The sequence below is a fragment of the Nocardioides zeicaulis genome, from assembly GCF_042432345.1.
GTDB lineage: Bacteria > Actinomycetota > Actinomycetes > Propionibacteriales > Nocardioidaceae > Nocardioides > Nocardioides zeicaulis.
In genome coordinates, this window is sequence record NZ_JBHLXH010000001.1 from 180,568 (window position 1) to 225,800 (window position 45,233).

The 45,233-nt window shown below is 72.9% G+C and carries 52 protein-coding genes; 19 read left to right on the forward strand and 33 right to left on the reverse strand.

What is annotated here, in order from left to right:
• The 4 genes from ACFFJG_RS00950 to ACFFJG_RS00965 form a co-directional block, all read right to left on the reverse strand.
• Window positions 1-1,181: glycosyltransferase family 4 protein (locus ACFFJG_RS00950; RefSeq protein ID WP_378516740.1), on the reverse strand; the 1,181-nt coding region annotated here is incomplete at its 3' end.
• 41 nt (window positions 1,182-1,222) lie between these two features.
• Window positions 1,223-2,194: an NAD(P)/FAD-dependent oxidoreductase gene (locus ACFFJG_RS00955; protein WP_378516741.1), complete on the reverse strand. Its 972-nt coding sequence runs from the start codon at window positions 2,192-2,194 to the stop codon at window positions 1,223-1,225.
• A gap of 42 nt (window positions 2,195-2,236) precedes the next feature.
• Entirely contained in the window at window positions 2,237-2,752 is a 516-nt protein-coding gene (locus ACFFJG_RS00960) for a hypothetical protein (protein WP_378516742.1), read from the reverse strand.
• Window positions 2,749-3,240: an Rv1363c family protein gene (locus ACFFJG_RS00965; protein WP_378516743.1), complete on the reverse strand. Its 492-nt coding sequence runs from the start codon at window positions 3,238-3,240 to the stop codon at window positions 2,749-2,751. The genes ACFFJG_RS00960 and ACFFJG_RS00965 overlap by 4 nt, the downstream gene beginning before the upstream one ends.
• Before the next feature lie 63 nt (window positions 3,241-3,303).
• Between ACFFJG_RS00965 and ACFFJG_RS00970 the strand changes: the two genes are divergently transcribed.
• Complete coding sequence (locus tag ACFFJG_RS00970; RefSeq protein WP_378516744.1) at window positions 3,304-3,960, forward strand: ion channel; 657 nt, start codon at window positions 3,304-3,306, stop codon at window positions 3,958-3,960.
• A gap of 4 nt (window positions 3,961-3,964) precedes the next feature.
• On the opposite strand, the gene ACFFJG_RS00975 is transcribed toward ACFFJG_RS00970, so the two are convergent.
• Together ACFFJG_RS00975 and ACFFJG_RS00980 are read right to left on the reverse strand one after the other, a co-directional pair.
• The gene (locus ACFFJG_RS00975; RefSeq protein WP_378516745.1) at window positions 3,965-4,315 is read right to left on the reverse strand and encodes an MmcQ/YjbR family DNA-binding protein; all 351 of its coding nucleotides are present in this window, start codon (window positions 4,313-4,315) and stop codon (window positions 3,965-3,967) included.
• 45 nt (window positions 4,316-4,360) lie between these two features.
• Window positions 4,361-4,927, reverse strand: a complete 567-nt coding sequence (locus tag ACFFJG_RS00980; protein ID WP_378516746.1) for a hemerythrin domain-containing protein — start codon at window positions 4,925-4,927, stop codon at window positions 4,361-4,363.
• Between the two features lie 77 nt (window positions 4,928-5,004).
• Here ACFFJG_RS00980 and ACFFJG_RS00985 point away from each other — a divergent pair, with 77 nt between their 5' ends.
• On the forward strand, window positions 5,005-5,520 hold the full coding sequence (locus tag ACFFJG_RS00985; protein WP_378516747.1) for a DUF1707 SHOCT-like domain-containing protein: 516 nt from the start codon (window positions 5,005-5,007) through the stop codon (window positions 5,518-5,520).
• Window positions 5,521-5,658: 138 nt separating this feature from the next.
• Here the strand turns inward: ACFFJG_RS00985 and uvrB are convergent, their stop codons facing one another.
• Window positions 5,659-7,788, reverse strand: coding sequence for an excinuclease ABC subunit UvrB (gene uvrB / locus ACFFJG_RS00990; protein WP_378516748.1), 2,130 nt, complete (start codon window positions 7,786-7,788; stop codon window positions 5,659-5,661).
• A gap of 58 nt (window positions 7,789-7,846) precedes the next feature.
• Here uvrB and ACFFJG_RS00995 point away from each other — a divergent pair, with 58 nt between their 5' ends.
• From ACFFJG_RS00995 to ACFFJG_RS01005, 3 genes are read left to right on the forward strand one after another with little or no spacing between them, the layout of a single operon-like run.
• The gene (locus ACFFJG_RS00995) at window positions 7,847-8,662 is read left to right on the forward strand and encodes an aminoglycoside phosphotransferase/kinase family protein (RefSeq protein WP_378516749.1); all 816 of its coding nucleotides are present in this window, start codon (window positions 7,847-7,849) and stop codon (window positions 8,660-8,662) included.
• A 16-nt stretch (window positions 8,663-8,678) separates the two neighbouring features.
• On the forward strand, window positions 8,679-8,939 hold the full coding sequence (locus tag ACFFJG_RS01000; protein WP_378516750.1) for a hypothetical protein: 261 nt from the start codon (window positions 8,679-8,681) through the stop codon (window positions 8,937-8,939).
• Window positions 8,940-8,995: 56 nt separating this feature from the next.
• Window positions 8,996-10,240, forward strand: a complete 1,245-nt coding sequence (locus ACFFJG_RS01005) for a phospholipase D-like domain-containing protein (protein WP_378516751.1) — start codon at window positions 8,996-8,998, stop codon at window positions 10,238-10,240.
• 14 nt (window positions 10,241-10,254) lie between these two features.
• Here ACFFJG_RS01005 and ACFFJG_RS01010 read toward each other — a convergent pair whose 3' ends face one another.
• A complete protein-coding gene (locus ACFFJG_RS01010) occupies window positions 10,255-11,187 on the reverse strand; it encodes a DNA-3-methyladenine glycosylase family protein (RefSeq protein WP_378516752.1) in 933 nt (310 codons plus the stop codon).
• 51 nt (window positions 11,188-11,238) lie between these two features.
• Between ACFFJG_RS01010 and kynA the strand changes: the two genes are divergently transcribed.
• The 3 genes from kynA (at window position 11,239) to ACFFJG_RS01025 (ending at window position 15,056) form a co-directional block, all read left to right on the forward strand.
• The gene (gene kynA / locus ACFFJG_RS01015) at window positions 11,239-12,105 is read left to right on the forward strand and encodes a tryptophan 2,3-dioxygenase (RefSeq protein WP_378516753.1); all 867 of its coding nucleotides are present in this window, start codon (window positions 11,239-11,241) and stop codon (window positions 12,103-12,105) included.
• A 93-nt stretch (window positions 12,106-12,198) separates the two neighbouring features.
• Entirely contained in the window at window positions 12,199-14,628 is a 2,430-nt protein-coding gene (pepN, locus tag ACFFJG_RS01020) for an aminopeptidase N (protein WP_378516754.1), read from the forward strand.
• A gap of 77 nt (window positions 14,629-14,705) precedes the next feature.
• Window positions 14,706-15,056: a YciI family protein gene (locus ACFFJG_RS01025; protein ID WP_378516755.1), complete on the forward strand. Its 351-nt coding sequence runs from the start codon at window positions 14,706-14,708 to the stop codon at window positions 15,054-15,056.
• 16 nt (window positions 15,057-15,072) lie between these two features.
• Here the strand turns inward: ACFFJG_RS01025 and ACFFJG_RS01030 are convergent, their stop codons facing one another.
• Window positions 15,073-15,882 (reverse strand): resuscitation-promoting factor, encoded by an 810-nt coding sequence (locus tag ACFFJG_RS01030; protein ID WP_378516756.1) that lies wholly within the window; start codon window positions 15,880-15,882, stop codon window positions 15,073-15,075.
• A gap of 310 nt (window positions 15,883-16,192) precedes the next feature.
• Here ACFFJG_RS01030 and ACFFJG_RS01035 point away from each other — a divergent pair, with 310 nt between their 5' ends.
• Both ACFFJG_RS01035 and ACFFJG_RS01040 read left to right on the forward strand, forming a co-directional pair.
• Window positions 16,193-17,245, forward strand: a complete 1,053-nt coding sequence (locus tag ACFFJG_RS01035; RefSeq protein ID WP_378519433.1) for an acyltransferase family protein — start codon at window positions 16,193-16,195, stop codon at window positions 17,243-17,245.
• Between the two features lie 59 nt (window positions 17,246-17,304).
• Window positions 17,305-18,435 (forward strand): CDP-glycerol glycerophosphotransferase family protein, encoded by a 1,131-nt coding sequence (locus ACFFJG_RS01040; protein WP_378516757.1) that lies wholly within the window; start codon window positions 17,305-17,307, stop codon window positions 18,433-18,435.
• Between the two features lie 3 nt (window positions 18,436-18,438).
• Here ACFFJG_RS01040 and ACFFJG_RS01045 read toward each other — a convergent pair whose 3' ends face one another.
• Both ACFFJG_RS01045 and ACFFJG_RS01050 read right to left on the reverse strand, forming a co-directional pair.
• Window positions 18,439-20,163, reverse strand: a complete 1,725-nt coding sequence (locus tag ACFFJG_RS01045) for a DEAD/DEAH box helicase (protein WP_378516758.1) — start codon at window positions 20,161-20,163, stop codon at window positions 18,439-18,441.
• A gap of 88 nt (window positions 20,164-20,251) precedes the next feature.
• On the reverse strand, window positions 20,252-20,686 hold the full coding sequence (locus ACFFJG_RS01050) for an SRPBCC family protein (RefSeq protein ID WP_378516759.1): 435 nt from the start codon (window positions 20,684-20,686) through the stop codon (window positions 20,252-20,254).
• Window positions 20,687-20,841: 155 nt separating this feature from the next.
• Between ACFFJG_RS01050 and ACFFJG_RS01055 the strand changes: the two genes are divergently transcribed.
• Window positions 20,842-21,285, forward strand: a complete 444-nt coding sequence (locus tag ACFFJG_RS01055; protein WP_378516760.1) for a ferritin-like domain-containing protein — start codon at window positions 20,842-20,844, stop codon at window positions 21,283-21,285.
• Window positions 21,286-21,440: 155 nt separating this feature from the next.
• Window positions 21,441-21,893: a DUF6174 domain-containing protein gene (locus ACFFJG_RS01060; RefSeq protein WP_378516761.1), complete on the forward strand. Its 453-nt coding sequence runs from the start codon at window positions 21,441-21,443 to the stop codon at window positions 21,891-21,893.
• 136 nt (window positions 21,894-22,029) lie between these two features.
• Here the strand turns inward: ACFFJG_RS01060 and ACFFJG_RS01065 are convergent, their stop codons facing one another.
• Window positions 22,030-22,392 (reverse strand): hypothetical protein, encoded by a 363-nt coding sequence (locus ACFFJG_RS01065; protein ID WP_378516762.1) that lies wholly within the window; start codon window positions 22,390-22,392, stop codon window positions 22,030-22,032.
• Between the two features lie 85 nt (window positions 22,393-22,477).
• Here ACFFJG_RS01065 and ACFFJG_RS01070 point away from each other — a divergent pair, with 85 nt between their 5' ends.
• Together ACFFJG_RS01070 and ACFFJG_RS01075 are read left to right on the forward strand one after the other, a co-directional pair.
• Complete coding sequence (locus tag ACFFJG_RS01070) at window positions 22,478-23,095, forward strand: hypothetical protein (protein WP_378516763.1); 618 nt, start codon at window positions 22,478-22,480, stop codon at window positions 23,093-23,095.
• A gap of 73 nt (window positions 23,096-23,168) precedes the next feature.
• Window positions 23,169-23,552: a hypothetical protein gene (locus ACFFJG_RS01075; RefSeq protein ID WP_378516764.1), complete on the forward strand. Its 384-nt coding sequence runs from the start codon at window positions 23,169-23,171 to the stop codon at window positions 23,550-23,552.
• Window positions 23,553-23,606: 54 nt separating this feature from the next.
• On the opposite strand, the gene ACFFJG_RS01080 is transcribed toward ACFFJG_RS01075, so the two are convergent.
• From ACFFJG_RS01080 to ACFFJG_RS01090, 3 genes are all read right to left on the reverse strand, one after another.
• Complete coding sequence (locus ACFFJG_RS01080; RefSeq protein WP_378516765.1) at window positions 23,607-24,038, reverse strand: hypothetical protein; 432 nt, start codon at window positions 24,036-24,038, stop codon at window positions 23,607-23,609.
• A gap of 123 nt (window positions 24,039-24,161) precedes the next feature.
• Window positions 24,162-25,394 carry an HNH endonuclease signature motif containing protein gene (locus ACFFJG_RS01085; RefSeq protein ID WP_378516766.1) on the reverse strand — a complete coding sequence of 411 codons (1,233 nt, stop codon included), beginning with the start codon at window positions 25,392-25,394 and terminating at the stop codon, window positions 24,162-24,164.
• 244 nt (window positions 25,395-25,638) lie between these two features.
• Complete coding sequence (locus tag ACFFJG_RS01090) at window positions 25,639-26,481, reverse strand: SDR family NAD(P)-dependent oxidoreductase (protein WP_378516767.1); 843 nt, start codon at window positions 26,479-26,481, stop codon at window positions 25,639-25,641.
• Between the two features lie 85 nt (window positions 26,482-26,566).
• Between ACFFJG_RS01090 and ACFFJG_RS01095 the strand changes: the two genes are divergently transcribed.
• Window positions 26,567-27,037, forward strand: a complete 471-nt coding sequence (locus tag ACFFJG_RS01095) for a tRNA (cytidine(34)-2'-O)-methyltransferase (RefSeq protein ID WP_378516768.1) — start codon at window positions 26,567-26,569, stop codon at window positions 27,035-27,037.
• Between the two features lie 38 nt (window positions 27,038-27,075).
• Here ACFFJG_RS01095 and ACFFJG_RS01100 read toward each other — a convergent pair whose 3' ends face one another.
• From ACFFJG_RS01100 to ACFFJG_RS01115, 4 genes are all read right to left on the reverse strand, one after another.
• Window positions 27,076-28,104 (reverse strand): aldo/keto reductase, encoded by a 1,029-nt coding sequence (locus ACFFJG_RS01100; RefSeq protein ID WP_378516769.1) that lies wholly within the window; start codon window positions 28,102-28,104, stop codon window positions 27,076-27,078.
• Window positions 28,105-28,184: 80 nt separating this feature from the next.
• The gene (locus tag ACFFJG_RS01105; RefSeq protein WP_378516770.1) at window positions 28,185-29,909 is read right to left on the reverse strand and encodes a thiamine pyrophosphate-dependent enzyme; all 1,725 of its coding nucleotides are present in this window, start codon (window positions 29,907-29,909) and stop codon (window positions 28,185-28,187) included.
• Window positions 29,910-29,967: 58 nt separating this feature from the next.
• The gene (locus ACFFJG_RS01110) at window positions 29,968-30,579 is read right to left on the reverse strand and encodes a hypothetical protein (protein ID WP_378516771.1); all 612 of its coding nucleotides are present in this window, start codon (window positions 30,577-30,579) and stop codon (window positions 29,968-29,970) included.
• Window positions 30,576-31,202, reverse strand: a complete 627-nt coding sequence (locus ACFFJG_RS01115) for an FMN-binding negative transcriptional regulator (protein ID WP_378516772.1) — start codon at window positions 31,200-31,202, stop codon at window positions 30,576-30,578. Before ACFFJG_RS01115 ends, ACFFJG_RS01110 begins: the two co-directional genes overlap by 4 nt.
• Window positions 31,203-31,261: 59 nt before the next feature.
• On the opposite strand from ACFFJG_RS01115, the gene ACFFJG_RS01120 reads away from it, so the two are divergent.
• Both ACFFJG_RS01120 and ACFFJG_RS01125 read left to right on the forward strand, forming a co-directional pair.
• Window positions 31,262-32,776 (forward strand): ATP-dependent DNA ligase, encoded by a 1,515-nt coding sequence (locus tag ACFFJG_RS01120; protein WP_378516773.1) that lies wholly within the window; start codon window positions 31,262-31,264, stop codon window positions 32,774-32,776.
• Window positions 32,777-32,892: 116 nt separating this feature from the next.
• Window positions 32,893-33,591, forward strand: a complete 699-nt coding sequence (locus tag ACFFJG_RS01125; protein WP_378516774.1) for a TetR/AcrR family transcriptional regulator — start codon at window positions 32,893-32,895, stop codon at window positions 33,589-33,591.
• 62 nt (window positions 33,592-33,653) lie between these two features.
• Here ACFFJG_RS01125 and ACFFJG_RS01130 read toward each other — a convergent pair whose 3' ends face one another.
• The 4 genes from ACFFJG_RS01130 to ACFFJG_RS01145 all read right to left on the reverse strand — a co-directional run bounded on the left by ACFFJG_RS01130 (window position 33,654) and on the right by ACFFJG_RS01145 (window position 36,420).
• Window positions 33,654-34,466: a DUF1206 domain-containing protein gene (locus tag ACFFJG_RS01130; protein ID WP_378516775.1), complete on the reverse strand. Its 813-nt coding sequence runs from the start codon at window positions 34,464-34,466 to the stop codon at window positions 33,654-33,656.
• A 65-nt stretch (window positions 34,467-34,531) separates the two neighbouring features.
• Entirely contained in the window at window positions 34,532-34,942 is a 411-nt protein-coding gene (gene nusB, locus ACFFJG_RS01135; RefSeq protein ID WP_378516776.1) for a transcription antitermination factor NusB, read from the reverse strand.
• 9 nt (window positions 34,943-34,951) lie between these two features.
• On the reverse strand, window positions 34,952-35,515 hold the full coding sequence (gene efp, locus ACFFJG_RS01140; RefSeq protein ID WP_378516777.1) for an elongation factor P: 564 nt from the start codon (window positions 35,513-35,515) through the stop codon (window positions 34,952-34,954).
• A gap of 77 nt (window positions 35,516-35,592) precedes the next feature.
• A complete protein-coding gene (locus ACFFJG_RS01145) occupies window positions 35,593-36,420 on the reverse strand; it encodes an aminoglycoside phosphotransferase family protein (protein WP_378516778.1) in 828 nt (275 codons plus the stop codon).
• A 32-nt stretch (window positions 36,421-36,452) separates the two neighbouring features.
• Between ACFFJG_RS01145 and ACFFJG_RS01150 the strand changes: the two genes are divergently transcribed.
• A complete protein-coding gene (locus ACFFJG_RS01150) occupies window positions 36,453-37,106 on the forward strand; it encodes an NAD(P)H-binding protein (protein ID WP_378516779.1) in 654 nt (217 codons plus the stop codon).
• A 12-nt stretch (window positions 37,107-37,118) separates the two neighbouring features.
• On the opposite strand, the gene ACFFJG_RS01155 is transcribed toward ACFFJG_RS01150, so the two are convergent.
• The 7 genes from ACFFJG_RS01155 to ACFFJG_RS01185 all read right to left on the reverse strand — a co-directional run bounded on the left by ACFFJG_RS01155 (window position 37,119) and on the right by ACFFJG_RS01185 (window position 42,908).
• Window positions 37,119-37,484 (reverse strand): hypothetical protein, encoded by a 366-nt coding sequence (locus ACFFJG_RS01155; RefSeq protein ID WP_378516780.1) that lies wholly within the window; start codon window positions 37,482-37,484, stop codon window positions 37,119-37,121.
• A complete protein-coding gene (locus ACFFJG_RS01160; protein WP_378516781.1) occupies window positions 37,481-37,699 on the reverse strand; it encodes a hypothetical protein in 219 nt (72 codons plus the stop codon). Before ACFFJG_RS01160 ends, ACFFJG_RS01155 begins: the two co-directional genes overlap by 4 nt.
• A gap of 80 nt (window positions 37,700-37,779) precedes the next feature.
• Window positions 37,780-38,652 carry an NAD(P)H-hydrate dehydratase gene (locus tag ACFFJG_RS01165; protein ID WP_378516782.1) on the reverse strand — a complete coding sequence of 291 codons (873 nt, stop codon included), beginning with the start codon at window positions 38,650-38,652 and terminating at the stop codon, window positions 37,780-37,782.
• The gene (locus tag ACFFJG_RS01170) at window positions 38,645-39,406 is read right to left on the reverse strand and encodes a histidine phosphatase family protein (protein ID WP_378516783.1); all 762 of its coding nucleotides are present in this window, start codon (window positions 39,404-39,406) and stop codon (window positions 38,645-38,647) included. The genes ACFFJG_RS01165 and ACFFJG_RS01170 overlap by 8 nt, the downstream gene beginning before the upstream one ends.
• A gap of 99 nt (window positions 39,407-39,505) precedes the next feature.
• On the reverse strand, window positions 39,506-39,928 hold the full coding sequence (locus ACFFJG_RS01175) for a hypothetical protein (RefSeq protein ID WP_378516784.1): 423 nt from the start codon (window positions 39,926-39,928) through the stop codon (window positions 39,506-39,508).
• Window positions 39,925-40,389 (reverse strand): hypothetical protein, encoded by a 465-nt coding sequence (locus tag ACFFJG_RS01180; RefSeq protein WP_378516785.1) that lies wholly within the window; start codon window positions 40,387-40,389, stop codon window positions 39,925-39,927. Before ACFFJG_RS01180 ends, ACFFJG_RS01175 begins: the two co-directional genes overlap by 4 nt.
• Window positions 40,389-42,908: a molybdopterin oxidoreductase family protein gene (locus ACFFJG_RS01185; RefSeq protein ID WP_378516786.1), complete on the reverse strand. Its 2,520-nt coding sequence runs from the start codon at window positions 42,906-42,908 to the stop codon at window positions 40,389-40,391. The genes ACFFJG_RS01180 and ACFFJG_RS01185 overlap by 1 nt, the downstream gene beginning before the upstream one ends.
• Before the next feature lie 99 nt (window positions 42,909-43,007).
• Here ACFFJG_RS01185 and ACFFJG_RS01190 point away from each other — a divergent pair, with 99 nt between their 5' ends.
• Window positions 43,008-43,478 carry a MarR family winged helix-turn-helix transcriptional regulator gene (locus ACFFJG_RS01190; RefSeq protein ID WP_378516787.1) on the forward strand — a complete coding sequence of 157 codons (471 nt, stop codon included), beginning with the start codon at window positions 43,008-43,010 and terminating at the stop codon, window positions 43,476-43,478.
• Here the strand turns inward: ACFFJG_RS01190 and ACFFJG_RS01195 are convergent.
• From ACFFJG_RS01195 to ACFFJG_RS01205, 3 genes are all read right to left on the reverse strand, one after another.
• A complete protein-coding gene (locus ACFFJG_RS01195; protein ID WP_378516788.1) occupies window positions 43,462-44,106 on the reverse strand; it encodes a hypothetical protein in 645 nt (214 codons plus the stop codon). The two genes, ACFFJG_RS01190 and ACFFJG_RS01195, sit on opposite strands and share 17 nt — an antisense overlap.
• A 74-nt stretch (window positions 44,107-44,180) precedes the next feature.
• On the reverse strand, window positions 44,181-44,549 hold the full coding sequence (locus tag ACFFJG_RS01200; protein ID WP_378516789.1) for a hypothetical protein: 369 nt from the start codon (window positions 44,547-44,549) through the stop codon (window positions 44,181-44,183).
• On the reverse strand, window positions 44,546-45,233 hold a 688-nt coding region (locus tag ACFFJG_RS01205; protein ID WP_378516790.1), incomplete at its 5' end, for an SDR family oxidoreductase. The genes ACFFJG_RS01200 and ACFFJG_RS01205, both read right to left, overlap by 4 nt.

Below are 45,233 nucleotides of genomic sequence, written 5' to 3' on the forward strand. Positions count from 1 at the left end.
CGCCAGCTGAACAGCTCCTCGACGCGGGCACGTCCCGCAGCACCCATCGCCGTACGACGCTCGGGGTCGTCGAGCAGCGCCGCGATGGCCTGCTCCAGCTCGCCGACGTCGCCCGGCGTCACCAGGTCGGCGCACACGCCGTCATCGCCGACGACCTCCGGGATCGCCCCGGCGCGCGAGACGACGAGCGGGGTCGCGCAGGCCATCAGCTCGGCGGTGGGCAGGGAGAAGCCCTCGTAGAGCGACGGCACGCACGCGACCTCGGCGGAGCCCATCACCGCGACCAGCTCCTCGTCGCTGACCCCGCTCACGAACTCGACCCGGTCGGCGATGCCGAGCTGGTCGATGAGCTGCTCGGTGCGCCCGCCCGGCTCCGGCCTGGTCACCAGGACGAGGGACACGTCGCGCTCGACGCTCAGCTTGGCGAACGCCTCGAGCAGGGTGGCGATGCCCTTCATCGGGGCGTCGGCGCTGGCCATGGCCAGGATGCGGCCGGGGACGCGGGCCTCGGTCGGCGGGGCGAAGACCTCGTCGACCCCGAGCAGGATCGTCTGCATCCGGGCCGGGTCGACACCGAAGTCGCGCGCGACGTCGCGGCGCGAGGACTCCGAGGGCGTGAGTATCTTCCGGTAGCGCCGTGCCATCCGCGTCTGCATCCGGAGGAAGCCGTACCAGCGGCGCAGCGTGAGCCGCTTGCGGAAGGTCGGCGCCGTCTGCAGGTCGATGCGGCGGTCCATGGTGATCGGGTGGTGGATCGTCGCGACCACGGGCAGCCCGTAGTCCTCGAGGTCGAGGATGCCGGTGCCGAGCACCTGGTTGTCGTGGGCGACGTCGAAGTCGCCGGCCCGCTCGCGCATCAGCCGCGAGATCCGCGAGCTGAAGGTCTTCGGCTCGGGGAACCCGGCCGTGCACATCGTGAGGAACTCCTCCACGTCGATCCGGTCGCGGAACTCACGCAGCCGCGGGACCCGGAACGGGTCGGGCTCGCGGTAGAGGTCGAGGCTCGGGACCTTGGTCAGCCGCACGCCCTCGTCGAGCTCGGGGTAGGGCTGGCCGGAGAAGACCTCGACCTCGTGCCCCAGGCGCACCAGCTCGCGGGACAGGTGGCGGACGTAGACGCCCTGTCCTCCGCAGTGGGGCTTGGTCCGGTAGGACAGCAGGGCGATGCGCACGCCGCCCATTATGCCTACTCAGCAGTAGCGCCCCTCCGGCGCCGGGGCGGTCAGCCCTCGCTGGAGTGACCGGGGAACACGTGCGCGGACGGGTCGATCACCACCGCGGCGTTGTTGACGGCGGTCGCGGCCTCGCCGAAGCCGACCGCGATCAGCCGGACCTTGCCGGGGTAGTCGGTGATGTCGCCGGCCGCGAACACGCGCGGGAGGTTGGTGCGCATCGCCGAGTCGACGACGACGTGGCGCTTCGACGTCTCGAGGCCCCACTGCTGGATCGCCCCGAGGTCGGCCACGAAGCCGAGCGCGGCGACGAGCGCCTGCGCCTCGAGCACGCGCGGCTCCTCACCGTCGACGGTGACCTCCACCTGCTCCAGCAGCGGGTCGCCGCGCAGGGCGGTGACCTGGGCGTTGGTGACGATCTCCACGTCGGAGGCCTGCACGGCAGCCACCGTGCGCTCGTGGGCACGGAACGCCTCGCGGCGGTGGACGAGGGTCACCGACGCGGCGACCGGCTCGAGGTGCTGGGCCCAGTCGAAGGCGCTGTCGCCGCCACCGACGACGACCACGTCCTTGCCGGCGTACGGCGCGAAGCTGGGCACGAAGAACTCCATCCCGCGGCCCACCCAGCCCTCCCCCGCCGGCAGCGGGCGCGGGCTGAACTTGCCGATGCCCGAGGTGATGAGCACCGCGCCCGCCGTGATCCGGGTGCCGTCGTCGAGGCAGACCACGACGTCGTCGTCGCGGTGCTCGAGGGTGGTGGCGGTGCGGTCGAGCAGGTACGTCGGGTGGGCGGTGCCGGCCTGCTCGACCAGGCCCGCGACGAGGTCGCGGCCCTTGACGCTCGGGAAGCCGGCGACGTCGAGGATCGCCTTCTCGGGATACATCGCGGTGATCTGGCCGCCGAGCTCGGGCAGCGAGTCCACGACGGTGACGTCCAGGCCCCGGAACCCCGCGTAGTAGGTGGCGTACAGGCCCGTCGGGCCGGCCCCGATCACGAGCAGGTCGGTCGTCACGTCGTCCACGCTGCGATCCTGACGGTCCCCGCGCCGCGCCACAAGCCTCGGCTAGAGCGAGTCGAGCTCGCTCACCCGCCAGGCGCCGTCGACGCGCACGAGGGTCACCAGCACCCGGTCGAGGTCGAGCCGCGGCTCGGCGCGCCCGCGCGCGGTGGTACGCCGGTCGACGAGGACGAGGACGCGCGCGTAGTCGGCGGCCGCGTGCACGACGCCGCTGCCCGGGACGGTCACCTCGACCACCCGGTGCTCGCTGCGCGCGTCGGGCGCCAGCCCCGCCATGGTGCGGTCGTAGCGCTCGGCCATGCGGCCCGTCAGCAGCGCCCGGGCAGCGGACCGGTCCTCCGGCAGCGAGCGCCACGAGTAGCCGTAGACCCGCGTCACCGCCTGGTCCGCGGCCTGGAGCACGTCGTCGCGGACCGCGGCCGACACGAGGTAGGCGGCCGGCTGGTCGGCCGAGGTCAGGTCGTCGGCCGCACCGTCCTCGGGCCGGTCGAGCACCAGCCACCCGAGCACGCCCGCGGCGACGAGCACCAGGGCACCGAGGACGGCGCACGCGCGCCTCACCGGACGAACTCCACGTCACGGGTCAGCCACAGCCCGCCCTCGCGGACCAGCTCGAGCCGGATCCGGTAGAACCGCACCTGCGGCCGGTCGGACTTGGCGTTGGTGACGGTGCTGTTGGCCGCCACCACCACGGTGGCGGAGTCGGCGTCGACCTCGCTGACACCGAGGGAGACCACCTCGCCGGTGGACGTCGCCCTCGTGCGGACCGCCCGGCGCACCAGCCGGTCCCGCTGGGCGGCGTACTGCTCGGCGAAGTCGCCGGTGGCGCCCGCCAGCACCGCGTCGGCCAGCGGGTCCATGTCGCGGTGGTCGACGCGGAAGAACGCGAGGACCTCGGCACGCGCGGCCGCCGCCACCGCGTGCTGGGTGCCGGTCAGGTCGTCGTCGGGCGGCGTCGTCGACCTGTTGACGACGACGCACCCGGTCACGAGCGCGACGAGGACGACCGCCAGCGCGGCGGCCAGGGCCCTCCATCCCCATGCACCCACAGCGCGAACCTAGCCCAGCGGGTCGGCCCGGCGCTGCTGACCGGCTGCCTAGACTCCCGTGTCGTGACCCGGCCGCTCCCCCACCTCACCGCGCACCCGTCGGCGATGCTGCTGGCCGCACAGCTGCTGCAGGTGCTGGCGTGGCCGTTCCTCGGCGAGTCCACCGTCGGTCGCGCGTTCCTCGGCGTCATCGCGATGCTCGCGGTCGGCTCCGCGGTGCTTGCGGTCCGCCGCACGCCCCACGTGAGCCGGGTGGTGTTCTTCCTGGGGGCGCCGACGATCGTCTTCACGCTCCTCGACGCGGTGTTCCGCGACACCGACTGGATCACGCTGACGTCGGGGCTGCTGCACGCGCCCTTCTACTTCTACGTCTCCTACGCGATGCTGCGCTACCTGTTCCACGACGACGTGATCACGACCGACGAGTACTACGCCACCGGCGCCGCGTTCACGGTCGTGGCGTGGGGCTTCGCGTACGTCTTCTCGGCCGTGCAGGTCGTGTGGCCCGACTCGTTCTCCAACGCCGCCGGCTTCGACCACACGTGGTTCGAGCTGCTCTACCTGTCGTTCTCGACCCTCACCAGCGTGGGCCTCTCCGACATCGTCGCCGTCGGCGAGCAGGCCCGCTCGGTCGTCATGGTCGAGATGATGGTCGGCGTCTTCTACGTCGCGATGGTCGTCGCCCGCATGGTCGGGCTGACGATGATGCGACGCCGCTGAGCACTCAGCCCTCCCAGCCCGCGGGCCGGTCGCGCTTCGGCAGCCGTGACACGACGAGCCGGTAGGACTCCTCGACCGCCTCGACCAGCTCGTCGTCGGGGATCGCCCCCGCGAGCGCGAGGTCGTTCCAGCCCGACCGACCGATGTAGGCCATGACCGTGACGTCGTCGGGGTAGCGGTCGAGCCACTCGTCGGCGACCTCGCGCGTCGCGCCTGCCTTCACCCCGACCTTGTCGGCGGCGAGGAACGCGAAGATCTTGCCTCGCTCCCCCGGGCCGACCTTGAACACCGGGTGCTCGTGGTCCCACGGGTTGTCGGGCCAGGCGCCCGGGAAGGACGCGCAGAGCTCGTGCATCGCCGCCACGTCCACGCGTCACCCCTCGGGCCGCGATCGCGGCGCTCAGTCGTCGGAGTCCTCGTCCTCCTCGTCGTCGAGGAGGCCCTCCCGCTCGGCAGCCTGCACGATCCGGCGGACGTTGTCGATGGAGCCGCAGTCGGCGTCGAGCTGGGCGTTGCGCTCGGTGGCGAACGCCTCGCCGAGGGTGGCGCGCAGCTGCTCGCCGACCTCCTCGCGCGCCGGGTTGAGGATGGTCAGCTCCTCCTCGGTGAGGTGGTGGTTGAGCACCTTCGCGAGCTCCTCGACCGCGTCGTCGAAGGCCTGCGTGTCGGTGCCCTTGAGCTCGAGGACCGCCAGCATCGCCTCGTGGCCCTCGGCGTGCTCCTCCTCGCCGTGCTCGGCCTCGTGCGCGGTGATGGCGTCCTTGCGCCGCAGCTGGGGGTAGACGTGCTTCTCCTCCGCCTCCGCGTGGGCGACGTGCAGCGCGGCGAGCGCCTTGCGGACCGCGTCGCGGTCGGAGGTGCTGTCGCGCAGGTCGCGCAGCAGCGCCTCGAAGCGGCGGTGGTCGTCGAGGATCAGGTCGATGACGTCACCGGAGATCGGGCGTCCGAGGTCGATGGCAGTGCTCATGCGGCGACGCTAGCGACCTCGCGCGACCATGACACTCCTCATTCATCCCGATGGGTGGGCCTGCCTACGATGGAGCGGTGCCAGGTATCGAGGTGTGGAGCCAGTTCGAGCACGACCCCCGCGCGCCCGCGAACCGGGAGGTGCGCGCCTCCGACCGCGACCGCGCCGTCATCGCGACCGTCCTGGCCGACGCCTTCGCCGAGGGCCGGATCACCCGCACGGAGTACGACGAGCGCACCGACGCCGCTCTCGCCAGCCGCACCCTGGGCGACCTGGTGCCCCTGGTGAGCGACCTCCCCGTCGCCCACGGGCCGCGGTCGACGCCCACCGACCTGCGCCAGCAGGCCGTCCGGAAGTGGGAGAGCGACCGCCGTGAGGCGGTGCTCGGCCTCATCGGGCTGTCGGTCCTGCTCTGGACCATCTGGGCCCTGACCATGTGGGGCGACTTCCCGTGGCCGCTGTTCCCGATGGGCTTCGGGATCATGAACGTGGTGCGCATCGTCGCCCGCAAGCACGACCTCATCGACGAGCACGTGCGCGAGCTCGAGGAGAAGGAGCTCAAGGAGGCCAAGCGGCGCGAGCAGCTCGGCTGAGCCGCGGCGCGCCCACCTCATTCCGCCGCCGCCGTCGCCGCAGTCCTCACTTCGTCGCCGGCGTGCTCGCTTCGCTCGCACGCAGCTCCTCGCTCATCGAGGACCTTCCGAGCTCGTTCCTCGCGCGAGGCCCTCTCCTCACTTCGTCGCTTCCATCATCTGGCGGAGCTCCTTCTTGAGGTCGGAGATCTCGTCGCGCAATCGGGCGGCGACCTCGAACTGCAGCTCGGCGGCGGCCGTCTTCATCTGGTCGGTGAGGCCCTGGATGAGCTCGGCGAGGTCGCTGCTCGGGATGCCGGCGGTGTCGGGGGCCTCGGAGTGGATCCGGGACAGGGCCGGGGTCGGCGACTTGCCGGCCTTGACCCCGCCGGCGCGGCCCTTCTGGCCCACGTCGGCCCAGGTGCGCAGCAGCTCCTCGGTGTTCTCGTCCTCGCGGGCGAGCATCTCGGTGATGTCGGCGATCTTCTTGCGCAGCGGTTGGGGGTCGATGCCGCGCTCGGTGTTGTAGGCGACCTGGATCGCGCGGCGGCGGTTGGTCTCCTCGATCGCGTTCTCCATCGAGGGGGTGATCTTGTCGGCGTACATGTGCACCTGGCCCGACACGTTGCGCGCCGCGCGACCGATCGTCTGGATCAGCGACTTGTCGGAGCGCAGGAAGCCCTCCTTGTCGGCGTCGAGGATCGCCACGAGCGACACCTCGGGGAGGTCGAGGCCCTCGCGGAGCAGGTTGATGCCGACGAGCACGTCGTACTCGCCCATCCGCAGCTCGCGCAGCAGCTCGATGCGCCGCAGCGTGTCGACCTCGGAGTGGAGGTACCGGGTGCGGATGTTGGCGTCGAGGAGGTAGTCGGTGAGGTCCTCGGACATCTTCTTGGTCAGCGTGGTGACCAGGACACGCTCGTTCTTCTCCGCACGGGTGCGGATCTCGTGGATGAGGTCGTCGATCTGGCCCTTGGTGGGCTTGACGATGACCTCGGGGTCGACCAGACCGGTCGGGCGGATGATCTGCTGCACCGTGTTGTCGACGCCGCCGACCCGGTCGAGCTCGTAGTTGCCCGGGGTGGCCGAGAGGTAGATCGTCTGGCCGATCCGGTCGACGAACTCCTCCCAGCGCAGCGGTCGGTTGTCCATCGCGCTCGGCAGCCGGAAGCCGTGGTCGACGAGGTTGCGCTTGCGGGACATGTCGCCCTCGTACATGCCACCGATCTGCGGCACCGCGACGTGGGACTCGTCGACGACGAGGACGAAGTCCTCGGGGAAGTAGTCGAGGAGGGTGTTGGGCGCGCTGCCGGGCTTGCGGCCGTCCATGTGCATCGAGTAGTTCTCGATGCCCGAGCACGACCCGACCTGCCGCATCATCTCGACGTCGTAGGTCGTGCGCATCCGCAGCCGCTGCGCCTCGAGCAGCTTGCCCTGCTTCTCGAAGGTCGCGAGCTGGTCGGCGAGCTCGAGCTCGATGCCCCTGATCGCCTTCTCCATCCGCTCCGGGCCGGCGACGTAGTGGGTGGCCGGGAAGACGTGGAGCTCGGTGTCGTCGGAGACGACCTCGCCGGTGATCGGGTGGAGCGTCATCAGCCGCTCCACCTCGTCGCCGAAGAACTCCACGCGGATGGCGAGCTCCTCGTAGACCGGGAAGATCTCGAGCGTGTCGCCGCGCACCCGGAAGGTGCCGCGGGTGAACGACATGTCGTTGCGGGTGTACTGGATCTCGACCAGCCGGCGCAGCACCGAGTCGCGGTCGTGCTCCTCGCCGACCTTCAGCCGCAGCATCCGGTCGACGTACTCCTGCGGGGTGCCGAGGCCGTAGATGCAGGACACGGTCGAGACCACGATGGTGTCGCGGCGGGTGAGCAGGCTGTTGGTGGCGCTGTGCCGCAGCCGCTCGACCTCCTCGTTGATCGAGGAGTCCTTCTCGATGTAGGTGTCGGTCTGCGGGACGTAGGCCTCGGGCTGGTAGTAGTCGTAGTAGGAGACGAAGTACTCCACCGCGTTGTCCGGGAACAGCTGGCGCAGCTCGTTGGCGAACTGGGCGGCCAGCGTCTTGTTGGGCTGGAGCACGAGCACGGGCCGCTGCAGCTGCTCGGCGACCCAGGCGACCGTGGCGGTCTTGCCGGTGCCGGTGGCGCCGAGCAGCACGACGTCCTGCTCGCCGCCCTGGATCCGGCCCACGATCTCCTTGATCGCGGCCGGCTGGTCGCCGGACGGCTCGTAGTCGGAGACCACCTTGAAGGGGGCCACCCGGCGCTGGAGATCGGTGACAGGACGCATGCGTCGAGCCTACGCGGGGCCACCGACAGCGGCCCCCGTGCGTTCTAGGCTCCCTGCCATGCCCCACCCCGGCCGACCGCCCGACCACGTCCTTGACCTGTTCGCGGCCGAGGGCGTCCTCGAGCCCCTGCCCGGAGGACAGGGGACGACGTGGCGTGCCGGCGACCTCGCCCTCTCACCGGGTCACGGGCCCGAGCGCGACTGGCTGGCCCCGGTGCAGGCTCGGCTGGCGGTGCGGCTCGACGAGGGCTCGCCGCGCCCGCTGCGCCTGGCGCTCCCGGTGCCCGCGCGCGACGGCAACCTGACGGTCGACGGCTGGGCCGCGACCCGCTTCGAGCCCGACACGACGCCGTGCGACGACCTGCCGACCCTGCGCGCCGCCGCGCACCTGCTCCACGCCCACCTCGCCACCGCTGTGCCCGAGCGCCCCGCCGGGCTCGACGCCCACCACGACCGTTGGAGCGAGGCGGAGCAGGCGGCGTACGACCCGCGGCTCGCGCTCGCGGCCGCGGCGGAGCGGACCGAGCCCGGCCTCGCCGCACTCGTCGCACGGCTGGTCGGGGCCCTCGACGGCGTCGAGCCCGCCGACCTCGGCCGCGAGCAGCTCGTCCACCGCGACCTCGCCGGCAACGTGCTGCTCGACGCCTCGGGGATCCCCTTCGTCATCGACTTCTCCCCCACCTGGCGCTCGCCGCTGTGGGCGGAGGCGGTCTGCGTGCTCGATGCCGTGCTGTGGCTCGGCGCGCCGCCGGAGGCGCTCGACGAGTGGACCAGCGGCCGCGCTCGGCAGGCGGTGCTGCGCGCGGCCCTCTTCCGGGTGCTGTCCGACCGGCCGTGCGACGTCGCGCGGTACGCCGGACTCGACCTCGGGTGAGCACTACCCTCGACCCATGGGGACCGAGAAGGACGACGCCGACGCGGGACGACGTACCTGGCACTACGTGCTGGGGTCGGCGTGGCTGTTCTTCGGCCTGGTGACGATGGTCGACGGCCGCACCCTGCTCGGCGCCTGCCAGCTGCTCCTCGGCGTGGTGAGCCTCGCGGCCGCACGCTCGTCGCGCGTCGCGGCGTTCGCCGACGGTCCGCTGTTCCGGCGCCGGCGGGACCGGGATCGGGACCGCGACCGGGTCAGCGCGCCCGGTCGAGGCTGACGACCCGGGTCCGGCCCCGCACCGTCCCGGGTGGGGGTCGTGACTAGATTGTGCGCGTGACCGTGTCCCGCGCGCTGAGATCCCTGAGGCGCGGCCTGCTGGGGCTGCTCGGGCTGCAGGTCGGGCTGGCGATCGCGCTGTCCCTGGTCGACTCCTACCGGCGCCGGGGCAAGAAGCCGAAGCCGTTCCCGGTGACCAGGCCCGAGACGGTCGCGGTCGGCGAGGGCGAGATCACGACGTACACCTTCGGGCGCGACCTCTACGACGACATGCTGGCCGCGATCGACGGGGCCAAGAAGCAGGTCCTCTTCGAGACCTACATCTGGAAGGGCGACGAGATCGGGTGGAAGTTCAAGACCGCCCTGACCGCGGCGGCCGAGCGCGGCGTCGACGTCCACTGCATCTACGACGGCTTCGCCAACGTGGTGGTCTCGCCCGCGTTCAAGCGCTTCGCCCCGTCGCTCAAGGTGCTGCGCTACCCGGTGTGGACCGCGGGCCTGCGGTTCTGGGATCTGCGGCGCTACGGCCGCGACCACCGCAAGATGCTCGTCGTCGACGAGGAGGTGGCCTTCCTCGGCGGCTACAACATCGGGTCGGCCTACGCCACCGAGTGGCGTGACACCCACGTGCGGATCACCGGGCCGGGCGTGTGGGACGTCGAGCGCGCGTTCGCCGACTTCTGGAACCTCAACCGTCGCCACCGGATCAAGCGCGACGAGCGCCCGCTGCTGCTGCAGACCGCCTCCGACTGGGACCCGCAGATCCGCATCCACCGCAACGTGCCGCGGCAGTGGAACTTCCCCATCCGCAGCATGTACCTCGAGGCGATCAACCGCGCGAGCCGCAACATCTGGATCACCACGGCCTACTTCCTGCCCGACCAGGACTTCGTCGACTCGCTCGTCGAGGCCGCGCGGCGCGACGTCGACGTGAGGATCCTGCTGCCGCTGAAGTCGAACCACATCGTGGCCGACTGGATCTCGCGCGGCTACTACGGCCAGCTGCTCGCCGCGGGCGTGCGGATCCTGCGCTTCCGCGACGCGATGGTGCACGCCAAGACCGCCACCATCGACGGCAGCTGGGCCACGGTCGGCACGGCCAACATCGACCGCCTCAGCCTCCAGGGCAACTACGAGATCAACCTCGAGGTCATCGACCCCGACTTCGCCGCCGCGATGGAGCGGGTCTTCGAGACCGACCAGTCGAACTGCCTCGAGCTCACCCTCGACGAGTGGGAGGCGCGCGACCTCAACCGCAAGTTCACCGAGAGCTTCCTCGCGCCCCTGCGCCCCCTGCTCTGAGGCGGGTCCGCGCGTCAGCGCGTGGGCAGGTGGGTCGGCACGCTCATCCGCGGCCCGCGGCGCGGGCGGCTGCGCCCGCCGGCGATCGCGAGCATGGCGGCGCGGCCGCGGTGGGGGCGGTAGGGCTCGAGCAGCACGGCCATCTCGTCGTCGGTGACGTCGTGGCCGACGAGCGCCCAGCCCACCCAGTTGGCGAGGTGGTAGTCGCCGAAGCTCACCGCGTCGGGGTCGCCCAGCACGCGCTGGCGCACCTCCGCGCTGGTCCACACCCCGATGCCGCGGACGGTCCGGAGCCGGCGGTCGGCCTCCTCGGCCGGCACCTCGGTGATCCGCTCCAGCGACGACGCCAGGCGGCACACGGTGACGACGGTGCGCGACTGGGCGGGCTGCACCCCGAGCCGGAGCCACTCCCACGAGGGGATGGCCGCGATGGTGTCGGGCGTGGGCTGCAGCATGAGGCGCAGCGCGCCGACGGGGCCCGGCGCCGGCTCGCCGTGCCGGCGCACGAGCTCGCGGAACGAGCCGAACGCCTGCTTGCCGGTGACCTTCTGCTCCAGGACCGAGGGCACCAGCGACTCCATCACCAGCCCGGTCGCACCGATGCGCCAGTGGGGGTGACGGCGCCAGCCCTCGGCGACCTCCGGGTGGTGGTGCGCCTCGAAGCCGGCGGGGTCGTCGTCGGCGCCGAGCAGGCGGGGCAGGTGCTCCAGCGCCCAGTCGGCCCCCGGGCCCCACGCCCGCCCGAGCACGTCGCCGCTCGACGGGCGGGGCTGGATGCACAGCGTGGCCGCGCCGACCGGCGTACGCATGGCGCGCCAGGTGCGGCCCGCGTCGTCCTCGCGCTGGGTCGGGTCGCCGGCACCGCGGCGCTGCGGGCGGAGCACCTGGGCCGGCGCGCACGGCCACGACGGCACCCAGGTGCGGGTGCGCTCGACGTCGGTGGCCATGGCCCGACGGTAATCGAGCCCACCGACGCCCGGGGCGGATAGGTTGCGCACATGGCAGAGACACCGGACCGGCAGGCCAACCAGCGCGACCTCGAGGAGGGCATCCAGCGCGACTTCTCGCAGTCGATGTCCTACGGCGACTACCTGCGCCTCGACGTCCTGCTCGCGGCCCAGCAGCCCCGGTCCGAGCCGCAGCAGCACGACGAGCTGCTCTTCATCATCCAGCACCAGACCAGCGAGCTGTGGCTCAAGCTGATGATCCACGAGCTCCGCTCCGCCCGCGCGCTGCTGCGCACCGACGACCTCGCCCCGGCCCTCAAGCGCCTCGCGCGGGTCAAGCACATCCAGCATACGCTCACCGACCAGTGGTCCGTGCTCGCGACGCTCACCCCGAGCGAGTACGCCGAGATCCGCCCCTTCCTCGCCACCAGCTCGGGCTTCCAGTCCGCGCAGTACCGCGAGGTCGAGTTCCTGCTCGGCAACAAGAACGCCGACATGGTCAAGGTGCACGCGCACGACGGCGACGCCCGGACGGTGCTCGAGGAGCTGCTCCACGAGCCGTCGCTCTACGACGAGCTCCTCGCCCACCTCTCGCGCCAGGGGTACGCCGTCCCGCAGCGGCTGCTGGAGCGCGACTGGTCGCGGCCACACACCAGCGACCCCGAGCTGGTCGACCTGTTCGCGCAGGTCTACGCCTCGCCCGCCGAGCACTGGGGCGTCTACGAGACCTGCGAGGAGCTCGTCGACGTCGAGGACGCCTTCCAGCAGTGGCGCTTCCGCCACCTCCAGGTCGTCCAGCGGGTGATCGGCCACAAGACCGGCACCGGCGGCTCCTCCGGCGTGGACTTCCTGCGCCGCGCCCTCGACCTCACCTTCTTCCCCGAGCTCTACGAGGTGCGCACCCGCATCGGCGAGTGACCCACGTCACGGCCGTCGGTCGCGAGGCCTAGGCTGCGGAGGTCGCCCGTCGCGGGCGGCGCCACCGCACCCGACCCGAGCGAGGACCCCGCCGTGCCCGTCCGCAGCCTGCGACAGGAGGAGGCCGTCGAGCGCGCCGCCCTCCTGTCGGTCACCTCCTACGACATCGCCGTCGACCTCACCGCCCTCCCCGACGGACCCGAGCTCCGGGCCGTCAGCACCATCCGGTTCACCGCCTCGGCCGGCGCGTCGAGCTTCGTCGACTGCTGCGCGGAGGTGGAGAGCGCCACGCTCAACGGCGCGGCCCTGCCGGCCGCGGAGGACGGACGGATCCTGCTGCCCGACCTGGCCGAGGACAACGAGCTCGTCGTGGCGACCGTGCAGGCCGACACCACCCACGGGCGCGGCGTGCACCGGGCCGTCGACCCGGCCGACGGCCGCGTCTACCTCTGGACCACGTTCGAGCCCGACGAGGCGCGCTACGCGTGGGCGTGCTTCGACCAGCCCGACCTCAAGGCTCCGCACGCGTTCACCGTCACCGCCCCGGCGGACTGGACGGTCGTCAGCAACTCCGGCGACCCCGAGGTCGTCGAGGTCGACGGCGCGCGACGCTGGACGTTCGCGCCCACCCCGGCGCTGTCGACGTACAACCCCGTCGTGGTGGCCGGCCCGTTCGTCGAGGTGCGCCGCGAGGTCGACGGCTTCGAGCTCGGCCTCTACGCCCGCCAGACGCTGGCCGACGCCCTGCGGCGCGACGCCGACCAGCTGTTCACCCTGACCTCGCAGGGCCTGCAGTTCTTCGGTGAGCGCTTCGGGATGCCGTTCCCCCAGCGCTCCTACGACCAGGTGTTCCTGCCGGAGTTCGGCGGCGCGATGGAGAACTACGGCTGCGTCACCTGGACCGACGACATCATCCGGCGCCACGAGCCGACCACCGCCGAGTGGCAGACCTTCGCCAACGTGCTGCTCCACGAGATGGCGCACATGTGGTTCGGCAACATCGTGACGATGCGCTGGTGGGACGACCTCTGGCTCAACGAGGCCTTCGCCGAGTTCGCCTGCATGTGGGCCGCCGAGCGGGCCACGGCCTACGGCGACACGGCGGCCAACAACCTCGTCGGCGACAAGCTCCGCGCCTACCTCGCCGACCAGGGGCCGTCCTCCCACCCGATCCGGCAGCGGGTGCCGTCGGTGGCCGACGCGGAGTCGATCTTCGACTCGATCACCTACCCCAAGGGCGCCGCGGTGCTCAAGCAGCTCATGCACTTCGTGGGTGAGGACACCTTCTCGGCCGGGATGAGCTCCTACTTCGCCGAGCACGCGTGGGGCAACACCACCCTCGACGACCTCGTCGGCTCGCTGGAGCAGGCGAGCGGCCGCGACCTGCAGCCGTGGCGCCGCGCCTGGCTGGAGACCGCCGGCGTGGACCGGCTCGGGATCGAGCGCACCGAGGACGGGCTCGTGCTGACCGCGCGCGGCGCCCACGGCGCCCCGCACCCGCAGGTCGTCGGCGTCGCCGCCTATCGGTGGGCCGGCGAGGTGCTCGAGGAGGCGGGCGCGGTCCGGGTGGAGGTCGACGGCGAGCGCACGCCGGTCGACGGCCTGCCCGAGGCCGACCTCTACCTCGTCAACCACGACGACACCACGTTCGCCACGACGCGTCCCGACCCGGCCGGTCGCGAGGTTCTCGTGCAGCACCCCTCCGCGCTCCCCACGACGCTGGCGCGCGCGGTCGCGATGGCGACCGTGTGGGACATGCTGTGCAACGGCGAGGCCAGCGCAGCGGAGGCGGTCGGCGCGCTCACCGACGTGCTGCGCGTCGAGACCGTCGAGACCGTCGCCGAGCCGTGCCTCGAGCTCGCCCTGTCCGCCGCCCAGCGGTGGGCTCCGGAGCACGAGCGGCCCCGCCTCGAGGCGCAGGTCGCCGAGGCCGCCCGCGACCTGCTCGCCGCCGACGTGGTGCGCCAGTCGGCGCTGCGCGTCCTGGCCCGCACCGCGGGGGCCGACGAGCTCGGCGGTGTCCTCGAGGCGGCCGGCGACGACGTCGACCTGGAGTGGTACGTCCTGGCGCGCCGCGCCGAGCTCGGCGACGTGGACGACGACGCCGTCGCCGCGCTGCAGGAGCGTGACCCCGACCCCGACTCGTGGATCCGCGCCCTCTGCGTGCGCACGAGCGCTCCCTCGGCCGAGGCCAAGGAGGAGGCCTGGACGGCGATGGTGGAGCGGACGGTGCCCGTGCAGGCCACGTCGGCCGTGGCGACGGCCTTCTGGCGCCCCGGTCAGGACGAGGTGCTGGCGCCGTTCGCCGCGCGCTACGTCGAGGCGCTGCCCACCCTCCACGAGGGCGGGATGATCCCCGGCCTCCAGCTCTCCGCCCGACTGTTCCCGCTCCACGGGGTCGACGAGGCGTTCGTCGCGCACGCCCGTGAGGTCGCCGCCGAGCAGGCGGCGCCGGTGGTGGTCGGCTCGATGACCGAGCGCTCCGAGGAGGTCCTCCGGATGGTGCGCGCCCGCGCTCTCTGAGTGCAGGAGGGCGCGGACCGTCGATCCGCGCCCTCCTCGCCCGTCATCGGTGCGAGACCCGACGAGAGGACGAGACGATGACCGACTACGTGGTGCTGTTCCCGGCCGACGACGAGGCCGCCTGGCTGGCGGGCACCGACGCCGACCACCAGGCGACCTGGGACACCGACGCCGAGTTCGCCCGGCTGCTGCGCGCGGTGGGCGGGAAGATCACCGGGGGCGCCGGGCTTGCGGCGAGCGGCACCGCCCGCACGCTCCGGCGTACGAGCGAGGGGGTCACCGTCACCGATGGTCCCTTCGCGGAGACCGTCGAGCAGATGTCGGGCTTCTTCTTCGTCAGCTGCGACGACGAGGACGGGCTGCTCGACGCGGCCCGGGTGCTGACCAGGGCGCACCCGGTGGTCGAGGTGCGCCCGGTGGAGGACTGAGCGTCGGCGGACCCGCTCAGAGCAGGCGGCCGCAGGTGGGCCAGGGCGAGCGGCCGCGCTGCTGGTAGAGCAGCTTGGCGCGGTAGGTCTGCTCCGCCGCGGAGGCGCTGGTCGGCAGGCCGGAGCCGCCCACGCTGCGCCAGGTGCCGGTGTCGAACTGGTAGAGCCCGTAGTAGCCGGCCGCGTTGACCGCCCTCGGGTTGCCGCCGGACTCGCAGTTCGCGAGCGCGGCCCAGTCGAGGCCGTCGGCTCCGGGGACCGAGTACGCCTCGCGGCCCACGAGCACGCGGCGCGGGCGCGACTCCCTCAGCAGCGTCTTCCTGACCACGCGGTAGTCCACCGCCTCGCCGTCGTGCAGCGTCTTGACCGCGACGACCTCGCGCTTGCCGGCACGGCCGGTGCTGACCACCTTGCGGGTGCCCGGGTCGAGCTTCGTCGTGAAGACCTCCACGGTGCCCTTGCGGACCTTCCGGACCTTGGTCTTGCGCACCTTGGTCACCTCTGTCAGGCGGACCAGGTCGCCCGCACGCACCTTCTTGCGGGCGCCGGTGACGATCGAGCCGTCGCGGCGGACCGTGACGATGTCGTTGCCGTCGACGCTCACGCCGTGGGCCTCGAGGACCTGGCCGGGCCAGACCTGCGGCGTCGCGGCGACCTCGACGGGGGCCTGGCCGGCGACCGCGAGGCGCACCTCGACGGGAGCGGCGTCGGCCTGGTGCGCGGAGGCGCTGGCGGGCACGAGACCCATCGCGAGCGCGGTCGCGGCGAGACCCGCGGCGGCAGCACGCGGGCGGGTGGACAGGAACGGTGTGGTGGTGGCACGCACGTGCTTCAGACCTCACGGGGGTTGGGGGTACGCCTCCGGGGCGCTCGGACGCGGCACTCTCGGCGCCGGGCCGCGAGTGCTGCTCACCTCACGAAGGGAGGCGCGTCGGCGACGACGGAGCACTGCTGCGGCCCCACCACCGGAACACGGATGGGCCCCCGAAGTCGAATCGGCCGCCGCCTCGGGCCGCGCGCCGGGCGCACGGCGTGATCGAGGCCACCTGCGCCGCGACGATCACCGGACGGCTGACACCGTTTCTCCCGTTTCGACTCCGAGCGGATCCCGCGGCGGGCACCCTTGGCCGGTGCAGGTGACTCGGGACACGATCGGCAGCCGTTTCGACCACGGCCCGAACGCGCTCAGCTTCCTGCGTCTCCTCCTGGCGGCCGAGGTCGTGGCGTGGCACTCCTACGCGCTGCGGGGCGACACGTGGCTCCCCGAGCGTCTCGCGACGGTGGTCGGCGACATCGGCGTCGATGCGTTCTTCGCCCTGTCGGGCTTCCTCGTCTGCCGGGCCTGGGTGGGGCGCTCCGGCACCCGTGCTTTCGTGCTGGCCCGGGCTCGACGGATCTTCCCCGGTCTGTGGACGTGCCTGCTCGTGACGGCGTTCGTCATCGCGCCTCTCGCCTCGGCCGTGGCCGGGATGCCGCAGCTCACGCTCGCCGGACAGCTGCAGTACGTGTGGTCGCACGCCGACACCTGGGCGACGCAGGGGGAGATCGACGGGACTCCCGTCGGCACCGCGGACCGAGGGTGGAACGGGTCCCTGTGGACGCTGGGTTACGAGGTCGCCTGCTATGTCGTGATCGTCGCGTCCGGCGCTGCACGGGTGCTGCGTCCGGGCGTGCTTGCCGCGTTGGCGTTCCTGTTCTGGACGGTCTCGCTCGAGCTCGCCCTCACCGTGCCGGGTGGCGGCTCCTGGGCGCCGCCGCGATTCGGCCTGATGTTCACGCTCGGGGCACTGCTGTGGATGCAGCGCGACCGCATCCCGTTCTCGCGCTTGTGGTGCGCTCTGGCGACCGTGTGCATCGTGGTCGGAGCGTTCACGCCCGACTACCGTGTGATGGCAGCGCCGGCCGTTGCCTATCTGTGCATCGTCGGCGGTACGGCACTGGGCCGGTACGAGCTGCTGGTGCTGCGTCACGACCTGTCCTACGGGACCTACATCTACGCCTTCCCCATCCAGCAGGCGTTCCTGATGTGCGGGGTCACCCTGACGTGGGTCGGCTTCGTGTCGCTGTCCCTCGCCACCGTGCTGCCCGTGGCCGCGGTCTCCTGGTACGTCGTCGAGCGACCCGCGCTGCCTCGCGATCGCCGGCGCGATCCGAGTCCCGCAGGCAGCTACGTCCCAGCCGCCAGCTGACCGGCCCCGAATTGTCGGTACCGGGGGCACAGGACGCGGCTGCGCCTATCATCCGTGGCGTGAACGACGTACGTGTGATCGCCCACTTCGCGGGCGACCCGACCCGGGCCTACCAGCTGATCCAGTGGCTGGAGGTCCTCGAGGTGCTGGACGCCGCCCACCCGGTCGGGCTGGTGCTCCGCGACCCCGACTCGGTCGAGGTGGTCCGCGCCCGCACGCGCCTGCCCGTGCTCCTCGCCGAGTCCTTCGCCGAGCTCACCGAGCTCTACGCCGACCTCGACGCCGCGCTCGTGCTCTACGTCAACAACTCCGCGGCCAACTTCCAGTCGCTCGTCGACACCCGGATGCTGCACGTCCACGTCAACCACGGCGAGAGCGACAAGCAGTCGATGGCGAGCAACAACGCGAAGGCCTACGACCGCGTGTTCGTGGCCGGCGAGGCGGCGGTGCAGCGCTACGTGAGCGGGCTCCTCGACTTCGACGGGAGCCGGCTCGTGCGGGTGGGCCGCCCCCAGCTCGACGTCCATCGCGCGCCGCTGCTCGCGTCGAGCCCGTTGCGGACGGTCATGTACGCCCCGACGTGGGAGGGCGACGCCAGCTACAACGACTACACCTCGGTCGTCACGCTCGGCGCCCAGGTCGTCGCCCAGGTCCTCCAGGTGCCGGACGTGCGCCTGGTCTACAAGCCGCACCCGAAGGTGACCACCAGCCTGGTCCCCGAGGTCGCCGAGGCCCACCTCGCGATCATGGCTGCTGTGGCCGAGGCGGACGAGCTCGACCCGGCCGCCGGCCACACCTCCGTGCTCGACGGCGACATCCTGGCGATGATGCCGCAGTGCGACGCGATGGTGACCGACGTGTCGTCCGTCGGCCTCGACTGGCTCTACCTCCGCAACGACTGCCCGATCGTCCTGATGGATCCCCACCGCGACGTGCACTCGCTGCACGAGCAGGTGCCGTTGAGCCGCTGCGCCGACGTCGTGGACGCGGGTTCGGTGTCGTCGCTGGGCCGGTTGCTGGCCGACCGGCTCGACCACGACGAGCACCACCTCGCCCGCGTCGCGATGCGCCACCACTACTTCGACGACCTCCAGGTCGGCGAGAGCACCGGACGCTTCCTCACCGCGGTGACCGAGCTGGTCGCGCTGCGCGACCGGCTCGTCGCCGGCGGCGGGGCGATCACCGCCTGACGCTCAGCCGGCGTCGGTGAGGCTGGCACCCGGGAGCCAGTCGGCGCCGAGCATCCCGGCCAGGTCGGTGAGCCCGGTCGTGTCGCTGCCGACGGTCTCGGAGGCCGCGGCGATCCGCTCGACCATCACCCGGCCGACCTGCTCCTCGACGGTGCCCTCGGCGTACGCCACGTGCCACGGCGAGACCTGGTGGTCGCGGTGGGTGCGACCCGTGACCTGTCGCCCTGCGATCCCGGAGAACCGTGCCTGGTGGAACACGCCGACGCGCGGCTCGGTGCTGGCGGTGCGCCCGCCCGGCAGCGTCTCGCCGGCGTGCAGGCTGATCGAGGCGACGGTGGTGAAGACGCACACCTTCGCCTCGCCGGTCTGGAACCGCAGCCGCTCGGCCTCGGTGTCGAACCGGTCGCGACCGTAGATCGTGGCCACCGCGATCCCGGAGTCGCGCAGGCGGTCGGCGATCGGGTCGGCCGCCGTCGCGACGAACTCGACCGAGCAGGCGACCTGGCGCTCGCTGCCGACCTGCTGTGCGATCCAGTCGACGGTCGAGTCGACGCGCAGCAGACCGGCCTTCTGCCGGAACCTCAGCAGCGCCGCGCGCCCCCTCGCCACGTTGCGGCCGCGCCGGGCGAGGTCCATCTCGCGGCAGAACTCGCCCCACTCGGCCTCGTACGCCGTCCGCTCGGCCGGTGTCAGCGCGACCGGCATCCCCGAGATCGGCACCGGCCCCCAGGGAGCGGCCCGGTGGAGCATCGCGGGCGGGCGCTCCTCGTCGAGCCAGCCGCGCACGAGCGTCAGGTCGGCGGCCCGGCGCGCGGGGTCGCTCGTCCAGCCGGCGCCGTAGCGCCCGCGCTCGACGCCGACGCCGTGCCGCTCGAGGGCGTCGGCGAACACGTCGGCCTGCCTCGTGGCGGACGTCCACTCCGTGATCGGCTCCCCCAGCACCTGCGCGTAGGCGGGCGCGAGGTAGGGCAGCTCGAGCGGCGTGTGGCCGGGCGTGGCCGTGGTCGCGATGACGAACGGGGCCCGGTCGTGGGGCTTCGCGTGCCCGGAGATCCGCGCCCACAGCTTCCACCGCTTGGTGGTCGTTCGCCGCAGCGCGTGTGCCTCGTCGGCGATGATCACGTCCCACTCGTGGTCGGCGACCTTCTCCAGCCGGTCCCACGTGATCACCACCCACTCGAGGCCGCCGTGCCCGAGGGCCGCGATCGTGCGGCACCAGTGACCGATCGTGATCGCCGCCGGTCGGTCCGCGACGACGAGCACCCGGCGCGCCCCGCGCAGGTCGCCCACCGCGGTCGCGCCGAGGACCGCGGAGACCGTCTTTCCGACCCCGGGCTCGTCGGCGAGAAGGAACATCCGTCCGCCCGCCTCCGCGCGCGCCGCGATCGCGTCGGCCGCCTCGAACTGGAGCCGCCGCGGCTCGAGCGCGTCCGTCGGCTCCGGGTCGGGCGTCCGGTCGCCGGGGTTGAGCGTGTTCTCGAGGAACCGCCCGAGGGTGAAGGGCCCCGGCGCGTACGGCGCGAGGTGCGCCGGCAGCGCACGGCTGACGTGCAGGTGCATCCGCACCGCCGGGTGCCACGAGGCACCCTCCACCTCGGTGCCGTACGGCACGTCGAGCACCCACAGCCGCTCCCCCGGCCCGGCGACCGGCAGCTCCCGCGGCCGCCGCGACCCGCCCCGCCGGCTGCTGCTCCGCCGGCGAGCGCTGGGTCGACGGGAGCTGGGCACCCGCGGACGCTACCGGCGGCCCCCGCCGGATCCTCGGCGCCTCGCCCGGTCGTGCGTCAGGCGCGGACGGGCCGGCGCAGGCGCGGGCTCAGTCGAGCCGACGCAGGCACTCCTCCATCTGGCTGGCAGCGGCGTCGCCCAGGACCTTGAGCGCGGGCGGCATCAGCGGCGTGGCGAGCTTCGCGGCACCCTGCGGCTCGAACTCGGCGCGATACGTCACGCGCACCTCGTCGCCCTGCTGCTCGACCTGCACGGTGTCGTGCATCCGCATCGACGACGTCACGCCGTCGAGCTCCATGCGGTGCGGGGCGTCGAAGGCGGTGACGGTGTAGATGATCTCGGTCTCGCTGCCGAGCACCTTCGACACGTTCCGGTAGCGCGTCCCGACCCCGCCGTCGCCCTCGACCCGCTCGGTGCTCTGGGTGGGCGGGTCCCACTGCTCGGTGGTCGTGAAGTCGGACAGGAACGCCCAGACGGCGTCCTGCCGGCCCGGGACGGTGATCGTTCGCTCGATGGCGGGCATCGTCGGTCTCCTCGCGGTTCGGATGCCCTGCGGTACCCGCTGTCCGCTCCGACATGCCCGTGCCGGCCCGACGCCGGGCCCGCATCCCCACGGGTGATCCGTGGTCGCGGCCCGTCGGCTTGTCTGGGAGGACCAACCACACGAAGGAGCGCAGCATGTCTGATGACGCCAAGGCGGCGAAGGAGCTCGTCGAGACGCTGAAGGACGGCGAGAAGGGCTTCGCCGAGGCAGCCGACAAGGTCCGCGACGGCGACCACGCCGCATGGGCCACCACCCTGCAGCGCCTGTCCGAGCAGCGCGCCGGTTTCTGGCGCGAGATCGTCGAGATGGGCCACGAGTACGGCGACGACGTGGACGAGAGCGGCACCGTCGCCGCGGCCGTCCACCGCGGCTGGCTCTCGCTCAAGGACGCGATCACCGGTGACGACCCGGAGGGCGTGCTCAAGGCCGCCGTCACGGGCGAGGACCACGCGGTCTCGGAGTACGACGACGCCCTCAAGATGGACCTGAGCGCCGGCTTCCGTGAGGTCGTCGAGCGCCAGCGCGCCGCCGTCGTCGCCGCCCGTGACGAGGTGAAGGCCCTCTCGGCCGCTGCCTGACCGCCTTGCGCCCGGCGACGTGCTCCGGCACGGCGTCGGGCGCGGTGCGTGTGCGCGGGGCGCACTCATCGCGGCGGAGGAGCTCCGTCGACGCGCCTGGCGTCACATCCGTCATGGAGACCAGCGCGCGCGCCGACCTCAGGATCCTCGCGTGCGTGACGGGCGGCCTCGGAGCTGCCCTTGCCCTCGCAGTCGTCGCGTGGACGACGTTCTCCCCCGGTCTCGAGGCTCGTCGTGCCCACCACCACGCACATGCTCTCTGGGAGGCCCGAGAACCCGCTGCGTACTCCTTCGATTACCACGAGTGCCACGGCATGTGCGGGGACTGCCGCGTCCGCGTCACCGTACGAGACGGCGACGTCGTCGAGGTGGCCACGCGTCCCCGCTCGTGCGGCGCCTACACCACCGACACGGCCCCCACCATCGAAGGCATGTTCGCGATCGCAGCCGACCATCACTCGACCGCCGGCATCGATGACGTCGTCGACGTCTCCTACGACTCGCTCCTCGGCTACCCGCAACACGTCAGCGCCATCTGCGGGTTCGAGGCATCCGACTGCGGCAGCGGTTGGTCGATCAGCGACTTCGAGTCCGTCGGCGAGCGCTAGAGGCGGCCACTCTCGTCGGCGTCCCGCTGCTCCGGGGAGCATGCGAAGGACGCCAGGTGTGCTCGCTTGCCGGCTCGTGGTAGCCGAAAGGCGCTCGTCGCGGCAGATGGGTGCGCTTCGAGGAGACGGGCGCGGCCTACAAGAGGACGACCCGATCCCGCCGAGCAAGCATCTCCTGAGCGATGAGCTGCTGGTCCCGTGAGCGGTCCGAGGGGCTGATGTTCAGCACGTCGGAGCCGACGATCCACGCCACGTCCACGTCGGTGTCTTCTGAAGGTTGCGCTGGCCCGTGCACGAGGCCGAGGGACCAACAACTGCCTGCTGGCAGGTTGTCGGTGAGCCACTGCAGGACCTCGGACATGACGGCTTCCGTGATGAGCAGGCTGTCCACCGCCCACGACGTCTGAGGCGCATCGCCGCCGGTGTAGATGAACACGACGAAGTCCGCACCGTTGCGCTCTCTCGCAAGGCGTCGCTCGTCGATCCCTTGGACCAGCATCGCATCAGGCTAGAGGCACGCACATCGCATGAGCGGACGCTCGGGTCGCGGCAGATGCGGACGTTCATCGTGCGAAGGTGGACTCGTGGACGAGTGGGGACAACTACGTGCGCGCCTTGCCGAGGCTGGAGTCGACGGGGTCGAGGACCTCGGCCGGTTCACCAGCAAGCCTGAGTTCTTCGGTGGGTCGCGGTTCGACGAACGAGGCGCGATGCCTGTCCTCATCGAGGCGCTACCGACCTTGTCGGACCTCACGCTGATCGGCGCTGTCGCCGGACACCTACGTCGCCCTTGGGCGCGACCCAAGGCCTTTGATGCCCTGCTCGCGACCTTCGAGGCGGTTGCACCCCACGACGCCTCGTCGGCGGGCTGGCACCTCGGCGATGCTGTGGGGACAGCGGCCGCCGCGAATCACGTCGAGACACTCCTGCGCATCTGCCAGGACAAGCGGTACGGCGTAGCCAGGCAGATGGTCGTCCACTCGCTCAGGCGCTTCAAGCGAGCACCATTTGTGCCAGACACGTTGCTTGCGCTGATCGAGGACCCGGACGTGGCCCTGCATGCGATGGGGTCACTTCGGTCAGTGCTCGGCGCTCGGGAGGCCCTGCCGCACCTGGAACGCGTTGAGCGCGAACGAGCCGGGACGGCCGTCGGCGATCAGGCGACTCGCGAGGCGAAGAAGGCCCGCAAGGCCATCACCTGATCTACCGCACATCGTCAGATCCGGTCGAACTGATCGCGGCAGATCCGGATGTTGGTTTACGTAGGCTCTGGGCATGAGCGCAGGAGACGGCACTGAGTGGCTGCCACCTGACGCGTTGCTGGCACTCGTCGAGCGGGACGTCGTGATCACCGGAGACGAGTCCCCACGTGCCGTGCTCATGGCTGAGCCCGCCCTCATGGTGAACGTGTCATCCCCGTCTGTGCCGCCGCTCGACCTGCACACCTATCAGGTACGGCTAGCGCGATGGGAGGCCGGAGAAGGGCCTCGTCTGACGGGTATGCCGGAGTTCGTGCAGGCACTTGCGACCACCACTGTCCCGACCCGTGCGGCTGTCGTGAGCGGGACCTCGACCACGTACACCTTCCTCCTCGACGCAGCCATGTCGAAGGTGCTCGCGTGCGTTGCGACTGACGCCCCGGCCCCGACGGCGAAGTGACACTGGTCCGGATCTCGGCAGATCCGCGCATCATCAGCGGCAGATCCAGATGGTTCAGGCGACTGCCTCGACGGCTCTCGATACGGCGCTCGCGTACTGCTGGCGGCCGAAGACGAACGGACCGAAGCCTTCGTAGTTCCACCCAGGCCGGTGCTCCTGGCTGAAGTGCGACCACGCGACGGCGTCACCAGCGACCCCGATCCGAGCCGTTAGCGGCCAGCACCCGACTTCGCCGCAGTCGCAACCGAGCAACCATGCATGGTCCGGCTTGGGCCATTGCCGTGCCTCCCGCGCTTCGTAGTAGCGCCTGAGGTCACCAAAGTCGAAGTGCGCCGGGATGATCCCGGCGTAGCCCCCGGCGGGCGCGAATCCCCGTTGCGTCTCGAATGCAGCCACCAAGTCGACGAGCGACTGACCGTCGATGAAGGGGACTAGCGCCTTCGCGCCGTCGACCTCTACGACGCTGAACGACAGAGCACTGGACACGCGCCAATCCTGTCATCGGCGAAGAGGCGCGTCCGCTCATCGGCAGATCCGGACGTTGCAAGGTCCCCGATGACCAGCGGTTGCCCAGGCCAGCGCCTCGATCCCCACGACCGGGGGAGCTCCTCACGTGCGCATCACGAAGGTGACCGTGTTGTCGGCGTGGATGGTCTTGGCGTAGCGGGGGTCGTGGGCGAGGCGGTGGTGATGGGGGCAGAGGAGCCGGCCGTTGGTGAGGTCGGTGGCGCCGTTGCGGGACCAGGGGTCGTCGTGGTGGGCGTGGCAGCCCGACGCCGTCGTCTCGCATCCTCGGGCGGTGCAGCCGCCGTCGCGGAGGCCGAGGGCGATCCGCTGCGCCTTGGAGAACAGCCGGCGAGTCCGGCCGAGGTCGAGGACGTGGCCGTCGGCGCCGAGGACGGCGGGGATGATCCCGGCCTCGCACGCCAGGCGACGCGCCTGCGACCCCGACATCCGCGACCCGTCGTCGAGCAGCGCGACGCCGTGCTCGCCCAGCAGCTCGTCCAGGGTCATCGTGACCACGACGGTGGCGTTCACGCCTGCGGTCTGCGGCATCGCCCCGACCGGGACGCGCTCGATGAGCTCGATGAACGCCTCCCCCATCCGTCGTCGCGTGCTCTTCCAGGCTCCGGCCTCGTCGTGCAGGTCGGCGTGGGCGTGGCGGGCCGGGTTCGCGAGCGCCTGCAGCACCCGGCGCAGCATCCGGCCGGCGGCGGAGGGGAGCGAGAACGTGCCGTGGCAACGCCCCTCGCCGTCGTCGGCCATGGCGAGCGATGCCTGCTCGACGGCGCGCCGTTCCTCGGCCTCGAGGTTCTTCGCCTCCGCCGACTCCCCCACCTCCGGGGCCACCGTGTCGAGGATCCGCTTCCCGAGCTGCTGGAGACCACGGGCGTCGTGCTGTCGGGCGAACCCCAGCAACGCGGCCTCCGCCTCCGCTCGCACCGAGGCGTCGACCTGCGGCGGGAGGGCGTCGACCGCAGCGGCGATCACGCGCGCCTGCTCGGCGCGCACCGTTCCGGAGACGAGAGCCGACGCGACGTCAGGGTGCTCGTCGAGCGCGCGGCCCAGCGCGAGCTCCCGGCGTGCCTCGCGTCGCGTCGTCCGCGTCTGCACCGCGAGCCACGCAGCGGCGTCCCGCATGCCGTGGACCTGGCCCACGTCGTCGGAGGCGGCGAGCACCCGGGCGAGCAGCGCGTCGAGCTGGGACCGGACCTCGACCAGCGCGACCAGGGCCTCCTGCTTCTCGGTCAGCGACATGAAGGCCGGCTCGACCGAGGCGATGTCCTTCAGCGACCCGCGCAGGTCGGAGGAGCACTCGACGATCAGGTGCTGTCGATCCACCGTTGCCACCTCCCTGCACGCGCGTCACTGACAACCGCCCGGGTCCGGGGCGGAGCGGTGAGGCATGGGGTGGCAGCGTTGCCAGGTCGTCACCGGTGAGCCGTCAGGCGTCCCGCGAGCACCAACGCGGGTTCTACGGGTGACTGACCCGGTCCCGGGATCCCCGTCACCTCAGACGAGAGATCCGTTCCGGACCGGCGTGCTACCCACCATCGTACACCTGTTCGAATACGACCACAAGGGCTCAGGCGAGCCCGGACAGCACCGCCGACCGCTCCCACAGTCCGTCGACGACCGTCTGGTCCTTCGCCTGCTTGTTCTCGCGGCCGTCGATGTGGAAGCGGCTGAAGTACCGTCCGTCGACCTCGGGGTCCGGCCCGCGCTCGGCAAGAGCGATCAGCGGGGCGGCGCCGTCGGGCACGCTGATCGTGGCGAAGCGCGCCAGCGGGGTGCGGTAGAGCAGTCCGACGACCCAGGAGTCGCGCCCGAACGAGCTGCCGACGGGTCCGGGGTGCACGGCCACCGAGACGATCCCGTCATCGGACCACCGCTGGGAGATGCCGCGGGTGAAGAGGATGTTCATCAGCTTGCCCGTGCCGTAGGCCGCGAACTCGCGCGCCCTGTGGTGCTCGAGGTCGAGGTCGTCGAGCCGTACCTTGCCGACCAGGTTGGCGATGCTCGAGGTGTTGACCACGAGCGAGCGACCCGCAGCGGCCAGTGTCGGGCGCAGGAGGTTCGTGAGGAGGAAGGGCGCCAGGTGGTTGACCTGGAAGTTGGGCTCGTGACCGTCGTGGGTCCGCCTCGACGGCGCGAAGGTGCCGCCGGCGTTGTTCATCAGCACGTCGAGGGTGCCGACGCGTTCGGTGACCTCGGCGGCGAGGCGGCGTACGTCGTCGAGCCTGGCGAAGTCGGCCACCAGCGGCTCGGTGCCGACGGCCTCGGCGACCGGGCGCAGCTTGTCGGCCGAGCGACCGGTGACGAGCACCGTCGCGCCGCGCTGCGCGAGCACCCTGGCGGCCTCGGCCCCGATCCCGTCGCTCGCCCCGGTCACCAGGACCGTGCGGCCGGCCATCGTCTGATCAGTCATGGCCAGAGCCTAGGTCGCGGCACCCACACCGACCCCCCGAGAGGGTCCGGCGGACGACGCGGCCGCCGGCGGCTAGGTTGGCGCGGTGTTCCACGTCATGTTCCTCGAGCCCCGGATCCCGCCCAACACCGGCAACGCGATCCGCATGGTGGCCGGCACGGGGGCGACGCTGCACCTGGTCGAGCCGCTCGGCTTCGACCTGTCCGAGCCCCAGCTGCGGCGCGCGGGGCTCGACTACCACGACCTCGCGTCCGTCGTCGTGCACCCCGGCCTCGACGCTGCCCTGACCGGCGACCAGCTGGCCGGGTCGCGGGTCTTCGCCTTCACCGCCCACGCGACCCGGTGGCACACCGACGTCGCCTTCGAGCCCGGCGACGTGCTGCTCTTCGGTCCGGAGCCGACGGGACTCCCCGAGGAGGTGCTCGCGCACGACCGGGTCACCGACCGGCTCCGGATCCCGATGGTGCCGGGCAGGCGCTCGCTCAACCTGTCGAACTCCGCGGCCGTCGTGGCGTACGAGGCGTGGCGACAGCACGGTTTCCCCGGCGCGACGTAGGCAGGAGAGCCGGAGCCCGCTCCCCGGGACGCAGCCGGTCAGCGGCCGGCGAGGTCGCGACTGCGCTGGTCGAGGCCCAGCTCGCCGTAGGGGTAGTCGGTCGCGCCGAGGTCGCTCGCCTCGTCGAGGACCGCCTCCTCCTCGGGCGCCAGCACGAGCCCGGCCGCCTTGAGGTTCGCGGCCAGCTGCTCGGTGGTGCGGGCGCCGAGGATCGTCGAGGTGACGGCCGGCCGGTTGGTGACCCAGGCCAGGGCGACCTCGGCCATCGACACCCCGCGCCCCCGGGCGACAGTGTCGACGGCGTCGATGATCCGCCACGTGCGGTCGCTCCCCCGGCGGTCCCAGGCCTCCATGCCGCGCCCGGGGTCGTCCCCGAGCCGCGTGTCGCCGCTGGGCCGCTGGTCGCGCGTGTACTTGCCCGACAGCCAGCCACCGCCCAGCGGGCTCCACGGCAGCAGGCCCATCCCGGCGTCGAGCGCGGCCGGCACGACCTCCCACTCGATCTCGCGGACGATCAGGCTGTACTGCGGCTGGAGGGTGACCGGCTCGCGCAGGCCCAGCGCCCGGGCGGTGTGCACCGCCTTGGTCAGCTGCCACCCCGTGAAGTTGGAGAGCCCGTAGTAGTGGATCTTGCCGGCGCTCACGAACCCGTCGAGCGTGCGGAGCGTCTCCTCGAGCGGCGTGTGCGGGTCGAAGGCGTGCACCTGGTAGAGGTCGACGGCGTCGACCCCGAGCCGGGCGAGGGAGCCGTCGAGGGCCCGGGTGAGGTGGCGGGTCGACAGCCCGCTGTCGTTGGGCCCGTCGCCCATCGGGAACCGGCCCTTGGTCGCGAGGACCACCTGGTCGGTGACGTCGGTCGGGCGGTCGGCGAGCCAGCGCCCGATGATCTCCTCCGACGTCCCGGCGGAGTAGACGTCGGCGGTGTCGACCAGCGTCCCGCCGGACTCGACGAATAGGTCGAGCTGCGCGTGCGAGCCCGCCTCGTCGGTCTCGGCGCCGAACGTCATCGTGCCGAGGCACAGCTCGGAGACCGCGCAGCCGCTGTTGCCCATCCGTCGGTATCGCATGCCGATCACCCTAGCCGCGGGCCCCGACGCCCGGGCGCCGCCACGGGGGCCGTCGCGGAGCCGTCACGGAGCCCTCACGCCTACTCGGGGGACGCGACGAACTCCTTGGTCTTGGCGATCGCGAAGCCCCACCCCTGGGCGAGGGTCGGCTTCGGCGGGAGGGCGACCTCGTCCGGGTTGGTGAGGACGTCGAGCAGCACCGGACCGGGGTGCGCCAGGGCCTCGGCGACGGCAGCGTCGACCTCGTGCGGGTCGCTGACGCGGATCCCGCGCATGCCGAAGGCCTCCGCGAGCCTGGCGAAGTCGGGGTTGTGCAGCACGGTGCCGAACTCCGGCAGCCCCACCTGCTCCATCTCAAGCTTCACCATCCCGAGCCGACCGTTGTCGAAGACGACCAGCTTGACCGGGAGCTCCTCGCTGACGGCCGTCATGAGGTCGCCCAGCAGCATCGAGATGCCGCCGTCGCCGCACAGCGCGATCACCTGGCGGTCACGCTCGAGCGCCTGCGCGCCCAGGGCCATCGGCATCGCGTTGGCCATGGAGCCGAGGTTGTAGGACCCCAGCATCCGCCGCCGGCCGCTCATCCTGATGAAGCGGCTCAGCCAGACCGTCGACATTCCGGTGTCGGTGGTGAAGACGGCGTCGGCGGCCGCGTGCCTCTCGAGGGCGGCCGCCAGCAGCTCGGGACGGACCAGCGCGTCGGGGTTGTCCACCTTGCGCCGCAGCAGGCCGACCTTCTTGTGGTCGTAGTCGGGGTCGGTGAAGTGCTGCTGCCCGCTCCGCCACTTCTCGTACGTCGCCCGCGCCCCGTCGAGGTGGCCCCGGTCGGACTTGGCCTGCAGCAGCGGCAGCAGCGCCGACAGGGCCAGTCGCGCGTCGCCCACCACGGCGTGGTCGACCGGCGTACGACGCCCGACGTGCGCTCCCCGCAGGTCGAGCTGCACCACGGTCTTCCCGGTCGGCAGGAACTCGGGGTAGGGGAAGTCGGTGCCGACGAGCACCAGCACGTCGCACCCGTCGAACGCCTGCGCGGTGGCGGGGTTGCCGATCAGGCCGGACTGGCCGATCTCGTAGGGGTTGTCGTCGTCGAAGCCCTCCTTGGCCTTGAGCGAGAGGACCATCGGCGCCGCCAGCAGCTCGGCGGCGCGCAGCACCTCGTCGCGGGCGTGCCGTGCCCCCATGCCGACGAGGAACGTCACCGACCCGGCCGCGTTGATCGCGTCGGCGGCCGCCCGTACGGCGTCGGTGTCGGGGGCGAGCGCGGGCCGGTCGGTCACGAAGCGCGGGACCGGGGTGTCCTTCGGCAGGTCGAGGCCGCCCACGTCGCCCGGCAGGCTCAGCACGGCGACGCCACGCTCGGCCAGGGCCGCGTTGACCGCCTGCTCGATGATGCGGGGCACCTGGTCGACGCTCGTGACGGTCTCGCAGAAGACCGAGACGTCGGCGAACAGCACGTCGTTGTCGACCTCCTGGAAGAAGTCCGAGCCCATCTCCTCGCGCGGCACCTGCCCGCAGATCGCCAGCACCGGGGTACGCGACTTCTTGGCGTCGTAGAGACCGTTGAGGAGGTGGACCGCGCCGGGGCCGACGGTGCCCATGCAGACGGCGAGGTCGTCGGTCAGCTGCGACTGCGCGGAGGCGGCGAACGCGGCGGCCTCCTCGTGGCGCACGGCCATCCACTCGACGCGGTCCTCACGACGGATGGCGTCGGTGACGGGGTTGAGCGCATCACCCACCACGCCCCAGACCTGCCGGACGCCGTGCTCGGCGAGCGAGTGGATGAGCAGCTCAGCGACAGTCGTCATGCCTCCACGGTGCCACCCGGGCCGGCACCGGGTACCACCCGCAGGGCGGAGGCCCCCGTCAGGCCCGTCGCTCGATCGTGGTCACCACGCTGGTCACCGAGGGCCGGGCGGGCGTGGACGAGAACCCGAACCGGCACGGCGGGTCGACGCGGGCCAGGTGGCCGAGCGGGGTGCCGCGCCACTCTCCCGCGATCGCCGTGACGGCGTGCACGGCGGTCGCGCCGTACCACTCCCTCCGGTCGTTGCCCGCCGTGCCGCGCGTGCGCACGCCCCGCACCACCACGCGTGCGACCGGGTCGACCAGCGCGCACCACGCCGGCGAGGTCGCGACACGATCCGGCACCAGGGCGAGGAGCGCACCCAGCGGCGTACGCCCTCCCACCACGACGCGCAGGGACAGCGACGGCGTCGCCACCTGCCAGCCGTCGGAGGTGTCGGTGAGGGCCACCGGCTCGATGACGTGCTCGTCGAAGGTGTAGGTCGCGGAGACGAACTCCCGCACCCGGTCGTCGGGCGCGAGCAGCATCCGGTGGCCCGAGGCGTCCTCGACCATCACGTCGGCGAACGGGCCCCACGGCGAGGCGTCCCAGCGGCCGACGACCACGCGGACGCCGCTCGTGCTGCCGACGCCCGCGATCCGGCCCCTGAAGCGCTCGCGCAGCAGGGTCACGGCGCCACCAGGCCGGCAGGGTCGCGCCCTTCCGCCGCGAGCCCGGCCACGACACCGGCACGGTCCGCGTCGGACCGGTTCTGCGACAGCTTGGCCTTGGCCTCCACCGACGCCACGACCACCTCGACGCCGACGATCGGGCGCAGGTTCTTCGTGACGTAGTCGTCCGGGGCGTCCGTGACGGCCCACGGCTGTGGCCGCGCGCCCTCGTGGCGCTCGGTCAGCCGGGTGACCAGGCTGCGCACCCACGCGGCGTCGTCGTGGATGCGCACCTCGCCGCGGAGGTGGACGACGGAGTAGTTCCAGGTCGGCACGACCCGGCCGTGCTCGGCCTTGGAGGCGTACCACGACGGCGAGACGTAGGTGTCGGGGCCGGTGACGACCGCGAGGGCGGGCGAGCCGTCGACGACGCGGCGCCAGTGCGCGTTGGCGCGGGCCAGGTGCCCGACCAGCCGGTCGCCCTCCCACAGCACGGGCAGGTACGTCGCGTCGGGGACGCCGTCGGCGCCCACGGTCACCAGCTGCGCGGTGGCGACCGCGGAGACGAAGGGGCGTACTGCGTCGGCGTCCATCACGTTGTGGCGCGGGACGTAGAGCTGGGCGTCGGGACCTGGGGACGGCATGGGCCCATCCTGCCCGTTCGGGCGCGGCGGCTGTCGGTGGCGGGCGGCAGGATGGACGCATGCTGCTCGCCGAGCTCGTCGCCACGTCCGCCGCGGTCGCTGCCACGCGCTCGCGCAAGGCCAAGGTCGCCACGCTCGCTGAGACCCTCGCCCGCGTCACGCCCGGGGAGCTCGAGGTCGTCGTCTCCTACCTCGGCGGTGCCCTGCTCCAGCGACGCACGGGGCTGGGCTGGCGCGGGGTCAGCGACGTCCCCGAGCCGGCCGGAGAGCCGTCGCTCGGCGTGCTGGAGGTCCACGAGGCGTTCGAGGCGATGTCCCGGCTGGCCGGGGCCGGGTCCCAGCTCGCGCGCCGGGAGGCCGTGGCCGACCTGTTCTCCCGGGCCACCGCGCCCGAGCAGCGGTGGCTCCAGGCGGTCGTGACCGGCAACGTGCGGCAGGGCGCGCTCGACGCGGTCACCCAGGAGGCGGTCGCGCAGGTCGCGGGCGTCCCGGTCGCGGCGGTCCGCCGGGCGGCGATGCTGGCCGGCTCGACGGTGGCCGCCGCCGGCGCCGCGTGGGCGGGCGAGGAGGCGCTGGCCGCGATCGGCCTCGAGGTCGGGCGTCCGGTGATGCCGATGCTCGCCTCCAGCGCCCCCGACGTCGCGTCCGCCATGGCCGGTCTCTCCCCCGACCTCGGCACCGAGGTCGCGATCGACGCCAAGCTCGACGGCATCCGGATCCAGGTCCACCGCGACGGTCCCGACGTGCTCGTGGTGACCCGCAGCCTCGACGACATCACCGGGCGGCTCCCCGAGGTGGTCGAGGTCGCCCGCTCGCTGCCCGCCGAGCGCTTCGTCCTCGACGGCGAGGCGCTCGCCCTCACCGACGACGGCCGCCCGATGGCGTTCCAGGACACCGCGAGCCGCACCGCCCAGGAGACCGGGGTGCCCGTGACGCCCCACTTCTTCGACCTGCTCCACCTCGACGGCCGCGACCTCCTCGACGCCCCCGGCCACGAGCGGCTCGCCGCCCTCGACGCCCTCGTCCCCGAGCGCCACCGCGTGCGCCGCCTGGTCACCGCCGACCCCGACGAGGCCGACGCCTTCGCCGCCGAGACCGTGGCGGCCGGCCACGAGGGCGTGGTCCTCAAGGACCTCTCCGCCCCCTACGCCGCCGGCCGGCGCGGCGCGGCCTGGGTCAAGGTCAAGCCGGTGCACACCCTCGACCTGGTCGTGCTCGCCGTCGAGTGGGGCTCGGGCCGTCGCGAGGGCTGGCTGTCCAACATCCACCTCGGTGCGCGTGACGACTCCTCGCCGACCGGGTTCGTGATGCTGGGCAAGACGTTCAAGGGGATGACCGACGAGATGCTGGCCTGGCAGACCGACCGCTTCCTCGCCCTCGAGACCCACCGCGAGGGGCACGTGGTCCACGTGCGCCCTGAGCAGGTCGTGGAGATCGCCTTCGACGGTCTGCAGCGCTCGACGCGCTACCCCGGCGGCCTCGCACTGCGCTTCGCCCGCGTCGTGCGCTACCGCGGCGACAAGTCGCCCGACGAGGCCGACTCGATCGAGGCCGTCCGCGCCCACGCCCCGTGACCGCCCGCGCGGCGTGCCCGTGGCGGACCGCCCCCACGGGCAGGGCAGGGCAGGGCACGAACATACGCCGCACCGGGGAGGCGGGGAGCCCCCCTCGTCTCCCTAGACTGGCAGGCATGAGCACCGAGCCGTCGACCTCGCCCGGCCCCGCCCGCGGCGCGACCGCGGCGGTCCGGCGGCGGCTCCGGGAGGCCGAGATCATCTCCGCGACCCGAGCGCTCTTCGACGAGCGCGGCGTCCGTGACGCGCAGATCGAGGACATCGCGCGCGCCGTCGGCATCAACCGGGCGATCATCTACCGGCACTTCACCGGCAAGGAGGAGCTCTTCAGCCTGACCCTGGTGCAGTACCTCGACGAGCTGCGCGGCGCCCTGCAGGCTGCAGCCGACTCGGTCGAGGAGCCCCGGCTCGCGCTCGAGCGGCTCACCGAGGCGTTCGTCGACTACGGGTTGGCCCACCCGGCGTTCGTCGACTGCGCGCAGTCGATCATGCGCCGCCCGGGCGGCGACCTGCTCGAGGAGGTCAGCGAGAGCGCGATGTTCCGGCTCGGGCAGGCCATCAGCGGGTGCCTGTCGGTGCTCACCCGCACCATCGAGGCGGGCGTGGCCAGCGGTGACTTCCACGTCGACGACCCCGGGCTGCTGGCCAACATGCTCTACGCGAGCGGCCTCGGCACGCTCCAGCTCGGCCGGGTGGCGATGCTGGTCTCGGAGCAGGCGCCCGGGGTGCCGCGGATCAGCCGGGTCTCGGCCGAGCAGGTGCGCGACCACATGGTCGCCACCGCCCTGGCGATGGTGGCCCGGCCCCGCGACTGACCGTCCGGTCACCCGTCCGGTCACCCGTCCGATCACTGCGGGCGCCGGCCTCGCGTCGGGCGTCAGCGCGAGAGGTGCTTGGCCCGCGCGAAGCAGAAGACGCCGTAGGCGGCGATGCCGAGGGCCATGGCGGCGAGCAGCACCTGCCCGAAGGGTGCGTCGAGCACCTTCTGCAGCGCCTGGTCGAGCCCTCCCGACTTCTTGGCGTCGTGCGTGACGGCGGCGTAGCCGAAGAGACCGCCGACGATGCCGATGGCGATGCCCTTGGCGATGTAGCCCACCTTGCCGGCCGTGACGTACGCCGACCCGTCCTGCCCCGACTGCCCCTGGGCGTCGAGGTTCTCGCGGAACTTCTCGGTCCACCCCCGCACGACCAGCGAGATGCCGTAGCCGATGATCGCCAGGCCGATGAGGCCGACGATGAGCTGGCCGCCCGACATCTGCATGATCTTGGCCGTCATCGAGTCCGAACCGCCCTTGCCGCCGCCGTTGCCCGTCGCGGTCTTGAAGGCGCTGAACGAGATCGCGCCGTAGAGGACCGCCTTGAGCAGCGAGGTCGCTCGCTTGCGCCAGCGCTTCTTCTCGTCGGTCTCCTCCGGGTAGCCGAAGGCGAACTCGAGGAGGCGCCAGATCACCAGGAACAGCATCCCGATCGCGATCGCCCACACCAGGAAGCGGCCGAGCGGCTGCTGCGCCAGATAGTGCATGGCCCCGCTGCTGGAGGCCTGGTCCTCCTTCTCGCCGAACGCGAGCTGGAGGGCGAGCCAGCCGACCAGGAGGTGCACGACACCGTAGGTGACGAGACCGATGCGAATCGCCCAGTCCATCCACTGGCTCTGGTGCACGGACTCGGCGCTGCGGGCGGGGGTGGTCATGGCGCCAACCTAGGACCAACACGCCCCCGCTCGCGAGGACCGGTCACCCCTGCGAGTGGTCGGGATCAGACCAGGCTCGCGCGGTCCTTCAGCACGGCGCCGAGGAGGCCGTTGACGAAGGTGGGCGACTCGTCGGTGGAGAGGTCCTGCACGAGGTGCAGCGCCTCGCTCACCGCGACGGTGCCGGGGACGTCCGCGTCGCCCCACAGCAGCTCGTAGACGCCGATGCGGAGGACGTTGCGGTCCACCGCGGGCATCCGGCCGAGCGTCCAGCCCTTGCTGTAGGTGGTGAGGACCTCGTCGATCCGCTCGCGGTGCTCCACGACACCGCGCACCAGGGTCGCGGTGTAGTCGTTGGTCGGGCCCTCACCGGCGTCGATGGCGCGCTGGAGGGCCTCCACCGGGTCCTCGGAGCGGAGCTCGGAGGCGAAGAGGACGTCCAGCGCGCGCTTGCGGGCCTTGGAACGGGCAGCCACGTGCGGTGCTCAGCCCTTGACGCGGCCGAGGTAGGACGAGTCGCGGGTGTCGACCTTGACCTTCTCGCCGGTGGTGATGAAGAGCGGGACGGCGATGGTGTGGCCGGTCTCCAGCGTCGCGGGCTTGGTGCCGCCGGTGGAGCGGTCGCCCTGCAGGCCCGGCTCGGTCTCGGCGATCAGGAGCTCGACGGACGCGGGGAGCTCGATGAAGAGCACGCGACCCTCGTTGGTGGCGACGATCGCCTCCTGGTTCTCCAGCATGAAGTTCTTCGCGTCGCCCACGATCTCGGGCGCGACCTCGAGCTGCTCGTAGGTGCTGGTGTCCATGAAGACGTAGGACGAGCCGTCGTTGTAGAGGTACTGCATGGTCCGCTTGTCGACGTTGGCCGTCTCGACCTTGGTCCCGGCGTTGAAGGTCTTGTCGACGTTCTTGCCCGACTCGACGTTGCGGAGCTTGGTGCGCACGAACGCCGGACCCTTGCCGGGCTTGACGTGCTGGAACTCGACGACGGCCCAGAGCTGGCCCTCGATCTTGAGGACCATGCCGTTCTTCAGGTCGTTGGTGGTTGCCATGTGAGTCTGTCCGCCTTCGTCGAGTTGTCAAGAAAAGTGCGGGCGGCGGGGCTGCGGCCCCGCGCCGACGGGCCAGTCTAGTGGTGGCCCGCGAGAGCCATGAAATGCGCGGCCTGGTCCTCGGTGGTGCCGGGCGGGTTCCGCCGCCACGACCCGCGGCCGGGGAGCAGCATCGCCAGCCAGAACGCGCCGAAGAGCGGGCGGTAGGCCTCCATCCGCTCGCGTCCGTCGGCGTCGAGCCCGACGGCGCCGGCCAGCGCCGCTGCGTCGTAGACGCCCGGCAGCCGGCTGCCGAGGTGCTCGACGTGGTCGGCGAGCTCGTACGCCGGCTCGCTGAGGCCGGCGTCCTCGAAGTCGACGAGGCGCGCGACCCGGCCGTCCCACAGCACGTTGGCGGGGTTGAGGTCGGCGATGCCGAGGCACGTCGTCCGCGGCTCGGGCAGCCCGGCGTCGGCGACGTACTCGCGCGCGGCCGCCACGGCGTCGGCCACCAGCACCGGGTCGCGGCACGGCTCGAGGTCGTGGTCGCCGCCCAGCCACGGGGTCAGCACCGCGACCATCTCGGCGGGGCCGTAGGTGCGCGGGCCGATGCCGGCGGCCTCGACGGCGCCGAGCGGCACGTCGTACAGCCGACGCAGCGCGGCGCCGAGCGCCCGGGTCTGCTCCCCCGACATCGGCCGCGGGGCCAGGTGGGCGCCCGGCAGCCGCTCCATGACGACGACCGGCCTGTCGTCGTCCTCGCGGCCGAGCGGCCGTGGGGCGAGTCCGGGAGCGTGCTCGGCCAGCAGGGTGAGGCAGGCCCACTCGCGGTCCGCCTCGGCCTCGTGGTCGGTGATGTAGCGCTTGCGGACCGTGGTGGCGCCGATGCTGACCGCGTGCGTGGAGGTCCGGGTCGCAGGCTGCACCGGCTCACCGTAGCCGCGCTAGCGTCGCGGGCATGCGCACCACGATCTTCGGCGGCCACGGCAAGGTGGCCCTCCTGCTCGCACCCCTGCTCGTCGAGGCCGGCCACGAGGTCCGGGCGGTCGTCCGCAACCCCGACCACGTGGGCGACGTGGAGGCGACCGGCGCGACGGCCGTCGTCCAGTCGGTCGAGGACGCCGACGTGGCAGCGCTGACCGAGCTGCTCCGCGGCTCCGACGCCGTCGTGTGGTCGGCGGGCGCGGGCGGCGGTGACCCCGAGCGCACCGACGCGGTCGACCGCGACGCCGCGATCCGGTCGATGGACGCCGCCGTCGCGGCCGGCGTCGGGCGCTACGTGATGGTGTCGTTCTCGGGCGCCTCCCCCGACCACCTGGTGCCCGAGGACGACTCGTTCCGCCGCTACCAAGACGCCAAGATCGCCGCCGACGACCACCTGCGCAGCACCGACCTGGGCTGGACGGTCCTCGGTCCCGGCGCGCTCACGACCGACCCCGCCGACGGCCGGGTCAACCCCGCCGCGTCGTCGCGTGACGGCGACGAGTCGCCGCGCGAGCTCGTCGCCCAGGTCGCGGCGGCGGTGCTCGCCGACGAGCGCGCGGTCCGGCGCACGCTCGTCCTCGGCAAGGGCGACGTGCCGATCGACACCTGGCTCGACCAGGTGGACTGAGCCCGGGACGTCCTAGCCGGGCGCGCCCGCCTCGCGCAGCCGGTCGGCGGCGGTGGCCAGGTCGTGCGCGTCGGTGACCGCGAGCCGGGCGGCCGTCACCAGCCGCGCGAGGTCGCCCCCGGCGACCAGCCACAGGTCGTCCATCACCTCACCGGGCGGCGCGAGGTCGCCGTGGCAGTCGTGCCAGGCGAGCTCGAGGAGCTCCACGAGGTCGAGCGCGGCCCCCGACGCCGACCCGAAGTCGGCCTCCGCGCGCCGCCGGGCCGCCTCACGACGCACGGCCATGCCGAGCCCCATCGTCGAGAGCGGCACCCGGCCGGCGTTGCTGCCGCCGCGCGCCCCCGCGCCGCTCCCGGCGGCGCCGTCGCGGACCATCACAGCACCGACCTCCGCGGCCGGACGGACGCGATGCGGAGCAGCAGCGCGTCCCTGCGGGCAGCACGCACCTCCCCCAGCTTGAGCTCGCAGGCCCAGCACCGGTCGATCGCCACGCAGCACGTCGCGTCGCGCACCTCGGCCTCGAGCTGGTCTGCGTGCGCACTCCTGCTCACCACGCCCCGCATCACGACCTCCCCCGGCGCCGATGTCGGCACGGCGCCTGCGTCGAGCATCACCGAGCGGCACCCCGGCGGGCATCAGCAGAACTACGGATCTTCGCGCGCCGGTGCGCGCGTCACGCCGTCCCGGACAGCAGGTGCGGGATCTCGCCGGGCAGCTCCCGCGCGAGGTAGCCGACGGGTCCCACCCGCTCGGCGAGCCGGTCGCCGGCAGCGCCGTGGAGGAACGCACCCCACACGGCTGCCTGCTCCGGGTCCGCGCCGCGCGCGACCAGCCCGGCCACGATCCCCGCGTGCACGTCGCCGGACCCCGCCGTGCCGAGCCCGGGGTTGCCCGTGCCGACCCGCCACGCGCGGTCGCCGTGCGCGACGACCTTGACCGGTCCCCCGCACGTCACGACGGCGCGCGTGCGGCGCGCGAGCCGCCGGGTGTGCTCGAGCAGGTCGTCACCGACCTCGTCCGCGCTGAGCCCCAGGCAGGCGGCGAGCTCCTGCGGGTTGACGGTGATCACCACGTCGGCGTCGAGGGCCGCCACCGCCTGGTGGTTGTCGGTGACGTACGCGGTGGCGAGCGCGTCGAGCACCACGGTCCCGCGCAGGCGCGGGAGCACCTCGCCCACGAACGCGTCCGAGGCCTCGGGGTCGCCGAACCCCGGCCCGACCAGGACGACGCCCGAGCCCTCGGCGCGCCGCACGACCGCGTCGGCGGCACCGGGGTCGATCGAGCCGTTTGCCGTCTCGGGCAGCGGCTCGACCATGAGCTCGGGCACGGCGAGCGCGAGGCCGGGCGCCGCCGAGGCGACGGTCGCCAGCTGCACCTTGCCTGCCCCCACTCGCAGGGCCGCCTCCACCGCGAGCAGGCCGGCACCGGGAGCGTCGCGCTGTCCGGCGACGACGACCAGCCGGCCGCGCTCCTCCTTGTCGCCTCCCGGCGGCGGCAGGGGCCAGTCCCGGAGGGCGACGGCGTCCACCGTGACGACGTCAGCCATCGCGCGCCACCTCGCCGCGGTCGGCCTCGGCGGTCCGCGCGGCCGGTGCCGGCTCGAGGTGCTCGTCGGAGGCGAAGACGTCGAGAGCCAGGCCGTCGGGCCCGCCCTCGTAGCGGGTGATGGACGCATTGGGGATCGGCGTGGACCGGTCGATCTCGAGCAGGGTGGCCTCGTCGAGGCCCTCCAGGGTGTAGCGGAACGCCATCACCACGGCCTGGTGGGTGAACAGCCAGACCCGCCGGCCGTCGTAGCCCTCGCGCAGGTCGGCGAGGAGGCTGCGCACGCGCAGCACCACGTCGGCCCAGCTCTCCCCCGACGGCGGCTGGTAGTAGAACTTGCCGACGTGCGAGCGCCGCTCGGCCTCGTCGGGATGCAGGGCACGGATGCCCTTGCCGGTCAGCCCGTCGAGGGCGCCGAGGTCGCGCTCGCGGAGCCGTTCGTCGACGAGCAGCTCGGTGTCGATCCCGGCGGTGGCCAGCCGGGCGGTGTCCGCCGCGCGGCGGTAGGGCGAGCACACCACGAGGTCGGGGCGGTCGGGGCCGTCGTCGCCGGAGACCCAGCGCCCGAGGGCACGTGCCTGCTCCTGGCCGTTGTCGGAGAGCTCGACGTCGGCGTCGCGAGCCGGCAGGTCGAGCCTTTCGGCGCCCGCGTCGCGCGCCCGTGCGTCGGCCAGGTTGCCGGCGCTCTCGCCGTGCCGGACCAGGACCAGCTCGACCGGTCCGCGTCCGCGGTGCAGCGCCGCTGCGATCCCCATGTGCCCTCCTCGTCCGGGTGGGTCGCTCGATCGGTGGCGGCCCACCGCCCCGTTACCCCGCGCCACCGGTCGGGATGCGCGGTGCGCGCCGGCGAAAGGTCAGGCGTCGCGGGTGCGGGCGGCGCGACGCGACGCCACGCCCTCGTCGCTGCAGAACCCGAGCCCACTGCGCTTGAGGCAGAGCAGGCCGACCAGCCGGTCGCCGTCGACCACGGCGTAGCGTCGGTGACCTGCGGCGTGCATGGCCGCCCGGACGGGCTCGGCGTCCAGCCCGGCGTCGACGGTGCGACCCTCGAGCCGGGCGTGCGCCAGCGCCGGACCGTCACCCGGAGCCTCGTCGGGAGGGAGGTCGTCACGGACCAGGGTGCCGAGGAGCGCCTCGCCGAGCCGCCCGGACTCCGTCACCAGGACCATGTGCACGTGGCTGCTCGACAGCACCCGCCGCGCCTCGTCGAGCGGATCGGCCGCCGCCAGCACGATCGGTGCCGCGAGCATCCGGTCGGCGACTCGCGGCTGGCTCACGGGGCAATGATGAGCGCTTGGGGTGCGGCGACCTTCATCCGGGTGGTCAGCCAGGTCAGCTGGCGCGACGTCTGGTCCCCCGCACGCCGGGCCACCTCGAGGAGCTCGCGGTCGCGCAGGCCCTGGGCACCCTGGGCGATGACGGTCCACGTCGTCGACACCAGCGTCGCCAGGACGTGGAGGTCCTGCAGGTCGCGCAGCAGCCCGATCTCGCCCTCCCGCGCCCCGGCCAGCCCGGCCGCGTGCAGCCGCTCGGGCTCGTCGACGTCGTCGGCCTCGCCGTAGCGCTCCACGACCGGGGCGAGCGCCGCACGGTTCGCGTCCGACCACTCGGCGAGCAGGTGGCAGGTGTGGAACACGTCGGCGACGCGGGCGTGGCCGTCGGCGACGGCGCGCAGGGAGTCGGCGAGCGTCTGCTCGCTGTGGTCGGCGAGGCCGACGTACGTCGTCAGGTGCGGCATCAGCCCTCCTCCCGCCCTGGGCCCGACGGGTCCAGCGGGTAGGTGGGCGTCTCGGCGAGGACGACGCTGGTGGTGGGCGCGCCCCCCTCCGTGGGCCGGGCCCGCCGCGACGGTGGCGCGGACCGGTCCGGGTGCGGCGCCGACGCAGCGGTCGTGGGGGCCGGGGCGGGGCCGTCGCCTGCCCGGAGGCGGGTCACCTGGCACGCGGCCGTCTTGAAGGTGGGCTGCTTGGACACCGGGTCCCACACCGTCATCGTCAGCTCGTTCGCCAGCCGGTGAGCGGCGTCGCCGTGCTCGGTGCCCGCGGGCTCCCAGCGGCCGTAGTGGAACGGCGCGAACACGGCACCGTCCATGACGCTTCCGACGCGCGCGCGGACCTCGATCATCCCGCGCGGCGAGGTCACCCGCACCCAGTCGCCCTCCTCGATGCCGCGCTCCGCGGCGTCGTGCGCCGAGACCTCCACCCACGCGTCGGGCGCCGCCCGGTCGAGATCGCGCGAACGCGCGGTCTTGGTGCGGGTGTGGAACTGGTAGACGGTGCGCCCGGTCGTGTAGCGCAGGGGGTACTCCTCGGACGGCTCCTCGTGGGGCGGCACGTAGGCCGCACCCTTGAGGAACGCGCGGCCGGCGGGGTCCATCGCGCGGTGCTCGGTCTCGGTGACCGTCCCGCCGGTGGCGAGGTCGTGGCCGTAGGTCTCGCAGTGGTCGGTGTCGGTGGGGAACACCCCGTCGGCGTAGAGCCGGTCCGTCCCGTCGGGGTGCGCGTCGTTGACCGGCCACGGGATGCCGGTCGGGCCGCGGAGCTTCGCGTAGGACAGCCCGGTGTAGTCGACCGGCCGCCCCGCCGTCACCGCGGCCCAGGCGTCGAAGACCTCCTCGGGCGTCCGCCACGGCAGCAGCGGCCCGCCGGACCTGGTCGCGAAGCCCATCGCGTCGGCGTACATGAGGAGGATGTCCAGGTCGCTGCGCGCCTCCCCCGGCGGATCGACGGCCTTCTCGGACAGGTGCACCGTGCGGTTGACGTTGGTGAAGCAGCCGGTCTTCTCGCCCCAGCCGGCCGCGGGCAGGACCACGTCGGCGAGCTCGGCGGTCTCGGTGAGGAAGAGGTCCTGCACGACGACGAAGCACTGCTCGCCGCCGAGGATGCGGCGGATGCGGGCCGACTCGGGCATCGACACCGCCGGGTTGGTCGCCGAGATCCACAGAAGCTCGATGCTGCCCGTCTCGGCGTAGGAGAAGATCTGCATGGCGTGGGTCGGCGGCGCCCAGTGCGGGATCGTCATCGCGTCGACGTCCCACGCGTCGGCCAGCTGCTGCACGTGCGTGGGGTTGTCCCAGTTGCGGAAGCCCGGGAGGTCACCGTCGGCGCCGCACTCGCGGTTGTTCTGGGCGGTGGGCTGCCCGTTCATCTGCAGGATCCCCGCGCCGGGCCGACCGATCATGCCGCGCAGCAGGTGCAGGTTGTGGACCGCGACCGAGGCCGCGGTGGCTTGGTGGGACTGGTAGAAGCCCTGGAGCACCGTCGACAGCACGTGCTCGCTCTCGCCGAAGATCCGTGCGGCGCGGCGCACGTCGTCCGCGTCGACGCCGCAGACCTCGGCGACCTTGTCCGGCGTCCACTCCTCGACCGTGGAGCGGAGGTCGTCGACGCCGATCGTGTGCGCCGCCACCCAGTCCTCGTCGACCCACCCGTGGACGAACAGCTCGCGCGTCAGGCCGTTCATGAGCGCCAGGTTGGTGCCGACCCGCGGCGCGAGGTGCACACCGCCTGTCCGCTCCGCCTCGAGCGCGACGAGCGTGCGGCGCGGATCGACGCAGACCACCTTCGGCGGGTCGTCGGCCCGGGTGCGGTCGAGGATCCGCGCCCACAGCACCGTCTGGGTCTCGGGCATGTTGTGCCCGTAGAGGAAGACCGCGTCGCAGTGCTCGATGTCGGTGTAGGAGCCCGGCTGCCCGTCGGCGCCGAACGACTCCTTGAACGCCGCGGCGGCCGTGGCGGTGCACAGCCGGGTGTTGCCGTCCATGTGCGGGGTGCCGAGACCGGCCTTCCCGATCACGGCGAGCGCGTAGTACTCCTCGAGGAACAGCTGGCCGGACGTGTAGAAGCCGTGGCTGAGCGGCCCCTTGTCCTCCAGCAGCCGCCGCGACCGCTCGACCACGCGCCCCATCGCGGTCTCCCAGTCGGTCTCGACCAGGCGCCCGCCCTCGCGCACCAGCGGCCGGGTCAGGCGGTCGGCGGCCGACGCCCACGCGGTGGAGCCGTACAGGCCCTTGGGCCCCAGCCGCCCGTGGTTGACGACGTCGGTGGCCCGCCCCCGGACCCCCACCATGCGCCCGTCGCGCACGGCGATGTCGACGCCGCACCCGTTGCTGCACAGCAGGCACGCCGACTGCACCCACGACTCGACCTGCTCGGCGCTCGTGCCCGGCTCGAGGTACTGGTCGACCCTTGCGGGCCACACTGTCCCCCTGGGGTGTGGCGTACGCTCCCCGTGGATGTCGGCGATCCGGTCGGTCACGACGTCCTCCTGCTCCGCCCAACGTGTTGCATGCGATAGCGCATGTAGTCTCAGTGCAGCACCGGCGCCCACGTCCGGTCAGACCCGGAGGGGTGGTCCGTGACGCACGACGGTCCCGAGCGCGCGGCAGGCGCGGACGAGCGCGCCGCCGAGGCGCTGCTGGCAGCGAGCCGGCTGATGATGGGCATCACCCTGCGCGCGGTCGCGGCGGCCCCGGTCGCGCTGACGGTGCCGCAGCACCGGGTGCTGGTCACGGTCGCCGACACCCGCCTGCGCGTCGGGGCGCTCGCCGACGACCTCGGCGTGAACCAGTCCAACGCCAGCCGGATCGTCGACCGGCTCGCCGCCCAGGGACTGGTGCGACGCACCCGTGACGAGGACGACGGCCGGGCCTGGCTCGTCGAGCTCACCCCCGAGGGCCGCGGCGTCCTGGCCACCGTGCAGGAGCACCGCAGGGCGGCGCTGCTCGAGGTGGTGCGGCGGCTGCCCGACGGGGCGGGGGCACTCGTCGGCCCCCTCGACCAGCTCGCGTCCGTGGCGGCCGGGTCGGGGCTCATCGTCGGCGCCTGAGCAGCCCCGCGCCCGTCAGGCAGGACACGGCCCCGCACACCGCCTCGGCCACCGCCGTGGCGGCCCGGGCGTGGTCGGCCAGCGTCGCGTTGAGCACCAGCCCGAGCCCGGCGAGGAGGGCGAAGGCCGCAGCGATCCGCGGCACCCGCGCGCCGGCGGTGAGCAGCCGGCCGCCCGCGATGCCCAGGACGACCACGGCCACGAGGGCCCGGACCGCGTTGTCCTGGCCCGGCCGCCCGAGCGGGTAGAGCCCCCACTGCGCGACGAGGAGGAACACCGCCACGAGGACGAGGAGGACGCCGGCGGGCCCCGTCGGCGCACCGGACGACGTCCTCCTCCCGGCGTCCGCCTCCAGGCGCCGTCGTCGCGCCTCCACCTCGACGACCCGCTCCCGGGCCTCCGGGCCGATCCGCACCGTGTCACCCGGGGCCACCCCCTCGCGCACCGTGCCGCGCAGCACCTCGCCCAGCTCGTCGAGCGGTCCGGTCCCGTGCACGTCTCGCAGCACGCCGGCCCACCACGCGAGAAGCGCGCCCGCCACCGCCACCGATGCTCCGACGATCGACCAGGACCACGACAGCACCACGACCCCGACGGACACCGCCCCGAGCCCGACGAGGGACGCCACGGTGCCACCCCACACCCATCGTGGCCGGACCGGGCGGCCGGTCGCCCGGCTCCCCCCGGACCCGTGGCGCGCGCTCACCGACCGCCCTCCTCACCGATCCCACGGACTGCAGCCAGGTCGACCGCGGCGAAGACGAGCGCCAGCGCGCCGCTGGCGAGCGCCAGACGACGATGGTGAGGGAAGGCGCGGGCCAGACCGGCCATCGAGGCGGCGTGGACGAGGTCGACGGCCACGTCCGCCTCCGGGACCCAGCTGCGCGCCAGCACGGTGCCCGCCGACGCCTGGACGAGGTACCGGGCGCCCAGGAGCCGCGCGGCACGTCGCGGCCAGGTGCCGTCGGCGGACCCCGTCGCCACGAGCAGCCACTGCGGCCGCAGCAGGCCGACCAGCCCCAGGGCGGCCCGGGCCACGTCGGCGGCGTGGGCGTGGCGTGGGGCGATCATCCGATGAACCCGCGGCTGCGGGAGCGGTCGTCGAAGCGGCCGTGCGCCCCGAAGTCGTGGCCGCCGGCCCCGTCGGCCGGCTCCCACAGGTTGGCCGGTTCCGAACCGGTGCGCGGCTCGTCGGTCTGCTGCGAGGACAGGCCGGTCCGCGCGAGGTAGCGGTCGAGCAGGCCGGCGGCGACGCGGTTGGCCAGGATCGTGCCGGCCGTGCTGAGACCCACCCAGCGGGCCCGGCGCCGGGGGTGGTCGAGCGCCTTGAGCACACCGCGGGCAGCGACCTCGGGCTGGTAGATGGGTGGCACCGGCTGCGCCTTCCCGGGCAGCCGGGACAGCACCCAGTCGAACTGCGGCGTGTTGACCGCCGGCATCTCGACGACCGTGACGTGGATGCCGCTGCGGTCGTGCATGAGCTCGGTGCGCAGCGAGTCGTGGAAGCCCTCCAGCGCGTGCTTGGCGCCGCAGTACGCGCTCTGCCCGGGGATGCCGCGGTGGCCGAGCGCCGAGCCCACCTGCACGATCGTGCCGCGACCGCGCGGGCGCATGAGGCGCAGGGCGGCCCGGGTGCCGTTGACGTAGCCCAGGTAGGTCACCTCGGTGACCCGCCGGAACTCCTCGGGCCGGATGTCCTCGAACCGGGCGAACACCGAGGTGAACGCCACGTTGATCCACGCGTCGACCGGCCCC

What these genes read in the sequence shown, in the direction of transcription:
- ACFFJG_RS00975 (WP_378516745.1), bottom strand. Translation starts at nt 4,315, where the DNA reads ATGCACGAGCTCTGCGCGTCCTTCCCGGGCGCCTGGCCCGACAACCCG.
- ACFFJG_RS00980 (WP_378516746.1), bottom strand. Translation starts at nt 4,927, where the DNA reads ATGAGCACTGCCATCGACCTCGGACGCCCGATCTCCGGTGACGTCATC.
- uvrB (WP_378516748.1), bottom strand. Translation starts at nt 7,788, where the DNA reads ATGCGTCCTGTCACCGATCTCCAGCGCCGGGTGGCCCCCTTCAAGGTG.
- ACFFJG_RS00995 (WP_378516749.1), top strand. Translation starts at nt 7,847, where the DNA reads ATGCCCCACCCCGGCCGACCGCCCGACCACGTCCTTGACCTGTTCGCG.
- ACFFJG_RS01000 (WP_378516750.1), top strand. Translation starts at nt 8,679, where the DNA reads ATGGGGACCGAGAAGGACGACGCCGACGCGGGACGACGTACCTGGCAC.
- ACFFJG_RS01010 (WP_378516752.1), bottom strand. Translation starts at nt 11,187, where the DNA reads ATGGCCACCGACGTCGAGCGCACCCGCACCTGGGTGCCGTCGTGGCCG.
- kynA (WP_378516753.1), top strand. Translation starts at nt 11,239, where the DNA reads ATGGCAGAGACACCGGACCGGCAGGCCAACCAGCGCGACCTCGAGGAG.
- ACFFJG_RS01025 (WP_378516755.1), top strand. Translation starts at nt 14,706, where the DNA reads ATGACCGACTACGTGGTGCTGTTCCCGGCCGACGACGAGGCCGCCTGG.
- ACFFJG_RS01050 (WP_378516759.1), bottom strand. Translation starts at nt 20,686, where the DNA reads ATGCCCGCCATCGAGCGAACGATCACCGTCCCGGGCCGGCAGGACGCC.
- ACFFJG_RS01055 (WP_378516760.1), top strand. Translation starts at nt 20,842, where the DNA reads ATGTCTGATGACGCCAAGGCGGCGAAGGAGCTCGTCGAGACGCTGAAG.
- ACFFJG_RS01065 (WP_378516762.1), bottom strand. Translation starts at nt 22,392, where the DNA reads ATGCTGGTCCAAGGGATCGACGAGCGACGCCTTGCGAGAGAGCGCAAC.
- ACFFJG_RS01075 (WP_378516764.1), top strand. Translation starts at nt 23,169, where the DNA reads ATGAGCGCAGGAGACGGCACTGAGTGGCTGCCACCTGACGCGTTGCTG.
- ACFFJG_RS01090 (WP_378516767.1), bottom strand. Translation starts at nt 26,481, where the DNA reads ATGACTGATCAGACGATGGCCGGCCGCACGGTCCTGGTGACCGGGGCG.
- ACFFJG_RS01100 (WP_378516769.1), bottom strand. Translation starts at nt 28,104, where the DNA reads ATGCGATACCGACGGATGGGCAACAGCGGCTGCGCGGTCTCCGAGCTG.
- ACFFJG_RS01105 (WP_378516770.1), bottom strand. Translation starts at nt 29,909, where the DNA reads ATGACGACTGTCGCTGAGCTGCTCATCCACTCGCTCGCCGAGCACGGC.
- ACFFJG_RS01115 (WP_378516772.1), bottom strand. Translation starts at nt 31,202, where the DNA reads ATGCCGTCCCCAGGTCCCGACGCCCAGCTCTACGTCCCGCGCCACAAC.
- ACFFJG_RS01120 (WP_378516773.1), top strand. Translation starts at nt 31,262, where the DNA reads ATGCTGCTCGCCGAGCTCGTCGCCACGTCCGCCGCGGTCGCTGCCACG.
- ACFFJG_RS01125 (WP_378516774.1), top strand. Translation starts at nt 32,893, where the DNA reads ATGAGCACCGAGCCGTCGACCTCGCCCGGCCCCGCCCGCGGCGCGACC.
- ACFFJG_RS01130 (WP_378516775.1), bottom strand. Translation starts at nt 34,466, where the DNA reads ATGACCACCCCCGCCCGCAGCGCCGAGTCCGTGCACCAGAGCCAGTGG.
- efp (WP_378516777.1), bottom strand. Translation starts at nt 35,515, where the DNA reads ATGGCAACCACCAACGACCTGAAGAACGGCATGGTCCTCAAGATCGAG.
- ACFFJG_RS01150 (WP_378516779.1), top strand. Translation starts at nt 36,453, where the DNA reads ATGCGCACCACGATCTTCGGCGGCCACGGCAAGGTGGCCCTCCTGCTC.
- ACFFJG_RS01165 (WP_378516782.1), bottom strand. Translation starts at nt 38,652, where the DNA reads ATGGCTGACGTCGTCACGGTGGACGCCGTCGCCCTCCGGGACTGGCCC.
- ACFFJG_RS01170 (WP_378516783.1), bottom strand. Translation starts at nt 39,406, where the DNA reads ATGGGGATCGCAGCGGCGCTGCACCGCGGACGCGGACCGGTCGAGCTG.
- ACFFJG_RS01180 (WP_378516785.1), bottom strand. Translation starts at nt 40,389, where the DNA reads ATGCCGCACCTGACGACGTACGTCGGCCTCGCCGACCACAGCGAGCAG.
- ACFFJG_RS01200 (WP_378516789.1), bottom strand. Translation starts at nt 44,549, where the DNA reads ATGATCGCCCCACGCCACGCCCACGCCGCCGACGTGGCCCGGGCCGCC.